Source organism: Catenulispora sp. EB89 (assembly GCF_041261445.1).
In the GTDB taxonomy this organism is placed as follows: Bacteria; Actinomycetota; Actinomycetes; order Streptomycetales; family Catenulisporaceae; genus Catenulispora.
Map to the genome: position 1 here is coordinate 57291 of NZ_JBGCCU010000016.1, position 57006 is coordinate 114296.

Sequence of the window (57006 nt, forward strand, 5' to 3'; positions counted from 1 at the left end):
CGCGCCTGGCCGGGCCCGCCACCTAAGCTCGGCGTTCACCGCGCCGGTCTACGTCCGGCGCAGGTCCCGCAGCCCGCGCTCCACGGTCTCGGGGCTGATGTCGCCGAGCAGCAGGTGCCCGAAGATGAACCCCGGCGTCAGCGCGAACAGCACCACGCCGACCGCCTCGACGTCGGCATCCGCCGCGAGGCGCCCGGCGGCGTGTTCGCGGCGCGCGATCTCGGTCCAGAAGTCGCGCATGCGCCGCAGGTTGGCGGTGACGACGGGGACCAGCGCCGGGTTGTGGGTCGCCTCGGCCCAGACCTGCGGGGCCACCGAGCCGGGGCCGGCGGCCAGTTCCTGGATCTCGACCACGAAGCGGCGCGTCACGTCCTCCAGGGTCGGGGTCGGCTCCTCCACCAGGACCGCGTCGAAGAAGGGGACGATCATCCGGACCGCGCGCTCGGACATCGCGACGATGATCTCGTCCTTGCTCCGGAAGTAGCTGTACACGGCCCCGGCGGACAGGCCGGCCTCGGCGAAGACGTCGTTCATCGACGTGGCGTGGAAGCCCTTGCGCGCGAAGCAGCGCTGCGCGGCGGACAGGATCTGCTCGCGGCGGGCGGCGGCGTGTTCTTCGGAGACCTTGGGCACACCGACAACCTAAAACGAACGCTCGTTCTTGACAACGCGGAGCCGCGCGGACCACCATGGGAGCCGTCGCTAAAACAAAACGAGCGTTCTTTTTAGGAGGCCGGCCGATGAGGCACCTCACCCGTCCCACCGGGGTCGCCCTGGCGGCGATCGGCATCCAGGCGCTGATGGTGTTCGCGTTCACCGCGCCGACCGTCCACAGCGCGCCGCACAAGGTGCCGCTGGCGGTGAGCGCCCCCGCCCCGGCACGCGCGGCGATCGAGCAGCGCCTGGCGACGGCAGCGCCGGGGGCCTTCGCGGTGCGCGAGGTGGCGGACGAGAGCGCGGCGCGCGCCGCCCTGACCGACCGGGAGGCGTACGGGGCGGTGGTGGTGACGGATCAGGGCCCGCACATGCTGATCGCGTCGGCGGCCAGCCCCACGGTCGCGACGCTGCTCACCGAGGTCGGCTCGCATTTGGCACCGGCCGACGCCGCAGCCCCCGCCGGCACCGCCGCCCCCGCGGCCTCAGTGACCGACGTGGTCCCGGCCTCGGCGGCGGACCCGCACGGCGCGGCGTTCACCTCGATGGTGCTGCCGATGGTGATGTCCTCGCTGATCGGCGGAGTGCTGCTGACGATCAAACTGCCGCATCTGCGCGAGCGCGCGCTGGGAGTGCTGCTGTTCGCGCTCGGCGGCGGGGCGTCCGTGGCCCTGATCGCGGGCCACGCGCTGGCGTTCCTGCCCGGCTCGTACCTCGCGCTGGCGGCTGCGATCGCGGCGCCGATCCTGACGATCAGCGCGTTCGGCACGGCGACGGCGTCGCTGATCGGCCGCTACGGATTCGCCGTCGCGGGGACGATCATGATGCTGCTGTCCAACCCGCTGTCGGCGGCGTCGAGCGCACCGGAGCTGCTGCCGACGCCGTGGGGACGGATCGGGCAGGACCTGCCGGCCGGGGCCGCCGCCACGCTGATCCGCTCGGTGGCCTTCTTCCAGGGGCACGGCGGGACGCACGCCGAGGTGGTTCTGGGGGTGTGGGCCTCAGCCGCGGCACTGATGCTGACGGCTGCAGGGCTTCGGGCCCAGCTGCGGACCGGGAAGAAGGCCGGGGGCGCTCATGCTGCGCACGGCGTGCACGGCGCACATGGCGGTCACGTGCAAAGCGGGCACCTTGACGAGCACGCGCCGACGCAGGTCGCAGGGGTGTAGCGCGGCCGCGGCGGTGGCGCCGATGAGCGCCGCCGCCAACAGTTCGCCTCGGGCGTCCCCGTACTTAGTTCCTGCCTAGATCTTGCCCAGCACCGTCTTCGCCAGCGTGGTCAGCGCATCGGCGACCGGCTGCGACGGCATGGCGGGCTCGGCGCCGAAGTGGCCGTCCTTGATGGCGATGTTGATGTCGATCGTGGTCGTTCCCTTGCGCACGTAGATGTTGTAGATGTCGCTGCCGATCCCGTACAGGTACGCCTCGTCACCGAGGCCTGAGACGGGCTCGGTCTTCTGGCCGTTCAGGACCTGCTTCATGATGTCCGAGCCCGCGATCTGGACGACGACGTCGTGCGGGCTGTTGTCGGTCGCGCCGTAGCTGCACGTGCCACCCCCGCCCTGCAGCGGCACCAGGCCGCCGGGCTTGACCGGCTCGCCGAGGGCCGCCGTGGCCTGGTCCTGGGTGATCAGGGAGCAGGCGTTCGGGAACTTGCCGTCGCCGGCGCCGCCGTCAGGAGCGGGAGCGGAGGTGGACGCGCCGTCGCCGGCCGCGGAGGTGCTGGCGTCGTCGCCGGCGGGCGCGGAGCTGCTGGTGCCATCACCGGCGGGCACCGAGGCGCTGGCGTCGTCGCCCGCGTCCGTCGAACTGCTGGATCCGTCCCCCGCAGCGGCCGAGGTGGTGGCCCCGACGCCGGCAGTGCCGGAGGTCGGCGTACCGACCGCCGTCGAGGTCGCGCTCTGGCCCGATGCGCCCAAAGCCCCGGTGGCCGACGACGAGCAGCCCGTCATCGTGAGCGGCACGGCGGCCGCCACAGCGGCCAGCACGATCCTGTGGCGAACAGTCGCAGTAGTCATCTCTCCCCCTTCGATGCAGCCCGCGATCACGGACTACATCGAACCTAGGGAACGGCTACTGAACGCGTATCCGCGAACCTACCTGTGTTTGACCGCCAGCATGATGTCAGTCTGTGGAGTGCCGAACGCGCACGACCAGCTTGCCGGTGGCCCGATCGTGCTCCATGTCGTCATGCGCCTGCCGCACCTGCTCCAGCCCCTCGTAGACCCGATCCACCGGAAACGCCAGCGTCCCGGCCGAAACCGCGTCAAGGATCTCCTGGAACACGTCCTGAGGCAGATCCGCCGCATCGCCGAAGTACCCCGCGAGCCGCACGCCCCTCGGCAGGTACTCGTTCGGGGAGAAGTCCCGCACCGTGTACTGATTCGACAGGCTGCCGCTGAAGCACGCCGTACCGTGCACCCGCACCGCGCGCAGCGTGTCCGGCAGCGTCGGCGTGCCGACCAGGTCCAGCGCGCCGTCGACGCCGTCGGGATACAGCTCGCGCACGGCCGCGGCGACCTCGCCGTCGTCGAGCAGCGGATGGTCGACGCCGCGCTCCTTCAGGAACGCCAGCCGGTCGGCCCGCCGGGTCGTGGCCAGCACCGTGCAGCCACGCCAGCCGGCCAACGCCGCGGCGGCCAGGCCGACCGAAGACGTTCCGCCACGGATCAGCACGGTCTGACCGGCCTTGATGTCCAGGCCGACGGTCAACGACCCGTAAGCGGTCTGCACCATCTCCGGCAGCGCACCCAACACCTCCCACGGCAGGTCGGTGTCGACCGGGATCACCTGGGACAGCGGGACCGAGGTGTACTCGGCGTATCCGCCGTCGTAGGTACGACCCATGTCCCCCATCATCGCGACGACCTTCTGGCCCGGGACCAGCCCGCTGCCGGCGGGCGCCGCGTCGACGGTACCGACGGCCTCGATGCCCGGAACCCGGGGAAAGCTGACCCCGACGCTCACCCCCAGCCGCAGCTTCAACTCCGAGCGGTTGAGCCCGAACGCCTCGACGCGGATCCGCACCCAGCCGTCCTTCTCCGGCGGCAGCGGGAGGGTGGTCAGCTCCAGGTTCTCCACCGGCCCGGGGCCGGAGAGCCGGACAGCGCGCATGGTGGTCGGCGTGGATGTCATGAGCCTGCCTGCTCCCAGGGTAGGACGACCGGATCAGAGCGATCGACCCGGAAGATCGAATCAGTGGCGGTCAACATGCTGTGACCGCCACTTCATTCCCGATACCCCTGCTGAGCTACGCCTCGTCGGGCTTGACCACCGTGTCGACGAAGTCCCCGATGGCGCCGAGCGTCGCGCCGATCTGCTCGATCTGCGGGAAGTGTCCGGCCTCGGCGATCGGTGCGAAGTGGCCGTTGCCCAGGGCGGTGGCGAAGTCGCGGCCGTAGCCCAGCGGCGCGATGCCGTCCTTCTCGCCCCAGACGACCAGCGCCGGGATGGTGATGCGGTGCAGGCGGCGGCGCAGCTTGGGGTCGTGGGTGAAGCCTTCGCCGCCGTAGAGGGCGAGGGCCTTCTGGTTCGCGGCGCCGACGGCCTTCTGCTCCTCGGTGAACGAGGCGAAGTCGGGGCGCAGGGCCGGGTTGACGAACGACAGCTCACTGATCTGCGGCGGGGCGAGGGTACGGACGTCGGTGACCTGCTCGTCGCCGAATGCCTTGATACCGACGGCGTTGAGCAGCACCAGCGCGCCTATGCGGTGGTGGTTGTCGCGCAGCGCCATCTCCGAGGCGATCCAGCCGCCGATGGAGGAGCCGATGACCATGACGCCGTTCAGGTCGAGCTCGTCGAGCAGGTCCAGGTAGGCGTCGGCGAGGTCGGCGATGGTGTCGAAGCGGTCCGGGCGCGGCGTGCCGTCGAAGCCGGGGTGGGTCGGCACGATGCCGTAGACGTGCTCGGCCAGCGCGCCGGCCAGGCCCAGCATGGTGCGCGGGCCGGCGCCGCCGTGCAGGTACAGCACCGCGCTGCCCTCGGTGTTGGTGCCGAACTCGCTGATCGTGAGGCCCATGCCGGTCGCGATGGTGACGGTGCGGGAGGCGGGGCCGGTGGAAGTCGGGGCGGTCATGGTGGGTGCTCCTTGGGTCAGGGGTGTCCGAGATATCTCGGTGTCGTCGGTAGCTGTGCTGTTGTCGGTGCTGGTGCTGGTGCTGGTGCGAGTTCCCGCGTCGGCGTATTCGTCCGTCGGTGTCGTCGCATAACGCGGCATCACCTCGGCCGCGGCCTGCTGCATCGAGGCGCCGAGCGCCATCGCGTCGCGCACGTCGCCGAAGTAGTGCACGTACAGGTCCGGCGTGAAGGTGTTGATCATGACCAGGGGCTCGTCGCCGGGGTTGGCGAAGGTGTGCGGGGCGCCCGGCGGCACCATCACCAGCGTCCCGGGCGGCGCCTCGTGGTCGGTGGCGCCGACGGTGAAGACCGCCGTGCCGGAGACGACGTAGAACCCTTCGTCGTGCTCGGCGTGCCGGTGTTGCGGCGGGCCGGCGCTGTGCGGGGCCAGCCGGATCTCGGCGATGCCGAGGCGGTGGCCGGTCGTGGACCCGTCCTCGAGGATCGTGATGCGGGCCGGGCCCAGGTCGATGGGTTCGCGGTCGCCGGGGGCGACGACGGACACGGCAGTCATGGTGGCTCTCTCCCTTCGTGAGAGTTTCCTCTCGGGAAGAGAGTACGACCGTCCATAGGCTTCGTGCAAGTGAACTCTTATAATAAGAGAGTGCTCAAAGAACGACCCGCCGCTCCCGACTCGGAAGGCCCCCCCATGACCACCCCGCAGACCACGCGACCACCGCAGACCACCGGCCGCGTCAACCAGAAGCGGCGCACGCACGCGGCCATCGTCGCCGCGGCCGCCGAGCTGATGCTCACCGGCGGGGAAGTGACGATGCCGAAAGTCGCCAGGGCGGCGCTGGTCGCCGAGGCCACCGCCTACCGCTACTTCCCGGACCTGGCCAGCCTGTTGTCCGAGGCGATGGCGGATACGCTGCCCGCCCCGGGGGAGGCGCTGGCCGCCGTCGCGGACTCCGCCGATCCGGTCGTGCGTGTGGCGGCGGTGGCCGAGCACCTGGCCCGGCTGGTCCTGAGGCGGCAGGGCGCGGTCCGCGCGATGATCGCCGCCACGATCGTGCGCCCGGGCAGCGCGTCGACCCGGCCCGGACTGCGGATCGGCCTCATCGACGAGGCGTTGCGGCCGTACGCGGAGTCGGCGGGCGGCGGCAGGAACGTGAAGGTGAAGGAGACGCTGACTCAGCTCAAGCGGGACCTGTCGGTCGTGATGGGCGCCGAGGCGTTGTTCTCGCTGATGGATCTCAACGGCCTGACGCCCGAGGAGGCCGTCGCCGGCATCGTCCGGACGGCGACCACCCTCACCCGGGCCGCGCTGGTCACCGGATGACCCCGCTCACCCGGTAGCCGCGGCGCACGTCTACCCCCTGCGCAGGACCGGTGCGTCGATGTCCGAGAAGGTCGCGGCCTCCGGCGCCGGGAAGGACGCGGAGACCTCCACCGTCCGCTCCAGGAACGCGTCGATGGCGTCAAGCGCGTAGCGCACGGCCCCCAGGCTCACCGACTGGTTGCCCAACGACGACACGTGGATCGTCGATATCCGCGTGTATGTATAGTCATTGACATAGCGGCGCAGCGGGGTCAGCAGCGTCTCGCCGGCGCGCACGATGCCGCCGCCGATCACGACCACCTCCGGATCCAGCGCCAGGGCCAGCGCCGCGATCCCGAAGGCGAGCCCCTGGCTGAAGGCGTCCACGGCGGCGACCGCCTTCGGATCGCCTTGCGCGGCAAGGGCGAAGACCTCCTCGCGGCGCGGCGTCTTGCCGTCGACCCGCAACGCTGCCAAGTGGCCCGGGGCCTCGTCCCAGCCGAGCCGGGACAGCGCTCCGATCTCGCCGGCGCCCCCGGAGTGGCCCCGGTAGAGCTTGCCGTCGAGCAGGAGTCCGGCGCTGGTGCGGTTGCCGGACAGCACGAACACCATGTTGTCCACGTCCCGCGCGACGCCCCGCCAGCGTTCGGCGACGGCGGCCAGGTTGCAGTCGTTCTCCAGCAGCACCGGGCAGCCGAGCCGGGATCTGAGCTGGGCGGCCAGATCCGGGTCGGGGAAGTCGGCGCCGGTCATGACCTGCTCGACGCGGCCCCGGTGCACGATGCCGGGGGTGCCGACGCCGGCGATCCACACATCGGCCGACTGCTTCCCGGCCGCGGCGAGCGCCTGCTCGGCGACGCCGATGACCACGTCGAGCCGCTCCGGGGCGGGAGCGCCCGGCTCCACGGTGCGGTGCACGGACGCCAGGGGCTGGCCGAGCAGGTCCGTGACGGTCACGACGATGTTGTGCGGCCCGATGTCCAGGCCGAGCAGCAGGCCGCACTCGGCGTGGACCCGGTAGTGCCGCGCCGGGCGCCCGGCGCCGGGGTGCCCTTCCTGGCCGTCCTCCAGGAGCCAGCCCCGCTCGACCAGGTCCAGGACCACGGCCTCGGCGGCCGTGCGGGACAGGCCGGTCGCCGCCGCGAAGGCGGCGATGGTCTTCGGCACCTCACCCGCGCAGCGCAGGGTCGCCAGCAGGTTCATGCGCCGGAGCAGTGATCGATCACCGCTGCGTGTGGTCACGCTTGTCTCCCTCAACGCGACGTTCGGCTGACCAAGGCAGAAGAGTGCCGACAGGTCGGAACCTTGACACGTCTGTTCGCAGGATATTACCTTCAACTTGCTTATTTAATAGGGGTGACTTCGTCCTCTCTTGCCCACCGCCCTCGAAGATCGGTGCGTCGACAGCGCCAGCATCCGTTCCGGCTCATCCAGAAGGACTCCGGTGACACCATCGAAGCAGACCCGCGACCATCGTGGTCGCGATCCTCTCACTCCTGACAGCCGGCACCGGCGGCGATCGATCGGGTTCCGCGCTGCCCGCCACCGACGCCGCGCGTGCGGAATTCGCCCGTGGCGAGCGCCAACAAATGCATCGCCCGCACGTCTATACACACGGCAGGCCATCGCGGCCACCGCCACCACAGACGCGGTACGACACACCTCCGCCGGCCACAGGTGAGGGCGCGCCGCAGCGCAGTCCATCGGTTCGAGTGAGCACATCAGGGGCGTTGGGAGCAACATGCTGCAGCTGGGCCTGGACAGCACGACCTTGGCCCGCACGAGGTTCGGGATCTCCCCCGCCTTCACCGCGGTCGAGAGCCTGAGCCTCCTGCGTCGGGACGGGGCGTCGAAGGGGCGGATGCCGGACCTGATCCGCCAGGTGGTGCAGGAGCGGAGGCTGGTGCTGCTCGAGGCGCTGTTCAGCGGCGAGTGGGACTACGTCCCCGACGCCCTCACGCCGCAGCCGAGGCGGCCCGAGACGGACCTCGCCGACGAGCTCCACGCGATCGCCACGACCTCGCCGCAGCGCCTGCGCTGGGAAATCAGGCTCCTGCTCAAGGGCACCACCGGCAACCTGCGCGCGCACCCGACCCCCGCGGTCCTGCGCAACGCCATCGAGCAGGGCGAACAGCGCCTCGCCGAGCGCCTGGCGGCGGAGATCGAGCAGTACTGGCACACGCTGGGCGCCCCGATGTGGAGCTCGCTGCGCACGCGGATGCTGTACGACATCGAGGCGCGCGGGAAGCACATCGTCGAGGGCGGCTTCGGCGCGATGCTGGGGACGCTGCACCCGAGCATGCATCCGTGGCGCGAGAACCAGCTGCGGCTGTTCAGCCGACTGTCGGGCAACGTCTCGGCGAGCGGCGGCCTGCACCTGGTCCCGATGGTGTTCACGCGCTCCCGACCGCTGCTGGTCGCCGACCTGTCCCCGGCGCCGGAGCGGCGCCTGCCGATGATCGGCTACCCCGCGCAGGCCGACGGCACCACGGATCCGCTGATCCCGGCGACGCCGGAGCTGCTGGGCGCCACGCGGGCGCGGATCCTGGCGGACCTGCAGACGCCGCGGACGACGACGGAGTTGAGTGAGCGGCACTATCTGACGGCCGGGACGGTTTCCTACCATTTGAAGATCCTGCACCGCGCGGGGCTGGTGGCTCGGGCGCGGAACGGGTATCGGGTGCTTTATCAGCAGACTGAGAACGCTGCGGCTCTGTTGGCGGGGTTGAAGCAGGGGATCGCTTGATGGCTGCGCGCCTCAGAACCCTGAGAACCCCGAGTCCGCGACGTCCGGCCAGGCGATGCGCAGCTTGACCGGAGCACCGACCAGCCGACCCGGAACCCCGCCCGGCGCCGCGATCGGCGACTTCTCCACGCACGTCCCGCCCATCGCGGCGTAGAACCGCTGCGCGTTCCGGTTCTGCTCCTGCACCCACAGGTACATCGCCGAGGTCTGCGCGAGCTCGACGACCGCGGTCGCGGCGCGGCGCAGCAGTGCCGCTCCGACACCCGTGCGTTGGCGGTCAAGCCGGACGTGCAGGTTGTCGACCAAGCTTCCCCACCGGTCGTCGTCGTGCAGCGCCAGGTGCATGAACCCCGCCAGCCCGGCGTCGTCCTCGGCGAGGACGGTCACGGTGCCGGTCGGCGTCGCCAGCCGTGACGACCACACCCGCACGCGGTCGCTCAGGATGTCGCCGTCCAGGTAGGCGTCGGAGTAGGCGCCCCGGTAGTGACGGCGCCAGCTGTCGGCGTGCAGCCCGGCCACGGCTTCGGCGTCCTCGACGCCCGCGTTGCGAAACGTGTCCACCCCGTGTCCCTTCTCGTCGCCGGTGTGCGAGGGCGTGAAGCAGAGCCCTCACACACCGGACGCCGTTGTGCTCCAGAACCAGCTCAGCTGTGCGAGCTCAGCCCGTGCGAGCTCAGCTGTGCGAGATCGACAGCGCGTAGAACCCGACCTTGGCGCCGACGCTGGAGTCGCTGCCGGAGGTCTGATCGTAGTCGCCGGCCTTGAAGTACATGCCGTAGCCGTCGAACGTCGACGAGGCCGTCCACGTCTGCGCGGCGCCGCCGTTGAGCGACAGGCTGATCGTGCTGCCGCTCAGCCCGATCACGTAGCTCCACTGCGTGCCGACCGGGACGTTGCCGACGTCCGTGAGCACTTCGTTGCCGCCGGCCGGCGTCTGCTCGATGGCCATCTTGATGTCGCCGTTGGCGTAGTAGAACAGCTCCAGCAGCGGCTTGGTCGAACCGCCGGAACCGAGGTGGATCTGGCCGACGCACACGTGGTTGGGCACCTGCGTGACCTTCAGCGTGGCACTGAGGGTGTTGGTGGTGCCGGCCGCGAACCAGTTCGCCGCCGAGCCGTCGGAGTTCATCTCCCGCAGTTCCGAGCGCGAGTAGTTCGAGTTCGGGGTGGTGACGCCGTTCTCGGGGTCCCAGAACGTCATCGCGCCGTCGTTCGGGTCGGTGTAGAAGTACGAGTCCTGATAGCCGTTCGCGCCCTCCAGCTGCGACGGCACGATCGTGGTCGGCGAGCCCGGCGAGCCGGTCGGCTCCTGGAGCTCCCACACCGAGAGGTCGAAGTTGCCGCCGGGGGCGACCGAGGTGTTCAGGCCGCCGCCTCCGCCGGGGCCGCTGCCGCTGGGCAGCGACCACTTCTGGTTGGCGGTGTCGGCGCAGCTCCAGATCTGCGCCTGGGTGCCCGAGCCACCGGAGCCGGTGTCGTCCAGGCACTTGCCGGAGTTCGGGTTCAGGAGCTCGCCGTTGGACTGCGGGACCCACGTCTGGGCGCCGGTGCCGTTGCAGTCGTAGAGGTCGACCTTCGTGCCGTTGGCGGTACCGGCGGAGTGCACGTCGAGGCACTTGCCGAGCACCTGCAGCGTGTTACCGGCGCTGTCCACGGTCCAGCTCTGCGCGCTGGTGCCATTGCATGTGTAGACCTGGACCGGATTGAGGTTGGCGGTCGAGGCCGAGCGGTCGTCCAGGCACAGGCCCTGATAGCCGGTGATCTGGCCGGTAACGTTTGCGGCCGATGCCGTGGGAGCGAGCGTCATGCTCGCCCCGGCAACGCTCAGCGCGACGCCGAGGGTCCCGGCGGCGAGCGACGCCATGGGGCGGCGTCGGCGCGGGTGGGGGTGGGGGTTGCCAGTGTGGGGACTGGTGGTCATTGCGGAACGTCCTTTCCGGGCGTGGGCCCGTGCAGCGGATGTGGGTGCCGAAGCAAGAAAGGTGCCGAGCGCATGAATTCACATACATGAACAGTGGTTATGTAGGTGAACGGCGCACACGATAAGAGACGCAGACAGGCTCGTCAATGGCCTGAGTCGCCACCTGCCCCGGGCCGCAAGAGCTGTCGCACACCGGCACTAGATTCGCCGCCATGACAGAAGCCGCCAGCCCCTCCCCCGCACCCTTCACCGGCGACCTCGGCGACCCCGACATCCCGGTCCTGCGCGAGCACTTCCGCGACGTCGCCCGCTGGGTGCTCCGCGAATCAGTAAGCGACCAGCTGACCGCCGACCACATCGACGCCCTAGCCGAAGAACTCGCGGTGATCCTGGCCACCGGCCTCGGCCCGGCACTGAGCCGCGAAATCTCGCACCAGGCCGAAACGACCCTCGCGAACCCGGAGAACGGAGCGGTGTCCTTCGGCTACGACCACCAGCTCAAAGTCGGCGGATTCTCCGCGTCGGACCTGATGAAACTGCTCGACGCGGTCGGCCGCCTGGTCGACGCTGACGCCGGCGTCAGCGTCTCGGACGCCATCAGCGGGCTGCATATAGCCCACCAACAAATGCTCTACAACGCACACCACGCCTGGCTTGTGAAGAACGATCCGGAGTACGCCGCCTCCAGCGACTAAGACCTCCCGGTCCGCGTCACCATCCCCGTCGCCGCCCCCACCCCCCACTTGCCCTCGCCGTGCATACCGGGTATCTATATAGCCGTGACCCGCAACCATACCGAGTATGCACGGACCCGATAGCGTGTCCGTCAAACACTCCCTCCTGGCCGTCCTCGCCGACGGCGACCGCTACGGCTACCAACTCCGCGCCGAGTTCGAGGAACGGACCGGTGCCACCTGGCCGCTCAATATCGGGCAGGTCTATACGACGCTGAGCAGGCTGGAGCGCGACGGCCTGGTCGAGCCCGCCGGGCAGGACGCCGCGAACCATGTCTTCTATCGCATCACCGATGCCGGGCGGGACGAGTTGTTCTCCTGGTTCGCGCGGCCGGTGACCCGGGCCGAGCGGCCGCGGGACGAGCTGGCTGTGAAGTTGGCGCTCGCGGTCACGGTCGCCGGCGTCGATGTGGCCGCGATCGTGCACGCGCAGCGCAAGCACGCGCTGGCCGCGCTGCAGGACTTCACGCGCGTCAAGGCCCGGCTGGATCCCGACGAGCTGGCCGCCTCGCTGGTGCTGGAGTCGATGATCTTCCAGTCCGAGGCCGAGATCCGGTGGCTGGACCACGTCGAGGCGCGCGTGCTGCGGCACGCGCGCGAAGGCCGGACTTTGCCGGTCGGCCGGCCGGACGCCGCAGCCGCAGCCGGCGGCGGCGGCCCGGACAGTGAGAGCAACGCAAGCACCACAGGCGCCACAAGCAGTAACAGCAGTACCAGCAGCGCCGGCGCCACACCGGCCGCTGCCACCTGGGAGGGGAAAACCATATGACCGGCAAGACAATCCTCGAGCTCCGCAACGTCACCCGCACCCACGGCAAGGGCGCCGCCGAAGTCCACGCGCTCCGCGGCGTGGACCTGGTCGTACGCGCCGGGGAACTGGTGGCCGTCATGGGGCCGTCGGGCTCGGGCAAGTCGACACTCCTGTCGCTCGCCGGGGGCCTGGACACGCCGTCCGGTGGGGAGGTGGTGGTCCAGGACACGCCGCTGAGCAGCCAGTCCAAGGCCCAGCTGGCGGCCATCCGCCGGCGTTCGGTGGGCTACGTATTCCAGGACTACAACCTGATCCCGGCGCTCACCGCTGCGGAGAACGTGGCCCTGCCCCGGGAACTGGACGGCGTGTCGGCCCGCAAAGCCCGGGTCGAGGCGATCGCGGCCCTGGAGGAAATGGGACTCCGCGCCGAAGCCGACCGCTTCCCCGACGAGATGTCCGGCGGCCAGCAGCAGCGCGTCGCGATCGCGCGAGCCCTGATCGGCGAGCGCCGCCTGATCCTGACCGACGAGCCGACCGGCGCGCTGGACACCGAGACCGGCGAGGCCGTGCTGCGACTGCTGCGCAAGCGCTGCGACGAGGGCGCCGCCGGCGTCCTGGTCACGCACGAAGCCCGGCACGCCGCCTGGGCCGACCGCATCGTCTTCATCCGCGACGGCCTGATCGTCGACGAGTCCGCCCCCTCGCAGCGCGCCGAGGACCTGCTGGTCGACGAGGCCCGGCCATGAGCAACTGGAGCCTCGCGCTGAGGGTGGCGCGCCGCGAAGCGTGGCGGAACAAGAAGCGTTCGGCGCTGGTGGTGACGATGCTCGCGCTGCCGGTCGCGGGCGCCTCCGCCGCCGACACGCTGTGGCGCAGCTCGCAGATCACCGCCGAGCAGAAGGCCACCTGGCAGATGGGCCGCTACGACGCGCTCGTCGACGACATCGGCACCCCGATGTACCAGCTCCCCGACGACAGCAACGCCGGGCCGGTGCGGGACGCGTCGGGGAACAGCCGGCCGTTGCGCACGTCGCCGGCGACCGTCGCGGACCTGGCCGCGCTGTTGCCGCCCGGTTCGCGCGTCGCGGCGCCGCAGTCGACCGACGGCACGGAAGTGCAGGTCAGCGAGAGCGACGGCCGGGCCTGGGGGCAGGTGTCGGAGATCGACCTCACCGATCCGCTGCTGTCCCCCACGGTCGACCACGTCGCCGGCTCCGCCCCGACCACCGCCGACGAGATCGCGCTGAGCAGCGCGATGGCCGGCGAGCTGCACAAGGGCGTCGGCGACACCATCACGGTGCGGGTGATCGGGCCCGGCGGTCGCGACGCGACGCCCGGGGTGACGGTCGGGCCCGCACCCGTGGGCCAGGCCGCGCCGGTCCAGACGTCCCCGCCGTCGACATCGCAGGACACGTCACAGGGCACGTCACAGGACGCGTCGAACGGGTCCCGGACCGTGCGCATCACCGGGATCTACGACAGCAAGGCGCAACCCTACAGCGAGGTCATCTTCTCCCGCCCTGGGGTCTTCAGCCAGCAGCACACCGGCGGCGGCAGCACCGCCTTCCCGATCGCGGTTCCCGGCGGGGTCGGCTGGGACCTGACCCAGAAGCTCAACGCGCAGGGCTTCACCGTGAAGTCCAAGCTGCTCCTCGCCGACCCGCCGGCCCGTTCGCAGGTCCCTTACTACACGGCCTACCCGAACAGCATCTTCGGCGACAACACGCAGAGCCGGACGCTGACTGTGGCGGCGATCGCGCTGTCCATCGTGCTGCTGGAGGTCGTGCTGCTGGCCGGACCGGCGTTCGCGGTGAGCGCGCGCCGCCGGCGCCGCGACTTCGGCCTGCTCGGCGCGGCCGGCGCGGACGGCCGGCGGCTGTGCCGGATCGTGCTGGCCGACGGCGTGGTGCTCGGGGCCGCCGGCGGGGTGATCGGCGCCGTGGTCGGTGTCGCGGCCGCGACCGTCACGCTGCCGTGGTTCGGGCACTTCACCCAGCAGGCGATGGGCGGCTTCCGGCTCAAGCCGCTGGAGCTGCTGGCCGCCGCGCTGGTCGGCGTCGGCACCGGCCTGACGGCCGCGGTGGCGCCGGCGGTCACGACGGCCCGCCAGGACGTCCTGACCGCGTTGACCAGACGGCGCGGGCAGTCCAGGACGCCGTGGAAACTGCCGCTGCTCGGACTGATCGGCGTCGTGCTGGGCACCGCGCTGATCCTGGTGGGCGCCTGGCATCACGGCAACGCGATCTTGGTGGCCTCCGGGGTCGGGGCTGCCGAGCTGGGCCTGGTCGCGTGTACACCGGTACTGGTCGCATGGTCCGGCAAACTGGCCCGGGCACTGCCGCTGACCGGGCGCCTGGCGCTGCGGGACAGCGCCCGCAACCGCGGCCGCACCGCCCCGGCGGTGGCCGCGATCATGGCCGCGGTGGCCGGGGCCACGACGGTGGCGATGGTCATCAACTCCGACGACGCGCAGCAGCGGCACTACTACCAGAGCCAGCTCCGCATGGGCCAGGCCGCGGCGGCGCTCAGCAACAACAGCTCCGGCGCCGCGCCGGCCCTGGCGGCCCACCTGCTCCAGCAGATCAGCGGGGTACTTCCGACCAGCGAGGCGGCAGTCCTGCAGGGCGTCGGCTACGGAGATCAGGCGACGCCTGCGACGCCGCAGGTGATCCGCACGCCGCAGAACACGTGCCCGCGCAACCTGAGCATGGCCGCACAGGGCAAGGACAAGCGCTGCGACACCGGATTCCAGAGCGGCATGATCCCGTTCCAGACCGGCGCGTCGAACGTGGTGGCCGGAGGTCCGGAGCTGGTGCGGGTGCTGCTCGGGCACGAGGACAAGGCCGCCGAGGACACGCTGAAGGCCGGCGGCGCGGTCGTCTTCGACAAGTTCGACATGGCCACGACCGGGGCGCACCCGACGGTCGAGATCGGCGTCAACGCTCCCTGCGACCCGCAACAGCAGCAACAGCAGTCGTGCCCCGACAAGATCACCAAGACGGCGCTGCCCGCGACGCTCGTCGACAGCCCGCGCTGGGACGTCACCGCCGTGGTGTCGCCGAACGCGCTGGACAAGCTCGGCGCGAAGTTCGCACCGGTGACGCTGCTGTTCGACACCACGCGCATGCCGACCAAGCAGGAGGAGAAGCAAGCCGACAACCTGGTCGGCGCGGCGGGCATCGAGCAGTCCTTCTACGTCGAGCGCGGCTACCAGAGCCAGACCTGGGTCGGCGTGCTGGCCCTCGCCTTCGTGGCCGGGGCGGTGATGCTGGGCGCGGCGGCGGTGGCCACCGGGCTGGCGATCACCGACGCGCAGGCCGACCTGGAGACGCTGGCGGCGGTGGGCGCCAGGCCCCGGGTGCGGCGGCTGCTGGCCGGCTCGCAGGCCGCGGTCACGGCGGGGCTCGGCGCGGTGCTGGGCGCGGCCTTCGGACTGCTGCCGGGCATCGGCCTGGTGGAGGCGAAGGCGCAGCAGATCGCGCAGGATCCGTTCAACACGCTGGCCGTGCAGAAGACGCAGTTCGCGCCGCCGTGGCTGTACCTCGGGGTGCTGGTCGTGGCGCTGCCGCTGCTGGCCGCGCTCGGGTCGGCCGCGTTCACGCGGTCGCGGATCGAGATGCGGCGGCGGCGCGGGTAGGCGACGCGGGCGCACGGCTAGGGCGACGCAGCGGCGCGCGAGCAGGGGCGCGCGCCGACACCGGTCGCGGGGACGATGGCGTCCCCGCGACCGGCTTCCATCGTGGTGGCGCCGAAGGCCATACTGGCGCGCATGGGCGACCTCGGATTCAGCCTCTGGCGGGTGCTACACCGCTACCGCGATCCCGTGCCGGGCACGCTCCGGCTCACGGCCAGGGACTGGAGCGGTTCGAGCGTGACGTACGTCGGTGTCGTGAGCGCTCCTGGGCTGACCCCGACTCCCGTCACACACAAGACGTCGCAGCCGAGCAGCCGCTGGGTGCTGGACGGCATGGATCTGCCGGTCGTCGTCGACCGGGCTCGGCCGGCCAAGCTCAAGATCCTGTGGAAGCAGGTGCCGACGGAGAAGCAGTACCGGGCGAACGTTCAGGCACAGCAGATGAAGCAGGCCGCGGAGACGGCCGCGCGCATGGCGGCGGGAGACACGACAGCCGGTACCGCTACGCCGGGCAACCTGTTCGGCACCATCTTCTCGGGCAACAGCAGCACATTCGCCGGCGGCGGCGACTTCGCAGGCGGCGACCTCGCGCAAGCCGTCACCAACGCCATCAGCGAAGCCTTCGGCGGCCAGTCGAACACGGCGTGGAGCGAGTCGCACGTCCACGTGGAGATCAACGACGGCGCGCCGATCCTCGACGGCATCCCCGCCACCGCGATCGTGACGGCGGTGCAGGACGTGAACGCGCCGGCGTTCTTCGGGCGCATCGTCCCCGGCGGCATCGTCGACCTGACGCTGGAAGTCATGCCGCCGACGGGTGAGCCGTACACGACGCACACCCGGCTGGTGTTCTCCACGCCCGAACGGCGAGCGCGGATCGCGACGCCGGGGACGCAGCTGCCGATCCGGTTCGACCCGACGCGGCCGACGCGCGTCGAGGTGGACAAGACGGCGCTCGATCTGGACTGAGGCCTGGTCGGGCCGTATCAGGGCACGAGGACGACCTTGCCGAGGTTGCTGCGAGACTCGATGATCTCGTGGGCCCGCGCCGCCTCGGCCAGAGGAACGCACGCGTGGACGCGCGGACGCAGGGTTCCGGCCCGATATTCGGCCCAGAGTTCGTCGCGCCAGCTCGCGTAGAGCTTGGGCTTGGTGCGGGCGATCGCCGCCATCTGGAAGCCGATCGCCGAGGCACCGCGGACGAGGAGTTCGTAGGCGTCGATCACGCCGCCGCCGGAGCTGAAAGCGACCAGGCGACCGGCCGGCGCGAGGGCTCGTACGGCCGGGGCGAGGAGGTCGCCGCCGACGCCGTCGAGGACGACGTCCACGGGATCGCCCCAGGATTCGTCGCTATACAGCACGACTTCGTCGGCGCCCAGGTCGCGGACGAAGTCAGCCTTCTGCGAGCTGCTGACCGCTGCCACCACGCGGGCGGCGCCGCGTGCCCTGGCGTACTGGACGGCCAGCGAGCCGACGGCGCTTGCCGCGGCGGTGACGAGCACCGAGTCTCCGGGTCCTGCGACACCCGCTTCGAGAACGCCCCGGGCAATCAGTCCACTGCGAACCAGCGCCACGGCGTCGACTGCGCTCGCGTCGTCGGGGATGTGCGAGGCCATGGCTTCGTACAGGATCGCCACGTCGGCGTAGCCGTGGGAGAAGCACAGGCCGGTGACGCGGTCGCCGAGCGCGAAGCCCTCGACGCCGTCACCCATGCCGACGACGATCCCGGCGACCTCGCCGCCGAGCGGAATCGGTGCGGCGACCTCGCGGACCTTGCGCACCACCGGCAGGGTGACGCCGATCGCCTCGGTGCGGATGAGTAGTTCACCGGGCGCCGGCTCGGGTTCCGGCGCGTCTTCGAGGAACAGGACCTCGGGGCCGCCGTTCGCTTCGTAGCGGATGCGACGCATGTGCACCTCCAGTGCGGGTATCAACAGCCAGATCATAGGGACTTCCAACGAGTTCGAGCGTAGCCCGAGTTCATTGGGATGTCCAATGAACTCGGGGGTAGAGTGCCCGCATGGCCACCCCGAAGCCGCGCCCCCTGGACCGCATCCAAGCCCTGCCGAGCTGGCTCACCGGCCGCGCCGCGGCACGCGGCCGTGCCCTGGTCGCCGAAGCCATCGCCGGCGTCGATCTGAACTTGGCGCACCTGGCGGTGATGGCCGCCGCAGCCCAGAACGGACCGCTGGCGCAGGCGGATCTGGTACGGCGCCTGGAGATCGACGGCAAGGACATGGTGCTGCTGCTGAACCATCTGGAACGGCTCGGCTATGTGGCGCGCGACCCCGATCCCCGCGACCGTCGGAAGAACGCGATCCGGGTCACGACCGAGGGGCTCGCCGTACTCAACCGGTGCCTGAAACTGGCAGAAAAGGCGAACGCTGAACTGCTCGCGCCGCTGGAGCCCGGCGAGCGAGAGCAGTTCATCGACCAGCTGGTTCGAGTGCTGGAAGCGCAGGATGCGCAGCGGTGACTAGTCAGTGCCTGAGTCGCCGACTTGGGCCTGCGCGTACCGACGGAACTCCGCGACGAGACGGTTGTCCTCGCCGGCCCGCGTGACCAACGCGGCCTGCACCGGCTCGACGCCCTGAAGCGTGACGCCGACCAGGTCCGAACGCACGCCGCTCAGATCGGCCGGAAGGATCGCCACGGCCTGCCCGGCGGCGATCAGCTCCAGCGTGTCTTCCAGCACCTCGACCAGCGGGCCGTCCAGCGGATGGCTGCCGTCCGGACGCGGATCGATGTGCGCGAACGCGTTCCACGCAGGGTCGGACAGCGAGATCAGCGGCTCGTCGGCGAACGCGTCGAGCGTCACCGACTCCTCCCTCGCCAGCCGGTGGTTCAGAGGTACGACCAGGACCCGCGGCTCCTTGTAGAGCGGGGTCACGCGCAGGCCCTCCGCGTCGATCGGCAGCCGGGTCACCGCCACGTCCACGCGTCCGTCCAGCAGCGCCTGACGCGGCTCGTTCCAGGCCAGCTCGACGACACGCACCTCGGCGTCGGGGTTCCGCGCCCGCAGCTCACGCACTGCCTCGTCGATCCGGACGTACGGCAACCCGCCGATGCTGATCCGGCTGGGCTCGGCGGCCGAGCGGGCAGCGGCGGCGGCCTGCGCGGCGAGGCGTAGCAGGGCCCTGGCACGCGGCATGAACTGTTCGCCGGCGGCGGTCAGCCTTGTGCCCCGGGGCGTGCGGTCCAGGAGGCGCGCACCGATTTGTTGTTCAAGCCGCTGGATCTGCCGGCTCAGGGAAGGCTGCGCGACGCGCAACTCCTCGGCCGCGCGGCCGAAGTGCCCGAGATCCGCGACGACGGTGAAGTACCGGACCAAACGCAGATCGAGATCCGCCGGAAGCGGCGGCGAGTCGGACATGGTGGGAGTCTATCCGGCGGCCGCGACCAGCAATGATGCCTCAGAGGCATGGGAATGACAATCAGGTCTTGGACACCTGGCATTCGCCGGGCACAGACTCTGGTTATGCGCCATATCGCTCTCGAAGAAGCTTTCTCCGTCCCGCAGTGGAACTCCGAATCCGACTGGGGCGACTTCCCGATCGACCGGAATCTGGTCACCGACTGGACCCGCCGGCTTCGGGACATCAATGAATACCGGCTGCCGGAGATGGACGAGCACGGTATCGACATCCAGGTGCTCTCCCTCACCGTGCCGGGAATCCAGATCGACCAGGAGGCCCCGGCCGCGCGCGACAACGCCCGGGCCGCGAACGACTACCTCGCGCGGGTCGTCGCCGAACATCCGACCCGGTTCCGGGGCTTCGCCGCGCTTCCGATGCAGGATCCGAAGGCCGCCGTGGAGGAACTGGAGCGCGCGGTCGGCGAACTCGGGTTCTGCGGCGCGTTGATCAACGACCATCTCGGGGGCCACTACCTCGACGAACCGCGTTACGACGAGTTCTGGTCGGCGTTGGAGGAGCTGTCGGTCCCGCTCTACCTGCACCCCGGCGCGCCGCCGGCTGACCGATGGAAGGTACTGCAGGGGCGTCCCGAGATGTACGGCGCGGCCTGGAGTTGGGCCGCGGAGACCGGCGGGCACGCGTTGCGCGTCCTGTTCAGTGGCGTGTTCGACCGGCATCCGGCGGCGACGCTCATCCTGGGGCACATGGGCGAGTTCCTGCCGTTCATGCGTAGTCGGCTTGACTCTCGCTATGGCACATTCACGCTGGAGAATCCGCTGCGGCACGCACCTTCGCACTACATCGGCACCAACATTGTCATTACGACAAGTGGGGTCTTCTCCCCTGCCGCGCTCACCGGAGCCGTCATGGAAATCGGCGCCGACTCGGTGATGTTCTCCATCGACTATCCCTACGAGACGACTCGCGACGCCGTCGCAGGGCTCGCCGGCACAACGCTCAGCGATGAGGACCGCGCGAAGATCGCGTATGGCAACGCCGAGCGGATCCTGCGGCTGAAGGTCTGAGGCGCGGCGGGGCCGGGCTGCCTCGGGCTTGGCTGCCTCAGGGCTGAGCTACCTCGGGGCCGAGCTACCTCGGACTGGGGCTACCTCGGCCTGGGCTGCCTCGCCTCAGGCGACGCGCCGGTCGTCGATCGCGTCGAAGTCCCAGTCGATCCCCAGGCCGGGGGTCTCCGGCGCGATCGCATGGCCGTTCTCGACCTGCATCTGGCTCCGGGTGATCGCGCGCAGCTGGGGGATGTGCTCGACGTAGCGGCCGTTGGGGATGGCGGCGACGAGGCTGACGTGCAGTTCCATCAGGAAGTGCGGGCACACGTCGACGTTGAAGGACTCGGCGAGGTGCGCGATCTTCAGCCACGGCGTGATGCCGCCGACCCGCGCGACATCGGCCTGCACGATCGAGGCCGCGCCGCGCGCCAGGTAGTCGCGGAACTGCGCGAGGGAGTACATCGACTCCCCGACCGCGATCGGGATGGTCGTGGACTGCGCCAGGGCGACGTGGCCGGCCACGTCGTCGGCCGGCAGAGGTTCTTCGAACCACGACAGCCCAAGCGGCTCGAAGGCCGCCGCGCGCCGACGAGCCTCGGCGCACGTCATCGACTGGTTCGCGTCGACCATGAGGTCCAGCTCCGGACCGACGGCGTCGCGCACCGCGCGCAGCCGGTGCAAGTCGTGCTCCACGCGCGACTTGCCGACCTTGAGCTTCACACCGGACCAGCCCGCGGCCTGCGAGGCCTGCGCACCCCGGACGAGCTCGTCGGTCGACAAATGGAGCCAGCCGCCCTCGGTGTCGTAGAGCGGGACCTCGCGCCGAAAGCCGCCGGCCAGGCGCCACAACGGCTCCGCGGCACGCTTGCACCGCAGGTCCCACAACGCGGTGTCGACGGCGGCCAGCGCGAGCGAGGTGATCGCGCCGACGGTCGTGGCGCGAGTGGAGGCGAACAGGTCCCGCCACAGGTGCTCCACGAGCGTGGCGTCCGCGCCGGCGAGCCGCGGCAGCAGGTGATCGCGCAGCATCGCGAGAACGGAGCTGCCGCCGGTGCCGATCGTGTAGGAGTAGCCGACGCCGGTGTTGCCATCGTCGGTGGTGACGCTGACGAAAAGCGTCTCCTGCTTGAGGAACGCCTGGACCGCGTCGGTCCGAACGGTCTCGACTTCCAGGTCGGTGAGCCAGGCGGTGGCGTCGACGATCTTGACCGGCATGTGGTGTCCTGCTTTCCCCTCGCCCGGCGGCCGCAGTGGAGCGCTGGGTCCCGGCGCGTCGGCTGGATGCTGCGCGTTCGAACGTACCGGATTCGGTGGGGGAAGATCGGCTCGCGCTTGGGGGGCAGGGTGCGGTTGGCGAGTGGGCTTTACAGGCGATTTTTACGGCTTCGCCTAAGGTTTGATGACCTCGCAGGGGGACGCAGTTCGGTTGAACGACTGGTTCTGCGCTGGCGGCCGCCGGTGCTCATGGTCAAGATCGCGCGCCGGATTCAGGTTTCGCCGGCAGTGTGCCGACGGCTGGCGGCCGCGTTCGGTGGGCGCCAGGGGCAACCTGCGCGTCCGGCATTTCGGCGGCGGTCCGCGACTGTTCGGCTTTCGATCACGCTGTTGCCCGCGTGGCGTTGTTGCTTGTGGTCGCCGGGGTTCTGGTTCCTTGCCGCGCTGTCGCCGGCCGCGCATGTCGGGCCCGTTATCTGAGCACCGATGCGGCGCCGGCGACCGCCCCTCAGGACCGCCGCGAAATCGAGGCCCGAACCCGCGTCATGATTCGGCGATTCGCCGGTCTCTTATTGTATGGCCGATACAACTATGATCCCTGCGGCGGATGCCAAGACGACCTGGTACACGGTCCGTCTCGCCTTCCGCGTCCGCGCGAACACCGTCTCCCGCCTCGGCTATCTTTTCCCCGCCGCCTACTTCCACACCGGGGAGCAGGCTGAGCGGTTCGGGATGTGCCTGTGGGCCACGCGGCATCGGAACGTCGTCGCTCTGCACGTGTTCCCGCCGATCAGCGGGCGCAGTCTCGCGCCGGACGGGTGGTCGATCGCGGAGGTGGTGCACGTCGACTGCGGCACGATGCCGCGGCGGCGGGTGCCGGCGATCGTCGTGGCGCCGGGTGGCGCGATGTGGTTGCAGGAGGCGTCGCATCGGGTGGCGGCGGCTGTGGGGCGGAGGGCTGCTCGCTTGTAGGTGCGGTTGGCTGCTTCGGCGGCGTTGCTATTTACGTTGCTAGTTATAAGGACACGGACAGCAGCCTTGCGGGGTTGGAAATCAGCATCCTGTCGATGTTTTGATGACTTATGCCTAGTTCTTCGAGATCTTGGAGGAATACGCGTCCGAGGTAGCCGTAGCCATGTCGGCCATGGGTTGCGGGGTTCAGCCACGTCTGGCCGCCGGTCAGGTCCTCGGACAGGAGGATCCGGTCGGCGTGGCCTTCGGCGACGAGCGCCGCCAGGCGGTGTGCGCGGGTGCGGTCGGACTGCCTGATCGCCGGCTTGTCGTAGCGGCCGTCAGGCTCCTGATGTGACGGCGCGGGGCGGCGGACGTCCCAGGACTCCTTGCCGATGGAGTCGAAACCGATGCTCACGCCGCGATCGAGGACGCGGCGGACGTAGTCGAGGTCGGGGTGGTTGTCCATGTGGCCGATCACCACGCGGTCCAGGGGGACCCCTTCCTGCACGAGGATGTCGATCTGTTCCAGGGCCATCGTTCCGTGCGTTGTGTGCGTGCTGATCGCCAGGCCGGTCAGGTGGTGTGCTCGGGCCGCGGCGCGCAGGCCGCGTGCTTCGTGTTCGGTGATGTGGCCGTCGCTGGTGGGCTGCTCGCCGAGGATGCCGGCGCGGACGCCGGTGCTCCCGATACCGGTGGTCACGTCGGCGACGAAGCGGTGTACGAGGTCTTCGATACTGGCCTGCCGCACCCACTCAGGGCTGAACTCCTCGCGGTAGGTGGCCGTGCCCGACACGATGTTCAGCCCACTCGCCTCGGCAATACGCGGGAGGAGTACGGCGTTCGCCCCGGTGGCGTCACGGCCCGCGTCCCCATACGGACTCAGGTCGACGACCGTCCCGAACCCGAGCTCCTTCAGACCGCTCAACGCCTCGACCGCAGCCGCGACCTTCGCATCGTCGAACTCTGCGTCAGTCAGCGGACGGCCGGACGGTCCCGGCCCCACGAGCAGCGCGAGCACGTGCTCGTGGGACAGGACCCGGCCGAGGGCACGCGGGTCGACGTCGCCTCGTACCGTCCGGCACACGGCCTGGGTTTGTTCCATGCGCTACACGCTAGGCGGCGATCATTTCGGTGAGTGCCGAACCGTCGCTCGTGGCGTCGAGGAAGAGCTTGATGAGCGCGGTGATCGTCGCTGGCGCGTCTTCAAGGCTGTAGTGGCCGACGCCTGACAGTTCACTGACAAGCCCGTTCGGGAACGTCTCGCGGAACAGCGGCAGGAAGTGTTCGGCGGCCAGGGTGCGGTCCTCGGAGCCCCAGATGGCGAGGGCCGGGAGGCCGGCGGCTCGTTCGCGGGCCTCGGGTCCGGGCTGCTCGAAGCGGTGGGCGCCCAGTTCCAGGCCCTTGGCCCAGCCCAGCGCGCCGGCCGCGGCCGCCGGGGTCGGGAAGGGGGCGGCGTAGGCGCGAAGCCAGGACGGCGTGATGATCTCGTTGTCCTGGAAGCCGTTGAGTTTCAGGGTGCTGAGGATGTTGTAGCCGAGGTCGCCGAGGGTCGCGTCGAGGGTGCCCCGGGCGTGGGCCTCGGCGATCCAGGTGAACCACGCGGACTGGGCCGCGTTGGCCTTGAACGCGGCGGCCAGGCCGGGCTGGCCGAACGCGGTCGGGCCGTTGACGCTGATCACGCGGGAGACGAGCTCGGGCCGGCGGGCCAGCAGGCCCATGCCGGCCGGGCCGCCGAAGTCGTGCAGGACCAGCGTGATGCCGGTCAGGTCCAGGTCGGCGACCAGCGCTTCGAGGTTGTCGACGTGGTCCTGGAGCCAGTAGGTGCGGTCCGCCGGGGTCTCGCTCTTCCCGAAGCCCATGTGGTCGGGGACGATCACGCGGTGCGTCGGCGCCAAGTCGGCGACCAGGTGGCGGTAGAGGTAGCCCCAGGTGGGTTCGCCGTGCAGGGCGAGCACGACGGGGCCGGCGCCCTCGTCGACGTAGTGCATGCGGAACCCGGGGGCGGTGCTGAAGTGCGGCTGGAAGGGGAAGGTTCCGTCGAAGGTCTCGGCGGGGTCGATCATGGCGGCTTCTCCTCGCTGGGCGGCGTGCGGGAGCCCTGGGCAGAGCTCGGGCGGGGGCCAGCGTAGGCAGAAGTGGTTTCGATTTGCAACCGCTGTAGTCTTGTTTCACCACCAACTTTCACTACCACCTTTCACGACCAGTTCTCGGAGTCGGGTTCCCCACCAGCCGGGAAGCGAGGAGGCACGGCGATGACGAAGCGGCAGGCCACCCAGGAGCCGTGTCCGGTGATGCGGACCGTCGACCTGGTCGGCGACCGGTGGACGCTGCTGATCCTGCGCGACGCGTTCGACGGGCCGTGCCGCTTCAGCCAGCTGCAGCGCAGCCTGGGCATCGCCAAGAACATCCTCAGCGACCGGCTCGCCGGCCTGGTCGACGCCGGGATCCTCACGACGGAGCCAGCCGCGGACTCGTCGGCGTACCAGGCGTACGCGCTGACCGACAAGGGCCGCGACCTGTTCGACGTCATCATCGCCCTGCGACAGTGGGGCGAGCAGTACGCGTTCGACCCCGGCGAGGAATACCGGCCGCTGATCGACCAGACCACCGGCGAGCCGCTACGGCACGTGGCGTTCACCCGGGAAGACGGGAGCGCGGTCCGACCGAGCGAGACGACGCTCGGGGAGCTGCGGCCGATCGCCGCGGCGGCGCGGTAGCGGGATCCGCCATCGCGCGCCGCGCACATCGGCGTACCGCGCGCCGACGCGCCGCGCACACCACCGTTAGGAGCTCACGCAACGGGGTACCCGGTGTTGGCGATGAAGGGAAGGAACCATGAGCCTCACCGACAAGTTCGAGCACACGGTTCAGCGAATGAAGGGCCACACCGAGGAAGGCGCCGGCAAGGCCCTCGGCGACGACGACCTCGTCGCCCACGGCAAGGCCGACCAGATCGCGGCCCACGCCAAGCAGGCCGCGTCCCAGGCCGGCGACGCCGCCCGGCACGTCGGGCAGCGCGTCACGAAGCGCGCCATGCGCGGGCTCGGCAGGCTGCACGAGCGGCTGCATGAGGACGCTGACAAGCGGTAGCCCACCGCCCCAGGCGGACAAGGCGAACACCCGGCGAAGGGGCGATGAATTCCGCGTTCAACCCCTTTCCGCCAAATAAGGATGCCCTAAGCTCAACGCGAACCCGTTCCGGACGCTCGCCATGATGGGGCTCCCCTTGTCCAAGAACCCGCCGAGGCTGGCGTCGCCGAAGGTCGTGCTGGCGCTCACCGCCGTCGTGGCTGTCCTCGGCGCGGTCGCCGGCAACGCGATGCACCACTCCGCCGCCAAGCCGAAGTACGCCGCTGGGCTGCCTGCCGGCGCGCTGACCGTTGACGCGTACGACTGCGGCGGCGGGTGGACGGCGGCGAAGCCGGGGAAGCAGAACCTGCTCATCGCCAACACCGGTATCGAGACGACCGAGGTCTACCTGATCGATCCGGGCACCGGTGCGATCTACGGGGAGCTCGTCGGGCTCGCCGCGGGGACCAGCGACCAGATGCCGGTGGTGCTCGGCGACGGGACGTACGCGCTGAAGTGCTGGCCCGCCGACGCCGATCCGGTGACCGGGCCGCCGGTGCGCGTCACCGGCAGCGCCTCCGCGGCGATGGCCGGGGCCGTGACGCCCGGCGTGCTGCCGGTGTCGCGCGCGGACCTGACCGGGCCGGTGAAGCAGTACCAGTCCTACGTCGAGAACGGCCTGGGGCAGCTGAAGCCGCTGGTCCAGAAGCTCCAGGCGGACGTCGCCGCCGGGAACCTCGACGCCGCGCGCGCCGACTGGGTGCCCGCGCACCAGCAGTACGAGCGGCTGGGCGGCGCGTACGACGCGTTCGGGGACGTCGGCGACGCGATCGACGGGCTGCCGAACGACCTGCCCGGCGGCGTCGGCGACTCCGGCTTCGGGGGCTTCCACCGGCTCGAGTACGGGCTCTGGCACGGCCAGACGGCCGCGCAGCTGACCGGGCCGGCCGGGGATCTGGTGGCGTCGGTGGACAAGCTGTCGACGGAGTTCCCCGGCGCCCAGATCGACCCGCTGCAGCTGGGCCTGCGCACGCACGAGATCCTGGAGGACGCGGTCCGCTTCGAGCTGTCCGGCCAGAGCGACCAGGGCAGCGGCACGACGCTGGCCACGATCGACGCCAACGTCGACGGCACGCAGGCGCTTCTGGGCATCCTGCGGCCGATCCTCACCCCGCGCGACCCCGACCTGCCGCGCATCGACGCCGCGCTGGCGCGGTTGCGCGGCCTGGTCGAGGCGCAACGGCACGCCGACGGGTCGTGGACGCCGCTGGCGCAGCTCACGAACCCGCAGCGGGAGGCGCTGAACTCGGCGGCCGGGGCCGCGGTGGAGTTGCTGGCGCCGGTCGCGACGATCTGCGAGCCGCGGTTGGACAAGTCGTGATGAGGACGCACACTTTTCAGCAGCCTTACGCCCGAACCCCCAGGAGCACCCGATGACCGCCCCGATCGGCCGCCGATCCCTGCTCCGGGCCGCCGGCATCGGCGGCGTGGCAGCCGCCGCGACCACCGCCGGCACCGGCCTCGCGCTGACCCACGACACCGCCTCGGCCGCGACGGTCCCGGACGCGGGCGCCGCGGCCGCCGCCCCCGACGCGGCCCCGGCCCCCGCCCCCGCCTTCCGCGGCCCGCACCAGGCCGCCGTCCTGCGCGGCGCCGCCCCGGCCACGATCATGCTCGCGCTCGACGTCACCGCGACCGACAAGGCCGGCCTCGCCGACCTGTTCCGCACCCTGACCGCCCGCGCCGCGTTCCTCACCGCCGGGGGCCTGCCGGACCAGGCCGGCGTCAGCGGGCCGCCGACCGACTCCGGCACGCTCGGGCCGGAGGTCGCCGCCGACAACCTCACCGTGACCCTCGGCGTCGGCTCCACGCTGTTCGACGACCGGTTCGGCCTGGCCGCGCGCAAGCCCGCCGGGCTGTTCCCGATGCCGGTCTTCGCCAACGACGACCTCGACCAGGCGCAGTGCCACGGCGACCTGAGCCTGCAGCTGTCCGCGGACCACAGCGACACCGTGCTGCACGCGCTGCGCGACATCATGCGCAGCGTCCGCGGGGCCGCGCAGATCCGGTGGCGCGTCGACGGCTTCGTCAGCCCTCCGCGCCCCTCCGGCACGCCGCGCAACCACTTCGGGTTCAAGGACGGCATCGCCAACCCCGACGTCGCCGATCCCGCGCAGATGAGCCGGCTGGTATGGGTGGACCCGGCGAAGAACCCGGCGTGGGCGGTCGGCGGGAGCTATCTGAGCGTGCGGCTGATCCGGATGCTGACCGAGTTCTGGGACCGGGTCTCGCTCGGGGAGCAGGAGAACATGTTCGGGCGCCGGCGGGGCAGCGGCGCGCCGCTGTCCGGGCACACCGAGGCCGACGCGCCGGACTACTCCAACGACGCCGTCGGCGAGACCATCCCGCTGACCAGCCACATCCGGCTGGCCAATCCGCGCACAGCGGCCACCGACGACTCGCGGATCCTGCGGCGCGGGTACAACTACGACCGCGGCGTGGACCCGAACGGGAACCTCGACATGGGCCTGATCTTCACGTGCTACCAGCAGGACGTGAAGCGGCAGTTCGAGACGGTGCAGAACCGGCTGAGCGGAGAGCCGCTGGACGACTATATCTCGCCGTTCGGGGGCGGGTACTTCCTGGTGCTCCCCGGCGTTTCGTCCGGTTCTGACTTCTTCGGGTCGGCATTGTTGACCTGAAGTATCGGTATGAGGCATTGATCCGGAGCATCGAACAGAAGTGTCGGTGCTCCGTGTCCAGAGTTCGCACGAGATTCCCGGCCCGTTCATTGCCGTTGTCGAGACTGGCCCCGCGAAAACTGGCAAGACCGTCTCTCAGGGAGAAGATCCGATGTCGCAGAGCAAGAAACGACTGATCAGCCGGAAGTGGGTCCTGCCCACCGCCGCAGCCGCGGTGATCGGTCTTGTCGCCACCCCGACCGCCTTCGCGTCCGGCTACGGCGGCTGGCACCACGGCCACGACGGCAGTGGTGACAACCGCACCAGCACCCCGATCAAGCACGTGGTCGTCCTGTTCGACGAGAACGTCTCCTACGACCACTACTTCGGCACCTACCCGAAGGCCGCGAACGACGGCCAGGGCACGACGTTCACCGCCAAGCGGGACACGCCGAAGGCGAACGGCCTGACCCAGCAGCTGCTGACGGCCAACCCGAACCAGTACAACCCGCAGCGGCTGACCCCGAGCCAGGCGCTCACCTGCGACCAGAACCACGGCTACACGGCCGAGCAGAAGGCGTCGGACGGCGGCAAGAACGACCAGTACGTCCAGAGCACCAACGTCGCCACCTGCACCGGCCAGCCGATCCTGTACGGCGCTCCGGGCCTGGTCATGGACTACTACGACGGCAACACCGTCACCGGCCTGTGGAACTACGCTCAGAACTACGCGATGAGCGACAACTCCTACAGCGACGTGTTCGGCCCGTCGACCCCCGGCGCGCTGAACCTGATCGCCGGCCAGACCTACGGCGCCACCGCGGTGAACTCCACCACCGGCCAGCCGGTCACGGCCTCGTTCATCGGCTCCCCGAACGCCTCCGGCGTCGGCACGCTGTACACCGACGCGGACCCGGCGTACGACGACTGCTCGGACAACGGCCACGCCTCGACCTCGCCGCTGGCCGCGCTGTCCGGCCAGAACGTCGGCGACCTGCTCAACAAGAAGAACGTCACCTGGGGCTGGTTCCAGGGCGGCTTCGCGCCGACCACCGCCGCGAGCAGCTCGGCGAACGGCTACGCGCAGTGCGGCGCCACGAGCAAGAACATCGGCGGCAACTCCTCGGCCGACTACTCGCCGCACCACAACCCGTTCGAGTACTACAAGTCGACCTCGAACCCGCACCACCTGCCGCCGTCGAAGCCGTCGATGATCGGCAAGACCGACCAGGCGAACCACCAGTACGACCTGACCGCCTTCACGACCGCGCTGAACACCGGCCACCTGCCGGCCGTCAGCTTCCTGAAGGCGGCGGAGTACCAGGACGGCCACGCCGGCTACTCCGACCCGCTGGACGAGCAGCACTTCCTGGCGACCGAGATCAACGCCATCCAGAAGTCCCCGGACTGGCGCGACACCGCGATCGTCATCGCCTACGACGACTCCGACGGCTGGTACGACCACCAGTCCGGCAAGATCGTCAGCGGCTCGAACACCGCGCTGGACAGCTCCCCGGCCTGCACCGCGGCCGCCCCGGCCCAGGGCCAGGCGGACCGCTGCGGCGTCGGCCCGCGCCAGCCGCTGCTGGTCATCTCGCCGTTCAGCAAGCAGAACTACATCAGCCACAACCAGGTCTCCCAGGCCTCCATCCTGCAGTTCGTGGAGAACAACTGGAGCCTGGGCAAGGTCGGCAACGGCTCGTTCGACGCCAAGGCCGGCTCGATCGACAACATGTTCGACTTCTGGGACCGCGACGTGTCCAACCGCGTCATCCTGAACCCGACCACGGGTGCCATCGCCTCGCGGTGGTAGGGATCGGCAGCGGTGATCGGTAAGTCATAGCACTGCGACGGTACGGCCTTCCGGCGGCGATCCGCCGGGAGGCCGTATCTCGTTTTCCGCCCTGTTCTTCTTCTTCCGCCTAGTCCTACGCCCACGCCCACGCCTACGCCTGCTCCGGCTCCTTCGCGGCGAGCATCTGCTTGAACTCCGGGCACGCGACCAAGGGCTCGTGGTCGCAGGCCACGGCGTGCCGCAGCCCGGCGCGCATCCGGGTGAGGCGGGCGATCAGGACGTCCAGCTCGTCGGCCTTCGCGGCCATGCCCGCGCGCAGGTCCTCGTCGCCGGGGCCGGCACCCAGGAACCGCGCTATCTCGGCGATGCCGAATCCCGCCTCGCGGGCGCAGGCGATGAGCGCCAGGCGCTCCAGGACGGCCGCCTCGTAGGTGCGTCGCAGACCATTGCGTCCCGACGACGCGATCAGGCCGCGCTGCTCGTAGAACCGCAGCGCCGACGGCGCCAGGCCGGTGTGCGCGACGACCTCGCCGATGTCCAACAGTGCGTCCCGCATGGACCCTCCCCTGTACCGGGCACGAGCTTGACCTCAAGCGCGCTTCAAGTCGCAGTGTAGGGCCATGCGAATACACCACATCAACTGCGGAACGATGCGCTCCATCGAGGACGAGGACGGCGCGAGCCTCCCGACGGTCTGCCACTGCCTGCTGATCGAGACCGACCGCGACGGGCTGGTGCTGGTCGACACCGGCCTGGGCACCGCGGACGTCACCATGCCGGAGCGCACCCTGAGCCAGGAGTTCGTCGGCCGTGCGCAGCCGGTGCTCGATCTCGACGAGACCGCGCTGCACCAGATCAAGGCTCTGGGACACGACCCGGGCGACGTGCGGCACATCGTGCTCACACACCTCGACATCGACCACTCGGGCGGGCTGCCGGACTTCCCCGACGCCCGGGTGCACCTCCTGGACGCCGAGCAGCGAGCCGGGCTGGCGTCGACCGGCAGCCATCCCGAGGACCACGTCCGCTACCGGCCCGCGCACTGGGCCCATCAGCCGCTCTGGCAGACCTACACGCCGTCGGCCGCCGGTGCCGGCGAGGGGTGGTTCGGGTTCGACGCCGTCCGGCCGCTGGCGGGCCTGGACGCCGAGATCGCGCTGATCCCGCTCGGCGGACACACCGCCGGACACAGCGCGGTGGCCGTCCGCGACGGCGAGCGCTGGCTGCTGCACTGCGGCGACGCCTACTACTACCACCACGAGCTCGACCCCGACCGGCCGCGCGGCCACCCGGGCATGGACCTGCTCCAGCAGATCGCCGAGGTCGACCGGCCGCTGCGGATGGCCAACCACGCGCGGCTGCGGGAGCTGGTACGTCTGCACGGCAAGGAGGTCACCGTGTTCGGCTCGCACGACCCGTGGGAGTTGGCGCGGCTCCGATCTTGATATCCCGGATAAAGTGTTTTCCGTGTCGAAGGCCGCTCAGAATGCATTCTGGAGCGGCCCGTATAACGGTCCGTCTCAACGCCTGGTAGGACCCTTGATATCCGTGCCCTGATTCAGGTCCTGATGCAGGTCAAGGCCTCATCTTCAGGCACTCCGCGAGTCTCGGGTATGCCTTTCAATTCCCTCCCGCAATTCCTTCTCTTTTCCTCAGGTGCGGCCGTACCATGAAGCACGCTTTTGCGCGGGCTGGCGCAATTCGCCGTACATATGGCGCGGGTACGGAGGGGGAGGAACGAACTACGTGGCTTTCGCGTACTGTCCTAACTGCTGGGCTTCGCTAAACACCGATACAGAGTCCTGTTCCGCATGTGGGGCATCGGTGAAAACCAAGCCGCAGGCTTGGTTCTTCGGTACCGAGCCGCCGACGCCGGTCGCCCCGTGGGGCCAGGGCGGGCCGAGCCGCAAGCTGCTGCTCGGCCTCGGCGTCGGGCTGCTCGTGCTGATCGCCGGCGGCGGGGGCGTGGTCGCCGCCGTCACCGGCTCTTCCGGCAGCTCGACGTCGGCCGGGTCCGCCGGTTCGGGCCTGCCGACGTATGGCTTGAACGACAGCAACGGCAACGGTGACGGATCCGTGTTCGGCGGCGGGGCGACCTCGCCGACGGACACAGCAGCCGCGCCGTCGGAGACGTCGCTGCCGACTCCGACCTCGTCGTCCTACCAGTTCCCGGACTTCATCAGCGCCCCGACCGACTCGGCCGCACCGTTCACCGGGGACTCCTCGGTCCTGGGCGCCTGGGAGGGCCAGGCCGCGTGCGGGTCGCACGAGGTCGGCATCATGCTGGAGGACGGCGCGGCCGGCGGCGACCACGTCTCAGGGTTCTGGGACGCCTACTCGCTGACCGGCGCCGCCGACCTGGCCAGCACGGGCTCCACCATGATCGGCCTGGCGGACAGCGGCCACCTGGCCGTTCGCGGGGACCTGGCGATGCTCGGCGGCGGGATCCAGGTGGGCTCGTTCGACGGCACGCTGAGCGCGGACGGGAACGACCTGACCGGTCCGATGAGCGGCTGCGTCAGCCAGACGGTGGATCTGAAGAAGCAGCAGCTGCTCACCGGCGCGCAGGATCCGCTGCCGGGCAAGTGGTCGGACGGCCAGGGCGGCACCTGGACGTTCACGTCCACCGGCGCGGGCCAGTACACGGGTTCCCAGTCGGACGTCTCCGGCTGCGCGATCATGTACAAGTTCACGCTGACCGGCTACGACGGCCATTACGCGGGCCAGGCCGCGCCGCTGACCAACTCCGGCTGCACGACCCCGATCGTCACGGACCTGGCGGCGCTGAACATCTCGGCGCAGGACGGGACCGCCGTGGTCGAGCTCGACGGGGCGCCCAAGCTGACGCTGACCAAGGCCGGCGGCGGCGCGAGCGGGACCGGCACGCCCAGCGGGACCCCGAGCGCGACCGGCGCGAGCAGCACCAGCAGCCCGTCCACGCCCGGCGGGTCCGCGGGGACATCTTCATCAGTGAACTGATTTACCTCGCTCGTCCTCCGGCACCTCCTGTCCGTCAGCAACCCCCAGGCCCCTCCGCGGGCTGGTTCCACGCACCGGAAATCACCCTTCGAGTGGAAAGACGAGACGCCATGACGACCACCACGCATTCCCCCGGTGCCGCAACCGGGGGCCGATATATCAGATTCTCTGTCGGCGGCTACGAGCCCGTGGAGTCCGTGTTCGACGAGCGCGTGACCCCGGGCATGCTGTTCCGGCTGTGGCAGCGGGCGGCGGTCGGCGCGCTCCTGATCTGGATCCCGGTGCTGATCTTCGGCGCGATCCTGATCGCCGTCGGCCTCTTCCCGGTCTTCGTGCTCTGCCTCATCGCCGGGCCCGTGATCTACCTCGTGCTGCTGCTCATCATCACCACCAACGACCCGATCTCGGAGTCCAAGTCGCTCATCCCGGACGAATGCCAGGCCGCCAACGGCGCGTTCGCGGCCATCGCCTGGTCGCTGCGGAACCGCCAGGTCCCGGTGCAGGCGCAGCCGAAGCTGGTGCGCAGCGACATCATCATGCGCGGCAGCGTGGCCAACCGGCTGGAGATCCGGGACGGCAGCTACTACGCCTACGTCAGCGTGTTCGGGTACGGCACCAGCCTGTACATCGGCTGGACCATGTGGCGCCGGCGTCCGGGGCGCAAGCTGATCTTCACGTACTGGAAGGACCTGTTCGCCAACGCGGCCAACCGGGCCGACCTGATGCGGCAGATGCTGCGGACCGAGATGGCGCGCGCGATGCGCGAGGCGTTGGACGTCGCCACCCGCGAGGGGATCGAGGCGGCGATCGAGGGCACGTCGCTGACGTTCGAGCAGGTCTTCGGCGGGATGCTGTCGGTGGAGAACGTGGACGTGACGCCGGCGGCCGGCGGGATCGCCCCGGCTCCGGCGCCCGCGCCGCTGCCGGTGCCCGCGCCGATGCCGGTTACGTTGCCTGCCGCACCTGCGGCCCATGCGGCGCCGTCCGGTCCGTCGGCCCCGTCCGCGCCGTCGGCTCCGCCGGCTCCGTCGGTTCCGTCGGCTCCGTCGGCCGTCTCGACGGCGGGCGACCACGTGCCGCCTCAGGGCTCCGGGAGCTGAGGCGGTCGGCCCCACCGACCTGTCCGGCAGCATTGTTCGAACTGCTTGTGGCACGCGACGTCCCCGCCCCCGGTTCGCGCCGGCGCGGGGACGTCGTGCAAGACCCCTGATTCGCGTCGCACCCAGGACTCGAGGACCCCCAGGAGCCGTCGTGACAACTCAGGACTCCCAGTCCCCTCAGCATCCCAGCTTCCTGATACAGACCGCGGATGCCTGGACCTACGCTTGGACCGGCGTGCGGATCGAGGCGGCCGCGGACCTCACCGAGGCCGAGGAGTACAGCGGCCTGTCCGAGGGCGCGCGGCTGGACAAGACCGCGGCCGCCGACCGCGCGTGGACCGGTGGGCTGTGGGAGCACGCGCACCTTGAGCGCTACGACACCCGGTACGTCAACGATCCGGCGACCGGGCGGATCGGCTGCACGGTGCTCGGGCGGGTCGCGGCGAACGGTCTGGAAAACGCGCTTCAGGCCGCGACCGCCGTGCGCCGCCAGCTGGCTCTGACGATGCCGCGGCATGTCCACGCCGCCGAGCTGGCGTCGGCGGCGGACGTCAGCGCGGCGCTGGTGCCGTTCCGGCCGCCGATGCGGGGCATCGCCGAGATCCGCAAGCGGATCTGGACCGGGGTACCGCAGCGTCCTGATGCCGGGGTGCCGTACTACCACATGGTGCAGCCGTTCACGGTGACGCCGGCTTCGTGGGAGCCGGTGCTGCGGGCGTTGGCGGCGCAGTCCGCGCCGGTCATGCTGTCGGTCGGGCTGATCCCGGCGCAGACCGGTCCGGACGTCGTCAATGCCCTGAATCAGTTGGCGACGTCGTATCACCGGCTCGGCTCGCCGGGCGAGATCCCGGAGGGGATCTTCACCTCGCGCATCCAGCTGACTGCGGACGCCTTCGCCGTGGACGCGCATCGGATATTCGTCGACGCGGCTCGACGGTATGCGGGGCGGGTCTTCAAGATGCGGATCACGGTGGCCAGCCCGGAGCCCATCGCGGACGGGTTATGCGAGCTGATCGGGCGCGCCGTGTCGCCGTCCACGACGTCGGCGAGTGCGAGCGGGGCTGTCGGCGGGGTGCTGGTGCAGAGCTTTTCGGGGCCGGCGTACCGGATCGTGCGTCCTCGGGACGAGCAGGAGTTGGCGGCGGCGTGGCACAACGTGGCCGCCATCGAGCAGCTGCGGTGGGACCGGGACTATTACGACGACCAGCCCGAGGTTCTGCAGCCGTTGCTTCGTAGCTTGTGCGAGTTGGTGGATCCGGGTGAGGCGTCGGCGGCTGTGCACCTTCCTGCCGCGATTTCGGGCGCGCTGCCTGGTTTTCCGGTGCGGCGCCCGGCTGCGGCGGGGCTGATCGAGTACGGGTTCGACGATGGTCAGGTGTCGCTCGGCGAGCAGTTCGCGGAGGGACGTCCCGCCGGGCAGCTGGGCATTTCGGTGGACGACCTGACGCGGCACGCTTTGTTCGTCGGCGCGCCGGGGTCGGGCAAGACCAACTCGACACTGGCGTTCTGCGAGCAGCTGTGGCGCGACCACCGGGTGCCGTTCCTGGTCGTGGAGCCGGTCAACTCAGACCTCGATGATTACCGGTGGCTGGCCACCCGGCCCGGGTTCGAGGACCTGGTGGTGCTCACAGTCGGAGACGAGCGGATCGCACCGCTGCGGCTGAATCCGTTCGAGGCGCCGCCGGGGGTCACGGTGCAGGCGCACATGGGTGGGCTGAAGTCGTGCTTCGACGCGGCCTTCGGATTGTGGGACCCGCTGCCCGCGATCTATGACAGGGCTCTGCTGGCGGTGTACCGGAACCGGGGGATCGTGCCGTCCGAGCGTTCTTCGGAGCGGTACGCGGGGCGCTGGCCGCGGCTGGCCGAGTTCAGCGACTGCCTGGCCGAGGAGGTCGCGAAGCTCGGGTACCGGGGCGACGTGCGCGCCAACATCGAGGCCGCGGCGCAGTTGCGGGCCCAGAGCCTGGCGTACGGGGCGTGCGCGGGGACGTTGGACTGCGCGACGTCGTTCCCGGTCGCGGCGCTGCTGGACCGGCCGGTGGTGGTGGAGCTGGCCGCACTCGGCGACAACGAGCGGGAGCAGACCCTGGTGACGGCACTGCTGCTGTCGGCCCTGACGGAGTACTACAAAGCGAACCGCGAACCGGCGTCGGGCACTCGGCACGTGATGGTGATCGAGGAGGCGCACCGGCTCCTCGGCCGACCGTCGGCGGCGTCCGGCGGCAAGGAGGGCGACGCCCAGGCGGCCGCGGCGACCCGGTTCGCGAACACGCTGGCGGAGAACCGCAAGTACGGCGAGGGCGTGGTGATCGTCGAGCAGGTGCCGGGAAAGCTGATCGAGGACGCGTACAAGAACTCGAACTTGAAGGTGATGCACCGCCTCCCCGCCGACGACGACCGCGCGACCATCGGCGGCACCATGCGCTTCACCGCGGACCAGGAGCGACAGGCCGCCGCACTGGCACCGTTCTCAGGGTACGTATACCACGACCGCATGGACCGTCCGATGCTGGTGCAAGTCCCGGACGTACGAGGCCAGGCGGCCCAAGCCTCAGGCCTCGGCCGCGCACCACTGGCGGGGGCGGAGGTACTGCGCGAGCGCTTCGAACGCTTCGTGAAGCACGTCCCGGAGGCGGACGCCGCACTGGCGACGTTCCCGGAGTGCACGGGCTGCGAGCACCGGTGCTTCTACCGCGGCAACGCCGAGCCGGCCGCGACGGACGCGACGGCGGCCGAGCTCGACCGGCGCGTGACCGCCTTCCGCGAGCTGCCGAAGCCCCAGCGCGCGGGCTGGTGGTCGGACACGTTCGAGTGGCTGAGCACCACAGCATCGGGCACCGCACCCGCAAGCCTGCCGACGCTGCTGGAGGAGGGCAGCGAACAGCTGGCCGACTACGAGGCCTGCGTAGTGATCCACCTCGGCCGCCACCTGAAGTGGAAGCACACCACCGCCTGGGCCCACCAGGTCCGCCAACGCTGGCCCGAATGGGCACGCTCGCAGCGTGCCACGGCGCGGGCGGCCAGCGCGGCGGAGGCGGAGCCGGACTTCAGCGATGAGTGAGTGGGACGAGGGCGGCGGGGAGGCGGCGGAACCGGAGGACGGCGGGGAGGAGCTGGAGGCAGGTGATGGGGATCGGGGGAATGCGGACTTTGATCCGGAGGCCGAGGAGGGTGAGGGCGAAGACGACGGCGAGGGGGATGAGGCTGAGCCCGAAGCCGAGCTCGAGCCCGAGCACGAAACTGATCCCGAAGCCGAGCCCGAGCGGGAGGCCGACTCCGAAGCCGAACACGAGCACGAGCCCGAGCACGAGCACGAAGCTGAGCCCGAGCACGAGCACGAGCCCGAGCACGAGCACGAGCACGAAGCTGAGCCCGAGCACGAGCACGAGGCCGAGCCCGAGCACGAGCACGAGCCCGAGTCCGAGCACGAAGCCGAGGCCGGGCACGAAGCCGAGGCCGAGCACGAAGCTGAGCCCGAGCCCGAGCCCGAGTCCGAGCACGAGGCCGAGCCCGAGCCCGAGTCCGAGCACGAGGCCGAGCCCGACACCGACACCGACACCGACACCGACACCGAAGCCGCAGCCGAAGCCGAAGCCGAGCCAGAAGCTGGCTCCGAGACCGAAGCTGAGACCGAAACCGAGACCGAGCTGGACACCGGGACCGAGCCCGAAGTCGAACTCGACCCCGAGACAGAGACCGGGCCTGATCCCGAGCCTGACACCGGGGCTGAGACCGAGCCCAACGCCGATGCCGAACCCGAGACCGATGCCGGCGATGCAGAAGGCCAGGAGACCGACGAGTCTGTAGCTGACTCCGATGGCGAAGCCGATCAGGAGGCCGGCGAACCCGTAGCCGAACCTGGCGGCGAGGACAGCCAAGAACCGGATGAAGCGCCCGACAACTCCGAATACGAGCCCGACTTCGGCGACGAGGACGCGCCACCTGCGGACGACGGTGAGTTCGCCGAGCCCTTTGAGCGTGCCGAGCCGACTCCCGAGGCCAGCGATCCTGATGCCGACGACGGTTCCAGTCTCGATAACGCCGACTATGATCCCGACACCGCCTCGGACGACGCCGATGACATCACCGACAGTGCCGCCACCGACGCCACCGACCGCCCCACCTCCCCCCTCGGAAGTCCGGCCGAGCGCCCCGACCGCTCCCTCTCCCCCGCCGAGCACGAGGCGCGCAGGGACGCCGGGCTCGCGCGCTCCCAGGCGGTTCTCGGGGCTGAGAACTGGGCCAACTCGACGTTCGCCGGGGAGGTCTTCTACGACAAGCTGTCGCAGGATATGAAGGACAAGTATCCCGGCGGTGTCGAGTTCAGTTATGAGGGCTTCCCCATCTTCGAGCCGCATGCCACGCATGTTGTCGAGTTGCCGGGTGGCTTCGGGGCGACGCGGCCGGAGGACTTTCGGCGGGCCAATGCGATCGCGGGGTTGGACAAGAAGCCCACGGATCAGAGTTGGCATCACAAAGAGGACGGCAAAACGCTCGTGTTGGTGGACCGCACGCTGCACAACCAAGTCCGACACTTGGGTGGCGTGTCCATCAACAAAGCTCTGAACCGAAACCGGGAGGCGTGACGATGTCCATCACCCTGGAGGCGCACGGGCCGGTGTCCGAGCAGGACGCCGGCGACGTCGAGCGCCGCCTCGGCGTCCGGCTCCCGCCGGCCTACCGCGCGTGGCTTCTCGCTTTCGGGGGCGGTGTGCTCAGCGACTACGCCGTGGTCCCCGGGACCGGGGGCAATGGCGTGATCGACCAGTTCGAGGCGGTCGAGGACCTGGTCGGCACCCAGGCCTTCGAGCCCAACAAGCTCGTCCCGCCCGGGTACGTCGTCATCGCCGTCGGGAGCGGTGGCAGTCTGGCGATCCGCACCGCCGACGACGACTACGGCTCGCTGTGGTGGGCCGACTTCGACAAGGCCGACGCGATCGACCTCGCCGGGGACACGCCCGAGGGCCCGACGCCGGGGATCATGGCGCGGCTCGCCGACGACTTCCCGTCGCTGCTCGTGTTGCTGGACATCGTCTGAGGACGAGCGCCAGCCAGCCGACCGCCGCGACGAGGAACAACGGCGGCACGACATAAGCCGACGTCAACAGCGCGCCGTAGTGGTCCTGGATCCGCAGGCCCCAGGCCATGGCGCCGAAAGCGAGGATGAAGGCCATCAGAACCAGGATTCCGGTCGCGTCGTTCCCGAGGCCCCATTGCGGGCCCGCTTTGGTCGGGATCGGGTGGCTGCCGGGGGCCGTGGACTGGATGACGGCCGGTGCTCCGTGCCACCAGGCGATGGTGACGGTCGCGCCGTCAGGGGGTGGTGAGACGCCGACGATCCGCACCGTGCCCATACGACGCCCCCGGCCCGCACTGCGCCGGCCGGACGGCCTGGCGGCAACGCCGCCGGTCATACGGGACGGCGTGCGAGCCAAAAGAGCTCAGCCCGGGCATCGGCCCGAGCTGAGCACAAGCGTAAGTAGTAGCCGCGTCAGTCGAAGTCGAGGTCGAACTGCTCCGACTGGCCGATCGACGTCGAACTGGCGATCAGCGCCGAGGCCCCGCCGTTCGGCGTGGTCACGTAGTCGTTGTTCGCGTGAGCGCGCAACGTGACGCTCCCGATGCCGTTGGCGATCAGATCGAACTCCTCCCACGGCCCGATCGACGTACGGTTCGCGATCAGCGGCGACGCGCCGGCGTTGTCCGCGGTCACGATGTCGTTGTTCGCGTGCGCGCGCAGGCTGACGCTGCCGTCGCCGTTCGGCAGCAGGTCGAACGTCTCCCAGGGTCCGATCGCGGTGCGGTTCGCGATCAGCGGCGCGGCGCCGGCGTTCTCGGCGGTCACGTAGTCGTTGTTCGCGTGGGCGCGCAGGCTGACCGGGACGGTGTCGGCGACGAGGTCGAACTCCTCCCAGGGGCCGATCGCGGTGCGGTTCGCGATCAGGGGCGAGGCGCCGGCGTTGTCCGCGGTGACAATGTTCTGATTCGTGTAGGAGCGCAGGCTGACACTGCCGTCGGCGTTGTGGATCAGGCCGAAGACCTCCCAGTTGCCGACGCCGCCGCGGTTGGCGATCAGCGGTGCGGCGCCGTCGTTGTCGGCGGTCACCCAGCTGTTGTCGGCCAGCGACTTCAGGTTCACGGTGCCGTCGGTGCCGGTCACCACCTCGAACTCCTCGGCCTTGCCGATCGAGGCGGAGTCCGCGATCAGCGGCGTGGTGCTGTTGGCGGCGTCCACGTACTTGCCGTTGGCGTGCGCCTTCAGGCTGACGACGGAGGCGCTGGTGGTGAACGTGGTGTTGTTGTTGGCGTAGCCGGCGGCGGTGACGTTCGCCTGCACCGCGTTCTCGGTCGCGTCGGAGGGGAAGCCGGCCGTGACGGCGCCTTCGAAGAACTCGCCCTTGCCCAGGTCGCTGTTGTCGCCGCCGGTGCCGAGTTCGATCGAGTTCTGCACCTTCATCGGGTTGTAGCCGGGGCTCGGCAACGCTCCGGAGTAGGCCTGGTTCAGGCCTCCGGATTGTCCGTTGCCGTATTTGAGCGTGAAGTTGGTCGTCCCGTTGTTCTTCTCCCAGGCGGTGACGAACGAGCCGCTCTCGCTGGGGATGTTCGTGGGGTTGGGGCCCGCGGCGCTGAAGTACATGCCGTTCTCCAGGTCGCCGCCGACCCACGGCCCGGAGCCCGTGCAGCCGCCGGTCCAGCAGGCGCCGCCGTAGTAGATCGCGTTCATCGTGCCGTTGCCGTCGTCGCTGTCGTTGGTCTCGGCCGAGCCGAAGTCGAAGCAGCAGCTGGCGCTGGTCAGGTTGGACGACGTCAGCATGTACTCGCCCTCGGGCTGCGAGCCGGTGGGCACGTTCTTGGCCGCGTTGTTGCGATATCCGGTGCCGACGTTGTTCACGAGCACGCCGAAGGCCTGCTGGCCGCCGATCGTGATGGGCAGCGCCATCGCGTTCGCGCCGATGTCCGAGCCGTTCGGGCCGGGGCCGCCGAGCCCTCCGGAGCAGCCCGAGCAGGACTTGCCGGGGGATATCGGCAGGTTGTTGGCGTTCGCGGTCTGGTCGTAGAGCAGGGTGATGGTGCAGGTGGTGCCGGAGCAGAACGAGACCTGCGGCGCGGCGTTGACGACGCCGCCCGCCGCCTGCAGACCGATGTTCAGGGTGTTGTTGTCCGAGGCGCGCTGGATCTGGTAGAGCGGGCCGTTGTAGGCGCTGAACATCGCCCGCGTGGTGCTGTACGCGGCCTCGCACGGGGTGCTGCCGGAGGCGTAGATGTCGCACGGTGCGGTGGTGGCAGCGGCGGCCTTGGCCGTGGTGGCGACGTTCCTGGCAGCGTTCGTCGTGCCGGCGTTCGTCGTGGCAGCGTTCGTCGTGGCGGCGGCCCTCGTGGTGGCCGCACCGAGCATCGGGATCGCGAGCGCCATCGCCAGCAGGAACGCGAGCAGGAGTCGCGTTCGTGGTCGGGTTCTGATCGTGGGCAGCACCGATACCTCCAGGACGTCGGCCTCGCGGGGTGTGTGTCATCCGTGTGACACACCGCACACCTTCATCTGAGTATTGACGTAAGTCAAGACTGGACCGAACGTCTTGGCGCAATTTTTGAGGGATCTCCTGCAAAAAGAGAGCTCGGACGCCGTCTCGCCGGCCCTGCTGTGCACAACTCCGACTCCTGCGGCGCACGCGAAAACCCCGGCTCCCCCGGCGGCTGTGGGACCGCCGGGGGGCCGAGGTGGGGGTGCATTCAGAACGCTGTGTCTGCCGACAGGTGCGTCAGCAGGTGAGGTTGCCGCCGGGGCTGACGCCGAGGATGGAGGTGAAGGACTCGTAGTCGTTGACGCGGTCCTGCATCTCGCCGGTGTTGCCGCCGTTGCACTCGATGTCGTTGATGGCGCGGATGGTGGCGCCGAACCCGTTGCCGTTGACCATCGCGTTGTGGGACGTCACGCCGCCGTTGCCGGTCCCGGTGAACCAGTACCAGAGGGCGGTCTGCCAGGAGATCGCGGCGTTGGTGGCCACCTGGTCGGGGTTGTCGAGCAGGTCGATGCCCAGCGCGTTTCCGGCCGCGTAGTAGTTGAAGTTCCAGCTGATCTGCAGCGGGCCGCGGCCGTAGTACTGGTAGGTGCCGGCCGGGCAGCCGTAGGACTCGCTGGCGCAGTAGTTCCCGGACTGGTCGATCTCGCGGATGTAGACCAGGCCGCCGGTCTCGTGGTCGACGTTGGCCAGGAACGCCGCCGCTTCCTGCCGCTGCGTGGTGGCGCTTCCGGTGGTGGCGAACGCGGGGTACGAGTTCAGCGCCGTGACCAGGCCGCTGTAGGTGTAGAAGGAGTTCCGGTTCGGGAACATCTGGTTGAACTGGGCCTGGCTGACGACGAACCCGCCGCCGCCCCCGCCGCCACCTCCGCCGGGGAGGTTCCAGGACTGGTTGGCGCTGCCGGCGCAGTCCCAGATCTGGACCTGGGTGCCCGAGCCGCCGAAGCCGGTGTCGTCCAGGCACTTGCCGGAGTTCGGGTTGAGCAGCGCGCCGTTCGACTGCGGCTGCCAGACCTGCGCGCCGGTGCCGTTGCAGGTGTAGAGGTCGACCTTGGTGCCGTTGGCGGTGCCGGCGGCGTTCACGTCGAGGCAGTTGCCGAGGACCTGCAGGCTGCCGTTCGATCCGACGGTCCACTGCTGGGCGCCGGTGCCGTTGCAGGTGTAGACCTGGATCGGGTTGAACTGCGCGGTGCTGGCGCTGCGGTCGTCCAGACACAGGCCCTGGTAGCCGGTGATCGGGCCGGTGCCGCTCGCGGCCTGGGCGACGCTCGCGGTGCTCATGCCGATGCCGGCGACGAGGACGACGGCTCCGAGGAGTGCCAGGGTTCTGTGTCGTGCGTTGCGTATCAGTGTTTTGAGGTGTTTCATCGGGGCGGTCCTGCCTTTCGGATTCGGCGGGGCTGTTGCGGGCGGCGGCGCAGGTGGTCGTACGGCTAGCTGGGAAGGTGCCACTGCTGGTTCGCGGAGCCGGCGCAGTCCCAGATCTGGAGCCGGGTGCCGTTGGCGCTGCTGTTGCCGGTGGCGTCGAGACAGCGTCCTGAGTTGGGGTTCCGCAAGCTGCTGTTCGCGCCGACGGCCCACTGCTGCGCGGCGGTGCCGTTGCAGTCGTAGAGCTGGGTCAGAGTGCCGTTGGCGGTGCCGGCCGCGGTGACGTCCAGGCACTTGCCGAGGGCGCGGATCGTGCCGTCGGTGCCGACCGTCCACTGCTGGGCGTTGGTGCCGTTGCAGTCGTAGAGCTGGACGGCCGTGCCGTTGGCGGTGTTCGCGCCGGCGACGTCGACGCACTTGCCGGCGATGCCGGTGATCGGACCGGTCGCGCCTCCGCCGCCGCCGGAGCTCTGGGTGGCGTTGAAGGAGAAGGAGTTCGTGCCCAGGCCCTGGCCGCCCTGCCAGATCTCGAAGCCGGCCTCGGCGTCGATGAGGTAGGAGTTGGCGCCGGTGACGCCGCGCTGGACCGAGTCGTTGATCAGGGCTTTGACGTCGAGGTTGGTGACCGAGGTGCCGCCGCCCTGCAGGACGTAGGAGACGATGTTCCAGGAGCTCTGGCGGCCGGTGTAGACGTTCCAGTTCAGGCCGCCGGCGGAGACGGTGCCGGTCTGCGAGCCGAACGGCGACACGCCGCCCCGGCTGTTGAGCCAGATCATGATCTCGCTGTCGTCCGGCTGGCCGCCGGTGGTGGGCGCCGAGTTGGTCCACAGGTCGTAGGCGACGTCGTAGGCGCCGGCGGCGGGTTGCGTCGTCGACCAGGAGGAAGTCGCGCTGCCAAGCCGGCTGACCTGGATCGGCAGTCCGCTGTTGGTGGTGCACGCACCCCAGTGGCAGCCCTTGTAGATCGAGGGGTAGGTGGCCGGGGCGCCGCCGCTGAGGTTGAAGTTCGCGGTGCTCACGGTCCAGGCCGTCCCAGTCGTGGCGGTCACGCACTGCGAGGCGGAGGAGTTCCATTCGTTGCTCTGCAACGTGTACTCGCCGCCGGCCAGGCTGATGGAGCCCTGCGGCTGGCAGTTGGTGACGTCGGCGGGGGCGGCGGTCGGAGTCGTTGCGGACGTCGCGGCAGCGGTTGCGGCGGCGGTCGGCACGGCGAGCGCGACGAAGACCGCCACGACAAGGGAGGAGGCACGGGAGCGGGTCAGCAGTCGCCGGATCACGGAAGATCCCTTCGAGGATTGATCAGATCTTGATTCGCGAAGACCGACACTGCTCTGCGGCATGGGGATATCGTTCGTGGACCTGCGTGGGAGGTGTCAGTCGTGCGTCGAGCTGTGGCAGAGCTTTACTTCACGACTTAGTTCACGACTTGGATTGAACCGCCGGGGCTACCGTGGGTCAAGGGTCTAGACCAAAGTTTTGGTCTGGACCAGTCGTGCCGGACCGGATCCGGCCCCGATCCGGCACGTCCGGAACTAGTCGTCGCCGTTCTTGCGCGGGTACTCGATGACTTCCTGCCCGCCGAAGGTCCGACACAGCTCGAAGAGCCTCGGGAGCTGATCGCAGGCGTCCTTAATGATGTTCTCCTGGTGGATGAGCGTGGTGACATCACTCAACGTCATCGACTGCCCCTGGATGAGCGCACCGAGGCTGGTACCCGTCACTTCCTGACCGTTGAACACGGTGGTCGTCAGGGCGACGTCCTGGAGCTTGTAGCGGTTGACGAGCTCGGCCTCCTCCGCCGTGAGCTCGAGTCGGCACCCGAGCTTGAAGGAGACCCCCTTGTGGCCGCCGAACGCGCCCTTCAGGTCCTGCTGTTCGCGCGTGATGATGAGTTTCATGGGACCCCCTGCGCTCCTCGCGCGGCCTGGCCACGGCGCCGGCGGTGACGTGGCCTCGGGCCGTAGCCTTCCACGTTTCGTTCACGATGACACCAGGGAACTGACGGAGAGGCGCGTGAGTTTCGCACGGTGCTGATGCACTGTCCGTCAGGGGATCACGGGTGCAGCGTTGGTGCACGCCGACCACTTAGCCGCGAGAACAGAGAACCAGGTGCCGGATGTATTTCCCCGACTTGAGTCCTTACGGCTACCGGCGTGGCCTCGACAGCATCCCCATGCCCGCTCCGGAGTTCAGCCGTGAGGTCGCGGTTGTGACGTGGCGCCTCAACGTCGGATGGCTCGATGACATCCATCCCCATGCCATCGGCCCTGTGCCCGAAGAGACGCTGGAAGCATTGCAGAGCATCATCGCGCACCAAAACGTCAACAAGACGCGCGGCTTTCACAAATGCGAGCTCTGCCCCGCTGACAGCCCGTCCCTCACCTACGTCGACGCACAGGGGGAGAGCCATTACCTGGCTAACGGGGAGATCCGCATTCCCGCTGCCGATGGCTCGCTCTACGCGGCACCCAAACTGGTCGGGCACTACGTCGAAGCGCACCAGTACCTCCCACCGGCGGGCTTCCTTAGCGCGGTCGACGACTATTTCCGCGCCTCGCGTGACAACCTCGCGCTGGGCTGGATTTACTGGGAACAGAGCTCGTAGTCCGTGCCGAGGCCCGAGGCCCGATGACGACGTCAGTTGCCGCCGCTGTGCTGAAGCACCTTGCCTTGACCGTCCGCGGTCAGCGTCGCGGCGCCCTTGTCGCCGGTCACCACGATTCGGAGCGCGACCGAGCCGGTGGCGCCGTCGGCGCTCACCTGCCAGCTCTTGACGGTGCCGACGCTGGGGGTGTTCTCGGCCTGGTGGACCAGTGCGGGGATGCGGGCGTAGGGCAGGGTGCGGGGGTCGAAGCCGCCGATCTGCACGTCGGTCGGGGCGAAGACGACGGTCAGGCGGGTGTCCTGGATGACGACGGTGAGTGCCGGGCGGTTGGCCGCGTCCTGCGTCACCGATTCGACGGCTGACTGGAGTGCGCCGGGGTCCAGCAGCGATTCACCGGGGCCGACGGTGGCCGTGCCGACGTCCGAGGTGACGGTCGTCGTGGTCGTCGTGGACGAGGAATCAGTTGAGGAATCGGTCGAGGACGTGGACGACGACGTGTCGGCGGCGCTCGTGTGGTGGTGGAACACTTCGGTGTGGAACAGGCCGAGGATGGCGCCGGCGCCGACCAGCAGGCCGAGCAGCGTCAGGAGGCAGCCGGTGCAGCTCGCCGGGGACTCTTCTTTCTGCGCCGGGCCGGGTGCGGAGTCCAGGCTCGCCGTGGCCGCGCGTTCGGCCCACTCGGCGGTCGGCTGCTTCACGATCCGGACCTTCAACGGCCGGTCCGGCGGGTACTCGACCACCACGATTCCGCGCGGGCGGTAGTCCGGCAGGGCCACGAGGTTGATGTCCTGCCGGATCTCGACGCGATAGGCACGCGCGTCGTCCGGGGCGACGGTCAGGTCGAAGCGCACCGGGATGTCGCTGCTCTCGCCGCCGACCGCTTGCAGGCTCTCGATCATCGCCAGCGCGGTGCGCGGCACGACGGCGGCCGCGGCGGCCCGGGCGCGGGCCCGGCGGCGGTAGGTGACCAGGGCGTAGAGCAGGCCGTAGGCCGGAAGCAGCACCAGCCCGATGACGACCAGCGACACGCTCTGCGCGATGCACCCGCTGATGAAGGCGGTCAGCGCCGCCCCCATCGCGACGCTGGTCAGGAACCCGCGTATTCGAGCGGCGGGCTTGCTGGGCGCGGGCGGCGCGCCCACGGTCGTCGTCATGGGGCTGATTGTGCACGGTGCGTGTGACGTGCGGCGGTTGTTTGGGTGACCTTCGTGGTCACGGCGGGGTTCACGGGCCGGCGAAGGTCACGGGCCGAGCGGGTCCCAGTCGGAGCCGTAGCGCAGGAGGGACCGCGCCAGGTCCGGGTGTGCCGATGCCCAGGCTGTGTCGAAGAGGTACCACTGCTGGTATCCGAACGCTTCGTTGCAGTGCATGGCGAGCTGGATGAGGTGGTCGCTGACACGCAGAACCGACGACTCCGGGCGTCGGCCGCGGGTGTACTCGGCAGCGGCGAGCATCGCGGTGGCCGCCTGGTGTGCCGCCGCGTGGTCACTGGGCAGGTCGGGCCACGGAGCCGCGTCCAGGTTGAAGCCCGGCCAGCGGTTGCAGCGTTCGAGCGCGGCCACGACGCCGGCCTCGCCGGGGGCCACGAGCGCACGCAGCACCATCAGTTCGGGGTGATCCTCGGCATCGGGCACGGTGGCCGCGAGATGCGCGCCGAGGCCGGCCAGCTCTACTCCGGGGAAGGCCGCGGGCCGGAGATCGTCGAAACTTCCGCTGTCGTAGAAGGTCAGGAACACGGCGTACGTGGTTGTGGGCTCGGGTGAGCGTGAAGTCGCGGTCGTCTCGACTTCCTCCGGCAGCCAGTCGTCGCGGATCACGTATGCCAGGCGATCGGGTATGGAGGCCAGTACCTCGTCGTCGAAGAAGAAGTACGCCAGCTCGACCTCGTCGTCATTGGTACGCACCCGCAGGCTGTGGTCGTCGAGCTGGATGTAGCTCTCGTCGCCCTCCACGTAGAGATGCCGGTGCAGGAGTTCACGCAGTTCACTGGTCGTCTGCGGGACGGGCAGGTCCCTGCTCGCCACCCTCGTGAAGATCGAGGACAAGCCGTAGACGTGGCCGCCCAACTCCGACTTGACCCAGGAGCGGGGGTCGTCGCAGTTCCAGCCTCGTTGGAACCAGGCGAGAACGGTGTGGTCGGGCACCGGGCGGATGCGCCTGCTCAGCGGACCCTCGTAGTGCGACCTGTAGACGAAGAGCATGGCTGTGACCATACGGCGCCGCACTGACGATCAGCGCCGGTCGATCGCCGTCGGTCGTTCGCCGTCGGTCGATCGCCGTCAGTCGGGGGTGGCGGTGGTGAAGTCCCCGCCGAGATAGCGCACCTCGGGATCGTCCGGGTCGACCGGTAGGCCCGCGAAACGGTGCGCGAAGACCGAGGAGTCGTCCTGCGGCACGTACCCGAGGCGCCGCCCGGGTTCCGGATCGGCCCACGCCGTCGGGTTCGCCGAGACGCCGTAGACGATCTCGTAGCCCAGGTTCGGCGCAGTGGCCAGCGCGTGGAACAGCCGGACGGCGTCGGCCGGGCTGAACCAGGTGTCGAGCATCCGGCGGGTCCGCGGTTCGGGAAGCAGGGCGCCGATCCGGACGCACGCCACCTGGAGTCCGTGCCGGTCGTGGTAGTACGAGCCGAGCGCTTCGCCGAACGCCTTCGACACGCCGTAGAGCGTGTCGGGCCGGGTCCGCTCCACGGTGCCGAGGGGCCGGTCGGCGAAGGCCGAGCGCTGGTAGTAGCCGACGACGTGGTTGGTGCTGGCGTACAGCACGCGCGGCACGCCGGCCCGGACGGCGGCGTCGAAGACCTGGTACGTGCCGTCGATGTTGGTGTGCAGGATCGCTGCGAAGTGGTCCTCCTTGGGGATTCCCGCCAAGTGCACCACGACGCCGACGTCCGCCATCGCCGCGAGGACGGTCGGCTCGTCGGTGACGTCGCCGACGACCCACTCCGCGTCGCCGGGGACGCCGGGGCCGCCAGCGTCGCCGGCGTCGTCCGGGATCCGCAGGTCCAGACAGCGAACCGGCCACCCGAGCGCGGCCAGGCCGGTGCGCAGGATCGTGCCCACTCCCCCGGCGGCGCCGGTGATCAGGATCCGCTGTCGGTTCGACTGTTCGCCGGGCTTCTCAGACATCTGTCAGCGCCTCTCCGTGGGACTCAGTCATCAAGACATATACAACTCTGAAGTCGGTCCATGTTTACTGCTTTACTATCGCTGACCAAACCATGCCGCCGAGCGTGGCTACCTTCCTGTGCCATCCAGAAAGGTCGTTCTTTGAAGACCCACCTCCGGTCCCGCACCGGGCGCCGACTCACCTCCATCCTGGCGGCGGCGGTCCTCGCCACCGGCCTGGGGGCCGGTATGGCCGTCGCCAGCCCGGCCGCGCCGCACGACGACCAGCCGCCGGTCCCGACGCTGAACTGGACCGACTGCGGCGGCGGCTTCCAGTGTTCCGACGCGGCCGTGCCGCTGGACTACCGCGACCCGGCCGGCACCACCATCACGCTGCACCTGATCCGGCACCTGGCCGCGGACCCGAGCCAGCGGGTGGGCACGTTGTGGATGGAGCCCGGCGGGCCGGGCAGCAGCGGGCTCGCCTTCGGCCGGGACAGCTGGGCGAGCCTGCCGACCGAGCTGCAGAACAAGTTCGACCTGGTCAGCTTCGACCCGCGCGGGATCCAGACCAGCTCGCCGGTCGTGTGCTACAACGACACGCAGTACGACGCGGCCGTGGACGCGACCCCGGGCGTGCCCGGGCCGGACGCGTTCGACACCGCCGTGCGGGTGGCGGCGGACTATGACCAGAACTGCGTGAAGAACCTCGGCGACACGGCCGGGCTGTTCGGGACGCAGTACGTCGCGCGCGACATCGACCTGATCCGCCAGGCGCTCGGCGAGCAGCAGCTGACGTTCTACGGCCGGTCGTTCGGCACGTACGTCGGCACCGTGTACGCCAGCATGTTCCCCGGCCGGGTGCGTGCCATGGCGCTGGACGGGGCGTACGACCCGAACCACTACGCGAACGACCCCTACGCGTACGACGTCCCGGAGTACCTGGCGACGGACGCGTCGATGAACGACTTCCTGACCTGGTGCGACCAGAACCAGGCGATGTGCGGCTTCGGCGACGGCGACGCCAAGGCGGCCTTCACCGCGCTCAAGGCCGACCTGGACGCCAACCCGGTCACGCTGCCGAGCGGCCGCAAGGCGAACGGCTTCACGCTGGCCTACCGCCTGCTGTTCAACGTGGACGACGGCAAGGTGATCTGGCCGGCGTTCGGCCAGGCGCTGCACCAGGCCCAGCTGCACGACCCGAGCTCCTTCCTGCTCAACCCGCCGTCCACGGCGAGCTGGGCGCAGCTCAACCCGAACACCGTGGTCTCGTGCAACGACCGGGACTTCCCGACCAGCGTCGACGAGCTGAAGGCGTACGTCACGGCCGAGGCCGCCGCCGCCCCGCTGTTGGGCGCGCCGTGGGCCTACGCGCCGCCGATGTACGACCAGAACAGCGCGCCGGCGTGCGTTCAGTGGCCGGTCGCGCGGGTCAGCCGCTACAGCGGGTCCTACCGGGCGACCGGGTCGGCGCCGATCCTGGTGATCGGGACGACCAAGGACCCGGACACTCCGTACCAGGACGCTGTCACGCTCTCGCAGACGTTCGACAACGCGGAGCTGCTGACGTTCGACGCCGAGGGCCACACCGCGTTCGGCCGGAGCGCGTGCGTGACGGCGGCGACCGCGACGTACCTGGCCGACCTGACGCTCCCGAAGCCGGGCACGGTGTGCTCGGACGAGATTCAGCCGAGCCCGGTCACGGCGGCGAACACCGTTTCCGGGAAGCTGTACAGCGAGCTGCGGAGCGGCGCGGTGGACGACCACAACCGGATCGACTTCGCCGGCTGACGCGAGGACGATCCCGGCTGGCCGGTTCGCGGACTCTGGTGGTTCGCGGGCCGGCCTTTTGGATGTGTGGGGCAGACGACGGCGGACGCGACCGACCTTTCGAAACCGTGCGGAAACGCACTCCAAGAGGCATGCAGCCTGTGCGCCGGACGGACCTGACCCCAGGCCGGACGCCTCGCACCTTATCTCAATACCCTTCCATAAAGCGGTCCTGACCATCCGCGCCGCTCCAAAGAGGAACCTGACAAGACTCTGATGGAGCAAAAAGCTTCGCCCGGTGGCGCACCACGGCCCGCCGCCCGGCAGTTCGGGGAAATAGCCAGGTCAGGGCTCCCTCCGGACACGGCGTGCACGAACCCTGGGACCCACCCGCGGCGTCTCACGTGGTATAGACCCACTACCAGTGGTGACGCATTCGTTACACAAACGACAGGATCGTGTTCCATGATGGGCACCATGGTTGGCGTCCTGTCACATCGACTGGTGCCGGATCGGCTGTGGCAGCAGGTCGAACCCTTACTGCCGGCTTTCCCCGCCCGGCCGCAGGGCGGCGGCAGCGCACCGCTTGACGACCGCGCGGTCTTCACCGCCGTGGTGTACGTCCTCACGAGCGGGTGCGCCTGGCGGAGCGTGCCGGCGGAATTCGGCGTCTCGCCGGCCACCGCGCACCGCCGGTTCACGGCCTGGAGCCGGAACGGGGTGTGGCGGCGGCTGTATCAGACCGCTGCCGACCAGCCCGACGAGCACGCCTGGCTCGCGACGATAGCCCGCGCCGCACTGGAGCGGTAAAGCTACTGACCGATACGATGACCGGCTCACCGCCGGCATCGCGGGAAACCGGCCCGCCGCGCCTTTGCCGCGTCCGGCTCATGTCTTTGCGACGCCGGCCGCACGGAGTCCTCACACGCGGCTCACACTCGCGCGACCCTTCAGCCACCCTTGCCGGGTCTCCGGCGTCGCACCCGGCGTCGGCCCCCGATCGCGCGGAATCACAGAGATTCCCACTTGCCTTTCCCTCGCAGTCTTCGTGAATTCGCACTGAATCGATCACCGACCCCTCGCCAGAACCCTTTCCCGGAGGCCTGAAACCACCCTCCGACCAGCCACATGAGATATGGTGAGCGAGTCTGAGAAAAGCATTAAGAGTCTTGCGAGGGTTGTGCAGACCGCCCTACTGTCCGAGGTAGTAGGACGGCTGAACATCACCAAGGAGCCCGTCGCATGGACCAGTTGTCAGCCGCACCGCGGACACATTGCCGCAGCTCGCGACATCGGCCGCGACGCCCGATAATGTTTTCTATTCTCGGGGCCGCCTCGGCGAGGCGTTTACGGTCGCCTTAACAATCGACACATAATATGAGCCCGGACGTCAATTCACCGGCCTGCGCGGCCGTCGCCGTCCCCTTCCCGTGAACAGAAGGAATCATGTCGAGCGTCGAATCGCCCTCCCAATCCGGCGTGCCGAAAAACAATCCGGACCTCTCCGATCCGGACGGCCACTGGATTCTGCCCGAGGTGCAATGGCTGTCCCAGTACTTCGAGCGGACCTGCGACCGGGTGCCGGACAACGTCGCCGTCGTCTGCGGCAGCGCCTCGCTGAGCTACGCCGAGCTCGACCGCCGGGCCAACCGGCTGGCCGCGCTGCTGCGCGAACGCGGCGCCGGTCCCGGCCGGCACGTGGGCATCCTGCTGGAGCGCTCCGTCGACAGCTACATCGCGCTGCTCGCGGTGATGAAGTCGGGGGCCGCGTACGTGCCGCTGGACTCCTCGTTCCCGGCCGACCGGGTGGCGTTCATCGCCGAGGACGCAGAGCTCTGCGACCTGGTGACCACCTCGATGATGCGGCACCGGACGCACGGGCTGCCGTGCCGGATCCTGGAGCTCGACGAGCTGGCCGCGCGGATCGCGGCGCAGGCGCCGGAGCGGCTGCTTGTCGCCGATGGCGCAGGCGCTGATTCCTCGCAGCCCTGCTACATCATCTACACCTCGGGAACGACCGGACGCCCCAAGGGCGTGGCCGTCTCGCACGCCAGCCTGGTCAACTTCCTGCAAGCCGTCGCACCGATCTACCAGGTGTGCGAGCAGGACCGGGTCTACCAGGGCCTGTCGCTGGCGTTCGACTTCTCCGTCGAGGAGGTCTGGCCGGCCTGGGTGGTCGGCGCCACGCTGATCGCCGGGCCGACCGACGACCGGCGGGTCGGCGAGGGGCTGGCGACGTTCCTGGTGGAGCAGGCGATCACAGTCCTGTGCTGCGTGCCGACGCTGCTGACCGCCGTCGAGGCCGAGATCTCCTCGCTGCGCAGCCTGCTGGTCAGCGGCGAGGCGTGCCCGCCGGACCTGGTGCGGCGCTGGTCCCGGCCGGGCCGGCGGCTGCTGAACGTCTACGGGCCGACCGAGGGCACGGTCAGCGCCACCTGGACCGAGCTGTCGGCGCTGCGTCCGGTCACCATCGGCAAGCCGCTGCCCAGCTACCGCGTCTACCTGCTGGACGAGAACCTTGCCCCGGTCCCGCCCGGGGACAGCGGCGAGATCTGCATCGGCGGCCCCGGCGTCGCGATCGGCTACCTCAACCGGCCCGAGCTCACCGCGCAGAAGTTCATCGCGAACCCGGTGGTCCCGGACCGGGAGTACAGCCCGCGGATCTACCGGACCGGCGACCTGGGCCGGTTCACGCCGGCCGGCGAGATCGAGTTCCTGGGCCGGATCGACACCCAGGTCAAGATCCGCGGCTACCGGATCGAGCTGGCCGAGATCGAGCAGGTGCTGCGGGAGGACCCGGCCGTCGAGAACGCGGTGGTGGTGCCGCGCGAGCACGACGGCGTGGTGCAGGACCTGGTCGGGTATCTGACGCTGGCTCGGTGTGAGGACAACCACGACCACCTCCGCGAGCGCCTCCACACCAAGCTCCGCACCCGCCTCCCCGACTACATGATCCCCGCCTTCGTCGAGGTCCTGCCCGCCCTGCCGATGCTGGCGGCGGACAAGGTCGACCGGTCCGCGCTGCCCGCCCCGACCTCGCCGCCGCTGGCCAAGCGCGCGCGGCCGCACGTGGCCGCGCGCACGCCGACCGAGCGCGTGCTCGTGACCGCCTGGCAGGACATCCTCGGCGTCCAGGACCTGTCCGTCGAGGACGACTTCTTCCTCGACCTCGGCGGCCACTCGATGGCGGCGGCCCGGCTGATGTCGCGGCTGCGCAAGCAGCCCGAGACGGCCGGCCTGGCCATGGCAGACCTGTACAGCCACCCCACAGTGAGCGCGCTGGCAGCACTCGTCGACGACGCCACTGCCACCGCGCCCGACCCGGAACAACAGCAGGGCCCTGAGCCCCGCAAGCACTCCAGCCTGCGCGTCGCGGTCTGCGGATTCGCCCAGATGGCCGCGCTCTACGCCTGGCTCATGGTGTTCGGGCTGCCGGCGCTGGTGCTGGTCTACCGCCTGATGGCCTCCTGGCACCAGCCGCTGCCCGGTCTGAGCACTTCCGGCGACCCGCTCGACTACCTGGCCCGGATGGGCTACGCCGAGTTCGTCCCGCTGGAGATCGCGTGGACGCTGGCCGACGTGCTGCTCATCCCGGCCCTCGCCGGCCGGCTGCTGCTGGCCGGGGTGCGACCGGGCTGGTATCCGCTGTGGGGGGTGACCTACTTCCGGTTCTGGTTCACCACCCGGGTCCTGGTCGGTTCGGCGGCCGCCCTGCTCGCGGGCTCGCCGCTGCTGCCGCCGCTGTTGCGGATGATGGGAGCCAAGGTCGGACGCGGCTGCCATGTCGCAGGGCCCTTCGGTCTGCCGAAGTTCGTCGAGCTCGGCGATCACGTGAGCATCGGATACGGCGCCCGCGTGCAGTCGTACGCGGTCGAGGGCGGCTGGCTGCGGCTGGCGCCGGTCCGGCTCGGCGAGGGCAGCAACCTGGGGACCAACAGTGTGCTGCTTCCCGGCTCCGCGCTCGGCGCGCACGCCTCGCTCGGCGAGCAGTCGCTGCTCCCCGCCGACCACGCGGTGCCGGCCGGCGAGCACTGGGCCGGATCGCCGGCCGCCGCGCAGGAGTCGGCCCCGGCCGTCCTGCAGGTCCTGGGCGAGCGGCCCGACGAGCGCCGGTGGCCGCTCCGCGTGCTGCTCGGCTACGCCGCCGGGGCGCTGGTGCTGATCCTGGTGCCGCTGCTGATCGCGGCCGCCGGCAGCACCGTGCTGGGCCTGGTGGCCTGGCGGGACGGCTTCGCCTGGTCGCTGCCGGCCACCCTGCTGGCCGGTCCGGCGCTGGTGCTGACCACCTGTCTGCTGATCATCGCGGTCAAGCGCCTGGTGCTGCCGCGGGTGCGGCCCGGGATCTACGCCGAGCGCAGCGGGTTCGGCGTGCGCAAGTGGATCGGCGACGGTCTGATGACCACCAGCCTGACGCTGACACACTCGCTGTACTCCACGCTGTACCTGGTGCCGTTCCTGCGCCGGCTCGGCGCCCGCACGGGGCGCTGGTCGGAGGTCGCGACGGTGAGCTTCGTCGACCCGGACATGCTGGTCATCGGCGAGCGCAGCTTCGTCGCCGATGTCGCCGTGGTCGCGCCGGCGGTGTTCCACCGCGGCCGGATCGCGATCGCGCAGGCCGAGGTCGGCAGGCGCAGCTTCGTGGGCAACGGCGCGCTGCTGCCGGGATCCGGCCGGATGGGTGACAACAGCCTGCTCGGGGTGCACTCGGTCGCGCCGGCCCGGCCGATCGACCCGGAGACGACGTGGCTGGGCTCGCCGGCGATCTTCCTGCCGCGGCGCGAGGAGAGTCGGAAGTTCCCTGCGAAGTACACCTACGATCCCAGCCCCGGGCTGATCGCCGCGCGCCTGGCGATCGAGTACCTGCGCGTGACGCTGCCGTCCACGATCGGCTTCCTGAGCGCCCTGGGCGCGCTGTACACCAGCATCAAGCTCGCCCAGAGCAGTTCGCCGCTGCTGGTGTTCCTGCTCGGACCGGCGCTGGTGCTCGGCGCCGGGGTGTTCGCCACGCTCGTGGTGGTGCTGATCAAGTGGCTGGTCATCGGCCGCTACCGGCCGCGGGTGGAGCCGTTGTGGGGCGTCTGGGTGCGGCGCACCGAGCTGGTCACCGGCCTGTTCGAGAACCTGGTGGTGCCCGGTCTGATGACCGGCCTCACCGGCACCCCGCTGGCGCCCTGGGTGATGCGGCTGTTCGGCGCGCGGTTCGGGCGGCGGGTGTGGCTGAACACGACGTACCTGACCGAGTTCGACCTCGTGGACGTCGGCGACGACGCGGCGGTCGGCGAGTTCACCTCGCTGCAGACCCACCTGTTCGAGGACCGGGTGATGAAGATGTCCCGGGTCGTGGTCGGACGGGGCAGCTCGGTCGGGGCGCGGAGCGTCGTGCTGTACGACGCCGAGGTCGGCGAGGAGACCTCGCTGGACGCGCTGTCGCTGGTGATGAAGGGCGAGCACCTGCCCGGCCACAGCCGCTGGCGCGGGATCCCGGCTCGCCGGTACTGACAGATCCCTGATTCGTCTTGACGCTTCTTCTCTGTTTCCCCACTTCTCGCTCACCCCCTTCCGGAGACCGCCATGACCTCGCTCGTCCAGCTCGACTCCCTCCTGGCCCCGCACGTGGCCGGGAGCCTGCCCGGACCCCGCTCGGCGGAGTTCCTGGCCCGCCAACAGACCTACGAATCCAACGCCCGCAGCTATCCCAGACGGCTGCCGATCGCCCTTCAGGAGGCGTCCGGCAGCCTGGTCCGCGACGTGGACGGCAACGTCTTCATCGACTTCCTGGCCGGCGCCGGCGTGCTGTCCCTGGGGCACAACCACCCGGAGCTGGTGGCCGTCGTCACCGACCAGCTCGGGGTGCTCACCCACGGCCTGGACTTCCCCACGCCGGTGCGGGAGGCGTTCGTCGAGGCCCAGCTCAGCATGCTGCCGGCCGGGATGCGGGACCGCATGAAGATCCACTTCTGCGGTCCCACCGGCGCGAACGCCGTCGACGCCGCGCTGAAGCTGTGCAAGACCGCGACGGGGCGCGGGGACGTCGTCTCCTTCCAGGGCGGCTTCCACGGCAGCAGCCACGCGGCCATGGCGCTGACCGGGCTGGTCTCGCAGAAGCGGCCGGTGCCCAACGGCATGCCCGGCGTCCACTTCTTCCCGTACTCCTACTGCGCGCGCTGCCCGATCGGGCTGAGCCCGGACAGCTGCGCGACGAACTGCGCCGAGGTCCTGGAGCGGGCGCTGACCGACGGCAACGGCGGCGTGCCGCTGCCGGCCGCCGTGGTCATGGAGATGGTCCAGGGCGAGGGCGGCGTCATCCCGGCGACCAAGGAGTTCGCGCGCCGAGTCCGTTCCCTGACCCGCGAACTGGGAATCCCGTTGGTGGTCGACGAGGTCCAGACCGGCTGCGGACGCTCCGGGACGTGGTTCGCCTTCGAGCAGTACGGCATCGAACCGGACGTCGTCATCGCGTCCAAGGCGCTCAGCGGGATCGGCACGCCGGTGGCGCTGATCATCTACGACGCCGCGCTCGACGTCTGGGCGCCCGGCGCGCACACCGGCACCTTCCGCGGCAACCAGCTGGCCTTCGCCGCCGGCGCCGCGGCGGTGGAGATC

General features: G+C 70.0%; 47 protein-coding genes and 2 pseudogenes (1 of these 49 cut by a window edge). 27 read left to right on the forward strand and 22 right to left on the reverse strand.

Annotation, left to right across the window (positions count from 1 at the left end):
* Positions 1 to 48: 48 nt before the first annotated feature.
* Positions 49 to 633 (reverse strand): TetR/AcrR family transcriptional regulator, encoded by a 585-nt coding sequence (locus tag ABH920_RS29960; protein ID WP_370352532.1) that lies wholly within the window; start codon positions 631 to 633, stop codon positions 49 to 51.
* A 107-nt stretch (positions 634 to 740) separates the two neighbouring features.
* Here ABH920_RS29960 and ABH920_RS29965 point away from each other — a divergent pair, with 107 nt between their 5' ends.
* The gene (locus tag ABH920_RS29965; protein ID WP_370352533.1) at positions 741 to 1823 is read left to right on the forward strand and encodes a hypothetical protein; all 1083 of its coding nucleotides are present in this window, start codon (positions 741 to 743) and stop codon (positions 1821 to 1823) included.
* Between the two features lie 75 nt (positions 1824 to 1898).
* On the opposite strand, the gene ABH920_RS29970 is transcribed toward ABH920_RS29965, so the two are convergent.
* From ABH920_RS29970 to ABH920_RS29985, 4 genes and pseudogenes are all read right to left on the reverse strand, one after another.
* The gene (locus tag ABH920_RS29970; protein ID WP_370352534.1) at positions 1899 to 2672 is read right to left on the reverse strand and encodes a hypothetical protein; all 774 of its coding nucleotides are present in this window, start codon (positions 2670 to 2672) and stop codon (positions 1899 to 1901) included.
* 106 nt (positions 2673 to 2778) lie between these two features.
* Positions 2779 to 3789 (reverse strand): zinc-binding dehydrogenase, encoded by a 1011-nt coding sequence (locus tag ABH920_RS29975; RefSeq protein ID WP_370352535.1) that lies wholly within the window; start codon positions 3787 to 3789, stop codon positions 2779 to 2781.
* A gap of 115 nt (positions 3790 to 3904) precedes the next feature.
* A complete protein-coding gene (locus ABH920_RS29980; RefSeq protein WP_370352694.1) occupies positions 3905 to 4729 on the reverse strand; it encodes an alpha/beta fold hydrolase in 825 nt (274 codons plus the stop codon).
* A gap of 102 nt (positions 4730 to 4831) precedes the next feature.
* A pseudogene (locus tag ABH920_RS29985) lies at positions 4832 to 5284 on the reverse strand (cupin domain-containing protein); the annotation flags it as partial.
* A 135-nt stretch (positions 5285 to 5419) separates the two neighbouring features.
* Here ABH920_RS29985 and ABH920_RS29990 point away from each other — a divergent pair.
* A complete protein-coding gene (locus tag ABH920_RS29990; protein ID WP_370352536.1) occupies positions 5420 to 6052 on the forward strand; it encodes a TetR/AcrR family transcriptional regulator in 633 nt (210 codons plus the stop codon).
* A gap of 30 nt (positions 6053 to 6082) precedes the next feature.
* On the opposite strand, the gene ABH920_RS29995 is transcribed toward ABH920_RS29990, so the two are convergent.
* Positions 6083 to 7273, reverse strand: coding sequence for an ROK family protein (locus ABH920_RS29995; RefSeq protein ID WP_370352537.1), 1191 nt, complete (start codon positions 7271 to 7273; stop codon positions 6083 to 6085).
* A gap of 499 nt (positions 7274 to 7772) precedes the next feature.
* Between ABH920_RS29995 and ABH920_RS30000 the strand changes: the two genes are divergently transcribed.
* Positions 7773 to 8777 (forward strand): ArsR/SmtB family transcription factor, encoded by a 1005-nt coding sequence (locus tag ABH920_RS30000; RefSeq protein ID WP_370352538.1) that lies wholly within the window; start codon positions 7773 to 7775, stop codon positions 8775 to 8777.
* A gap of 12 nt (positions 8778 to 8789) precedes the next feature.
* On the opposite strand, the gene ABH920_RS30005 is transcribed toward ABH920_RS30000, so the two are convergent.
* Complete coding sequence (locus ABH920_RS30005) at positions 8790 to 9338, reverse strand: N-acetyltransferase family protein (protein WP_370352539.1); 549 nt, start codon at positions 9336 to 9338, stop codon at positions 8790 to 8792.
* Between the two features lie 112 nt (positions 9339 to 9450).
* On the reverse strand, positions 9451 to 10698 hold the full coding sequence (locus ABH920_RS30010) for a polysaccharide lyase family 7 protein (protein ID WP_370352540.1): 1248 nt from the start codon (positions 10696 to 10698) through the stop codon (positions 9451 to 9453).
* A 212-nt stretch (positions 10699 to 10910) separates the two neighbouring features.
* Here ABH920_RS30010 and ABH920_RS30015 point away from each other — a divergent pair, with 212 nt between their 5' ends.
* The 5 genes from ABH920_RS30015 (at position 10911) to ABH920_RS30035 (ending at position 16786) form a co-directional block, all read left to right on the forward strand.
* The gene (locus ABH920_RS30015) at positions 10911 to 11393 is read left to right on the forward strand and encodes a hypothetical protein (RefSeq protein WP_370352541.1); all 483 of its coding nucleotides are present in this window, start codon (positions 10911 to 10913) and stop codon (positions 11391 to 11393) included.
* Positions 11394 to 11517: 124 nt separating this feature from the next.
* Positions 11518 to 12201: a PadR family transcriptional regulator gene (locus ABH920_RS30020; RefSeq protein WP_370352695.1), complete on the forward strand. Its 684-nt coding sequence runs from the start codon at positions 11518 to 11520 to the stop codon at positions 12199 to 12201.
* Complete coding sequence (locus ABH920_RS30025) at positions 12198 to 12929, forward strand: ABC transporter ATP-binding protein (RefSeq protein ID WP_370352542.1); 732 nt, start codon at positions 12198 to 12200, stop codon at positions 12927 to 12929. Before ABH920_RS30020 ends, ABH920_RS30025 begins: the two co-directional genes overlap by 4 nt.
* On the forward strand, positions 12926 to 15820 hold the full coding sequence (locus ABH920_RS30030; RefSeq protein ID WP_370352543.1) for an FtsX-like permease family protein: 2895 nt from the start codon (positions 12926 to 12928) through the stop codon (positions 15818 to 15820). Before ABH920_RS30025 ends, ABH920_RS30030 begins: the two co-directional genes overlap by 4 nt.
* A 132-nt stretch (positions 15821 to 15952) precedes the next feature.
* Positions 15953 to 16786 carry a hypothetical protein gene (locus ABH920_RS30035; protein WP_370352544.1) on the forward strand — a complete coding sequence of 278 codons (834 nt, stop codon included), beginning with the start codon at positions 15953 to 15955 and terminating at the stop codon, positions 16784 to 16786.
* A 17-nt stretch (positions 16787 to 16803) separates the two neighbouring features.
* Here ABH920_RS30035 and ABH920_RS30040 read toward each other — a convergent pair whose 3' ends face one another.
* Positions 16804 to 17727 carry a zinc-binding alcohol dehydrogenase family protein gene (locus ABH920_RS30040; RefSeq protein ID WP_370352696.1) on the reverse strand — a complete coding sequence of 308 codons (924 nt, stop codon included), beginning with the start codon at positions 17725 to 17727 and terminating at the stop codon, positions 16804 to 16806.
* Between the two features lie 110 nt (positions 17728 to 17837).
* Between ABH920_RS30040 and ABH920_RS30045 the strand changes: the two genes are divergently transcribed.
* The gene (locus tag ABH920_RS30045; protein WP_370352545.1) at positions 17838 to 18293 is read left to right on the forward strand and encodes a MarR family winged helix-turn-helix transcriptional regulator; all 456 of its coding nucleotides are present in this window, start codon (positions 17838 to 17840) and stop codon (positions 18291 to 18293) included.
* Here the strand turns inward: ABH920_RS30045 and ABH920_RS30050 are convergent, their stop codons facing one another.
* A complete protein-coding gene (locus ABH920_RS30050; RefSeq protein WP_370352546.1) occupies positions 18294 to 19190 on the reverse strand; it encodes a LysR family transcriptional regulator in 897 nt (298 codons plus the stop codon).
* A gap of 105 nt (positions 19191 to 19295) precedes the next feature.
* On the opposite strand from ABH920_RS30050, the gene ABH920_RS30055 reads away from it, so the two are divergent.
* The gene (locus ABH920_RS30055) at positions 19296 to 20258 is read left to right on the forward strand and encodes an amidohydrolase family protein (RefSeq protein WP_370352547.1); all 963 of its coding nucleotides are present in this window, start codon (positions 19296 to 19298) and stop codon (positions 20256 to 20258) included.
* A 105-nt stretch (positions 20259 to 20363) separates the two neighbouring features.
* Here the strand turns inward: ABH920_RS30055 and ABH920_RS30060 are convergent, their stop codons facing one another.
* A complete protein-coding gene (locus tag ABH920_RS30060; protein ID WP_370352548.1) occupies positions 20364 to 21455 on the reverse strand; it encodes a mandelate racemase/muconate lactonizing enzyme family protein in 1092 nt (363 codons plus the stop codon).
* 591 nt (positions 21456 to 22046) lie between these two features.
* Between ABH920_RS30060 and ABH920_RS30065 the strand changes: the two genes are divergently transcribed.
* Positions 22047 to 22427 carry a hypothetical protein gene (locus tag ABH920_RS30065; RefSeq protein WP_370352549.1) on the forward strand — a complete coding sequence of 127 codons (381 nt, stop codon included), beginning with the start codon at positions 22047 to 22049 and terminating at the stop codon, positions 22425 to 22427.
* Between the two features lie 43 nt (positions 22428 to 22470).
* Here the strand turns inward: ABH920_RS30065 and ABH920_RS30070 are convergent, their stop codons facing one another.
* Both ABH920_RS30070 and ABH920_RS30075 read right to left on the reverse strand, forming a co-directional pair.
* Complete coding sequence (locus ABH920_RS30070) at positions 22471 to 23511, reverse strand: phosphotriesterase (protein WP_370352550.1); 1041 nt, start codon at positions 23509 to 23511, stop codon at positions 22471 to 22473.
* Between the two features lie 10 nt (positions 23512 to 23521).
* On the reverse strand, positions 23522 to 24472 hold the full coding sequence (locus ABH920_RS30075; protein ID WP_370352551.1) for an alpha/beta fold hydrolase: 951 nt from the start codon (positions 24470 to 24472) through the stop codon (positions 23522 to 23524).
* A gap of 189 nt (positions 24473 to 24661) precedes the next feature.
* Between ABH920_RS30075 and ABH920_RS30080 the strand changes: the two genes are divergently transcribed.
* The 5 genes from ABH920_RS30080 (at position 24662) to ABH920_RS30100 (ending at position 29972) form a co-directional block, all read left to right on the forward strand.
* Positions 24662 to 25126: a winged helix-turn-helix transcriptional regulator gene (locus tag ABH920_RS30080; RefSeq protein WP_370352552.1), complete on the forward strand. Its 465-nt coding sequence runs from the start codon at positions 24662 to 24664 to the stop codon at positions 25124 to 25126.
* A gap of 118 nt (positions 25127 to 25244) precedes the next feature.
* The gene (locus tag ABH920_RS30085; RefSeq protein ID WP_370352553.1) at positions 25245 to 25499 is read left to right on the forward strand and encodes a CsbD family protein; all 255 of its coding nucleotides are present in this window, start codon (positions 25245 to 25247) and stop codon (positions 25497 to 25499) included.
* Positions 25500 to 25623: 124 nt separating this feature from the next.
* On the forward strand, positions 25624 to 26859 hold the full coding sequence (locus ABH920_RS30090; protein WP_370352554.1) for an EfeM/EfeO family lipoprotein: 1236 nt from the start codon (positions 25624 to 25626) through the stop codon (positions 26857 to 26859).
* A 52-nt stretch (positions 26860 to 26911) separates the two neighbouring features.
* Complete coding sequence (gene efeB / locus ABH920_RS30095; RefSeq protein ID WP_370352556.1) at positions 26912 to 28180, forward strand: iron uptake transporter deferrochelatase/peroxidase subunit; 1269 nt, start codon at positions 26912 to 26914, stop codon at positions 28178 to 28180.
* A 151-nt stretch (positions 28181 to 28331) separates the two neighbouring features.
* Complete coding sequence (locus ABH920_RS30100) at positions 28332 to 29972, forward strand: alkaline phosphatase family protein (RefSeq protein WP_370352558.1); 1641 nt, start codon at positions 28332 to 28334, stop codon at positions 29970 to 29972.
* Between the two features lie 133 nt (positions 29973 to 30105).
* On the opposite strand, the gene ABH920_RS30105 is transcribed toward ABH920_RS30100, so the two are convergent.
* Positions 30106 to 30510, reverse strand: a complete 405-nt coding sequence (locus ABH920_RS30105) for a MerR family transcriptional regulator (RefSeq protein ID WP_370352559.1) — start codon at positions 30508 to 30510, stop codon at positions 30106 to 30108.
* Between the two features lie 64 nt (positions 30511 to 30574).
* Between ABH920_RS30105 and ABH920_RS30110 the strand changes: the two genes are divergently transcribed.
* From ABH920_RS30110 to ABH920_RS30135, 6 genes are all read left to right on the forward strand, one after another.
* Positions 30575 to 31399 (forward strand): MBL fold metallo-hydrolase, encoded by an 825-nt coding sequence (locus ABH920_RS30110; protein ID WP_370352560.1) that lies wholly within the window; start codon positions 30575 to 30577, stop codon positions 31397 to 31399.
* A gap of 379 nt (positions 31400 to 31778) precedes the next feature.
* Positions 31779 to 32933 (forward strand): hypothetical protein, encoded by a 1155-nt coding sequence (locus ABH920_RS30115; RefSeq protein WP_370352561.1) that lies wholly within the window; start codon positions 31779 to 31781, stop codon positions 32931 to 32933.
* Positions 32934 to 33130: 197 nt separating this feature from the next.
* Positions 33131 to 34033, forward strand: coding sequence for a hypothetical protein (locus tag ABH920_RS30120; protein WP_370352562.1), 903 nt, complete (start codon positions 33131 to 33133; stop codon positions 34031 to 34033).
* 151 nt (positions 34034 to 34184) lie between these two features.
* Positions 34185 to 37094: an ATP-binding protein gene (locus tag ABH920_RS30125; RefSeq protein WP_370352563.1), complete on the forward strand. Its 2910-nt coding sequence runs from the start codon at positions 34185 to 34187 to the stop codon at positions 37092 to 37094.
* Positions 37087 to 38619, forward strand: a complete 1533-nt coding sequence (locus tag ABH920_RS30130) for an HNH endonuclease (RefSeq protein ID WP_370352564.1) — start codon at positions 37087 to 37089, stop codon at positions 38617 to 38619. Before ABH920_RS30125 ends, ABH920_RS30130 begins: the two co-directional genes overlap by 8 nt.
* 2 nt (positions 38620 to 38621) lie before the next feature.
* Complete coding sequence (locus ABH920_RS30135; RefSeq protein WP_370352565.1) at positions 38622 to 39071, forward strand: SMI1/KNR4 family protein; 450 nt, start codon at positions 38622 to 38624, stop codon at positions 39069 to 39071.
* On the opposite strand, the gene ABH920_RS30140 is transcribed toward ABH920_RS30135, so the two are convergent.
* The 5 genes from ABH920_RS30140 to ABH920_RS30160 form a co-directional block, all read right to left on the reverse strand.
* Positions 39013 to 39447 (reverse strand): hypothetical protein, encoded by a 435-nt coding sequence (locus ABH920_RS30140; RefSeq protein WP_370352566.1) that lies wholly within the window; start codon positions 39445 to 39447, stop codon positions 39013 to 39015. The two genes, ABH920_RS30135 and ABH920_RS30140, sit on opposite strands and share 59 nt — an antisense overlap.
* 77 nt (positions 39448 to 39524) lie before the next feature.
* The gene (locus ABH920_RS30145) at positions 39525 to 41447 is read right to left on the reverse strand and encodes an arabinofuranosidase catalytic domain-containing protein (RefSeq protein WP_370352697.1); all 1923 of its coding nucleotides are present in this window, start codon (positions 41445 to 41447) and stop codon (positions 39525 to 39527) included.
* 346 nt (positions 41448 to 41793) lie between these two features.
* The gene (locus tag ABH920_RS30150; RefSeq protein WP_370352567.1) at positions 41794 to 42921 is read right to left on the reverse strand and encodes a glycoside hydrolase family 19 protein; all 1128 of its coding nucleotides are present in this window, start codon (positions 42919 to 42921) and stop codon (positions 41794 to 41796) included.
* Positions 42922 to 42986: 65 nt separating this feature from the next.
* The gene (locus tag ABH920_RS30155) at positions 42987 to 44198 is read right to left on the reverse strand and encodes a ricin-type beta-trefoil lectin domain protein (protein ID WP_370352568.1); all 1212 of its coding nucleotides are present in this window, start codon (positions 44196 to 44198) and stop codon (positions 42987 to 42989) included.
* Between the two features lie 255 nt (positions 44199 to 44453).
* Complete coding sequence (locus ABH920_RS30160) at positions 44454 to 44819, reverse strand: hypothetical protein (RefSeq protein WP_370352569.1); 366 nt, start codon at positions 44817 to 44819, stop codon at positions 44454 to 44456.
* Positions 44820 to 45037: 218 nt separating this feature from the next.
* Here ABH920_RS30160 and ABH920_RS30165 point away from each other — a divergent pair, with 218 nt between their 5' ends.
* A complete protein-coding gene (locus ABH920_RS30165) occupies positions 45038 to 45526 on the forward strand; it encodes a hypothetical protein (RefSeq protein ID WP_370352570.1) in 489 nt (162 codons plus the stop codon).
* Between the two features lie 32 nt (positions 45527 to 45558).
* On the opposite strand, the gene ABH920_RS30170 is transcribed toward ABH920_RS30165, so the two are convergent.
* From ABH920_RS30170 to ABH920_RS30180, 3 genes are all read right to left on the reverse strand, one after another.
* The gene (locus tag ABH920_RS30170) at positions 45559 to 46680 is read right to left on the reverse strand and encodes a hypothetical protein (protein WP_370352571.1); all 1122 of its coding nucleotides are present in this window, start codon (positions 46678 to 46680) and stop codon (positions 45559 to 45561) included.
* Between the two features lie 87 nt (positions 46681 to 46767).
* On the reverse strand, positions 46768 to 47727 hold the full coding sequence (locus tag ABH920_RS30175; protein WP_370352572.1) for a hypothetical protein: 960 nt from the start codon (positions 47725 to 47727) through the stop codon (positions 46768 to 46770).
* Between the two features lie 78 nt (positions 47728 to 47805).
* Complete coding sequence (locus ABH920_RS30180) at positions 47806 to 48654, reverse strand: NAD-dependent epimerase/dehydratase family protein (protein ID WP_370352573.1); 849 nt, start codon at positions 48652 to 48654, stop codon at positions 47806 to 47808.
* 228 nt (positions 48655 to 48882) lie between these two features.
* On the opposite strand from ABH920_RS30180, the gene ABH920_RS30185 reads away from it, so the two are divergent.
* The 4 genes and pseudogenes from ABH920_RS30185 to ABH920_RS30200 all read left to right on the forward strand — a co-directional run.
* Entirely contained in the window at positions 48883 to 50424 is a 1542-nt protein-coding gene (locus tag ABH920_RS30185) for an alpha/beta fold hydrolase (protein ID WP_370352698.1), read from the forward strand.
* Between the two features lie 456 nt (positions 50425 to 50880).
* A pseudogene (locus ABH920_RS30190) lies at positions 50881 to 51210 on the forward strand (transposase); the annotation flags it as partial.
* A gap of 639 nt (positions 51211 to 51849) precedes the next feature.
* Positions 51850 to 55902, forward strand: coding sequence for a Pls/PosA family non-ribosomal peptide synthetase (locus ABH920_RS30195; RefSeq protein ID WP_370352574.1), 4053 nt, complete (start codon positions 51850 to 51852; stop codon positions 55900 to 55902).
* Between the two features lie 72 nt (positions 55903 to 55974).
* Positions 55975 to 57006 carry the 5' portion of a diaminobutyrate--2-oxoglutarate transaminase family protein gene (locus tag ABH920_RS30200; protein WP_370352575.1) on the forward strand. The gene runs 348 nt beyond the window's last position, so 1032 of the gene's 1380 nt are visible here — the first part of the coding sequence; the start codon lies at positions 55975 to 55977; its stop codon lies off the right edge, out of view.

What these genes read in the sequence shown, in the direction of transcription:
- ABH920_RS30160 (WP_370352569.1), bottom strand. Translation starts at nt 44,819, where the DNA reads ATGAAACTCATCATCACGCGCGAACAGCAGGACCTGAAGGGCGCGTTC.
- ABH920_RS30175 (WP_370352572.1), bottom strand. Translation starts at nt 47,727, where the DNA reads ATGCTCTTCGTCTACAGGTCGCACTACGAGGGTCCGCTGAGCAGGCGC.
- ABH920_RS30000 (WP_370352538.1), top strand. Translation starts at nt 7,773, where the DNA reads ATGCTGCAGCTGGGCCTGGACAGCACGACCTTGGCCCGCACGAGGTTC.
- ABH920_RS30130 (WP_370352564.1), top strand. Translation starts at nt 37,087, where the DNA reads ATGAGTGAGTGGGACGAGGGCGGCGGGGAGGCGGCGGAACCGGAGGAC.
- ABH920_RS30040 (WP_370352696.1), bottom strand. Translation starts at nt 17,727, where the DNA reads ATGCGTCGCATCCGCTACGAAGCGAACGGCGGCCCCGAGGTCCTGTTC.
- ABH920_RS30195 (WP_370352574.1), top strand. Translation starts at nt 51,850, where the DNA reads ATGTCGAGCGTCGAATCGCCCTCCCAATCCGGCGTGCCGAAAAACAAT.
- ABH920_RS30050 (WP_370352546.1), bottom strand. Translation starts at nt 19,190, where the DNA reads ATGTCCGACTCGCCGCCGCTTCCGGCGGATCTCGATCTGCGTTTGGTC.
- ABH920_RS30085 (WP_370352553.1), top strand. Translation starts at nt 25,245, where the DNA reads ATGAGCCTCACCGACAAGTTCGAGCACACGGTTCAGCGAATGAAGGGC.
- ABH920_RS30165 (WP_370352570.1), top strand. Translation starts at nt 45,038, where the DNA reads ATGTATTTCCCCGACTTGAGTCCTTACGGCTACCGGCGTGGCCTCGAC.
- ABH920_RS30015 (WP_370352541.1), top strand. Translation starts at nt 10,911, where the DNA reads ATGACAGAAGCCGCCAGCCCCTCCCCCGCACCCTTCACCGGCGACCTC.
- ABH920_RS29990 (WP_370352536.1), top strand. Translation starts at nt 5,420, where the DNA reads ATGACCACCCCGCAGACCACGCGACCACCGCAGACCACCGGCCGCGTC.
- ABH920_RS30135 (WP_370352565.1), top strand. Translation starts at nt 38,622, where the DNA reads ATGTCCATCACCCTGGAGGCGCACGGGCCGGTGTCCGAGCAGGACGCC.
- ABH920_RS30060 (WP_370352548.1), bottom strand. Translation starts at nt 21,455, where the DNA reads ATGCCGGTCAAGATCGTCGACGCCACCGCCTGGCTCACCGACCTGGAA.
- ABH920_RS29980 (WP_370352694.1), bottom strand. Translation starts at nt 4,729, where the DNA reads ATGACCGCCCCGACTTCCACCGGCCCCGCCTCCCGCACCGTCACCATC.
- ABH920_RS30025 (WP_370352542.1), top strand. Translation starts at nt 12,198, where the DNA reads ATGACCGGCAAGACAATCCTCGAGCTCCGCAACGTCACCCGCACCCAC.
- ABH920_RS30170 (WP_370352571.1), bottom strand. Translation starts at nt 46,680, where the DNA reads ATGACGACGACCGTGGGCGCGCCGCCCGCGCCCAGCAAGCCCGCCGCT.
- ABH920_RS30035 (WP_370352544.1), top strand. Translation starts at nt 15,953, where the DNA reads ATGGGCGACCTCGGATTCAGCCTCTGGCGGGTGCTACACCGCTACCGC.
- ABH920_RS30100 (WP_370352558.1), top strand. Translation starts at nt 28,332, where the DNA reads ATGTCGCAGAGCAAGAAACGACTGATCAGCCGGAAGTGGGTCCTGCCC.
- ABH920_RS30150 (WP_370352567.1), bottom strand. Translation starts at nt 42,921, where the DNA reads ATGAAACACCTCAAAACACTGATACGCAACGCACGACACAGAACCCTG.
- ABH920_RS29975 (WP_370352535.1), bottom strand. Translation starts at nt 3,789, where the DNA reads ATGACATCCACGCCGACCACCATGCGCGCTGTCCGGCTCTCCGGCCCC.
- ABH920_RS30185 (WP_370352698.1), top strand. Translation starts at nt 48,883, where the DNA reads ATGGCCGTCGCCAGCCCGGCCGCGCCGCACGACGACCAGCCGCCGGTC.
- ABH920_RS30065 (WP_370352549.1), top strand. Translation starts at nt 22,047, where the DNA reads ATGATCCCTGCGGCGGATGCCAAGACGACCTGGTACACGGTCCGTCTC.
- ABH920_RS30105 (WP_370352559.1), bottom strand. Translation starts at nt 30,510, where the DNA reads ATGCGGGACGCACTGTTGGACATCGGCGAGGTCGTCGCGCACACCGGC.
- efeB (WP_370352556.1), top strand. Translation starts at nt 26,912, where the DNA reads ATGACCGCCCCGATCGGCCGCCGATCCCTGCTCCGGGCCGCCGGCATC.
- ABH920_RS30030 (WP_370352543.1), top strand. Translation starts at nt 12,926, where the DNA reads ATGAGCAACTGGAGCCTCGCGCTGAGGGTGGCGCGCCGCGAAGCGTGG.
- ABH920_RS30080 (WP_370352552.1), top strand. Translation starts at nt 24,662, where the DNA reads ATGACGAAGCGGCAGGCCACCCAGGAGCCGTGTCCGGTGATGCGGACC.
- ABH920_RS30070 (WP_370352550.1), bottom strand. Translation starts at nt 23,511, where the DNA reads ATGGAACAAACCCAGGCCGTGTGCCGGACGGTACGAGGCGACGTCGAC.
- ABH920_RS30145 (WP_370352697.1), bottom strand. Translation starts at nt 41,447, where the DNA reads ATGGCGCTCGCGATCCCGATGCTCGGTGCGGCCACCACGAGGGCCGCC.
- ABH920_RS30075 (WP_370352551.1), bottom strand. Translation starts at nt 24,472, where the DNA reads ATGATCGACCCCGCCGAGACCTTCGACGGAACCTTCCCCTTCCAGCCG.
- ABH920_RS30090 (WP_370352554.1), top strand. Translation starts at nt 25,624, where the DNA reads ATGGGGCTCCCCTTGTCCAAGAACCCGCCGAGGCTGGCGTCGCCGAAG.
- ABH920_RS29970 (WP_370352534.1), bottom strand. Translation starts at nt 2,672, where the DNA reads ATGACTACTGCGACTGTTCGCCACAGGATCGTGCTGGCCGCTGTGGCG.
- ABH920_RS30180 (WP_370352573.1), bottom strand. Translation starts at nt 48,654, where the DNA reads ATGTCTGAGAAGCCCGGCGAACAGTCGAACCGACAGCGGATCCTGATC.
- ABH920_RS30010 (WP_370352540.1), bottom strand. Translation starts at nt 10,698, where the DNA reads ATGACCACCAGTCCCCACACTGGCAACCCCCACCCCCACCCGCGCCGA.
- ABH920_RS29965 (WP_370352533.1), top strand. Translation starts at nt 741, where the DNA reads ATGAGGCACCTCACCCGTCCCACCGGGGTCGCCCTGGCGGCGATCGGC.
- ABH920_RS30110 (WP_370352560.1), top strand. Translation starts at nt 30,575, where the DNA reads ATGCGAATACACCACATCAACTGCGGAACGATGCGCTCCATCGAGGAC.
- ABH920_RS30140 (WP_370352566.1), bottom strand. Translation starts at nt 39,447, where the DNA reads ATGACCGGCGGCGTTGCCGCCAGGCCGTCCGGCCGGCGCAGTGCGGGC.
- ABH920_RS30045 (WP_370352545.1), top strand. Translation starts at nt 17,838, where the DNA reads ATGGCCACCCCGAAGCCGCGCCCCCTGGACCGCATCCAAGCCCTGCCG.
- ABH920_RS30055 (WP_370352547.1), top strand. Translation starts at nt 19,296, where the DNA reads ATGCGCCATATCGCTCTCGAAGAAGCTTTCTCCGTCCCGCAGTGGAAC.